Genomic DNA, 57,671 nt, shown 5'->3' with positions numbered 1-57,671 from the left:
TGGGCGACGAGCAGCGGACCGCCCTCGCCCTCCCAGATGAACGGGGAGGCGTACACGTCCGGGCTCTCGCCCTTGCTGTACCCGGGGCGGTCCTTTTTCCACACTTCTTTGCCGGTCGCGGCGTCGAGCGCGACCACGAGTTGCGCGCCGCGGTGCATCACCTGGAGGTACAGGTGGTCCTTGTAGAGCACCGGGGTCCAGTGGACGCCGAACTGGATGCGGAACTTGCCGTACTTCTGGAGGTCGTCCTTCCAGACCTGTTTGCCGTCGAGGTCGAAGCACGCGAGGTCGCCGCTCCCGGCGAACGCCCAGACGTGCTTGCCGTCCGTGGTGCAAGACGCGGACGCATCGGACACGTCGGCCCCGGACGGGTTCCGGTACTTCACCTTGCCGGTGCCGGACACCTTTTGCTTCCACCTCTCTTTGCCCTCGGTGCCGACGCACAGCAGCACGATGTCGTCGCCGTCCACCGACGTCACGAAGATCTTGTCCCCCCACACGACCGGGGTCCCGGCGCCCATGCCCGGCATCTTGAACTTCCAAACAACGTTCTTGTCCTGGCTCCACTCGGTGGGCAGGTTCTTTTCGGCCGAGTGCCCGTCGTTCTTGGGTCCGCGCCACTGGGGCCAGTTGTCGGCCGAAGCGGGCGCGGCGAGGCCCGCGACGAAGAGCGCGGTCAGGAGGAACAAGCGATTCACGGATGAGTCCCTTGGCGGAATTCGGGCGGGTACTGACAGAAGGTAACGAAACCCGCCGCGATCCGCAACGATTCAGCCGGTGCGGTAATCACTTCTTAATGTCGGGCCGAATTGGTCGATTAGCGGAGATCCTGCATTCCGAGCTCCGGCGCGTCCCGGAAACGCTCCGGGCGCGGGCGTAGCGAATGCGCGGGGTTACTGGAAGCCGAACCGCACCGCGCTTACAACACCCTCTGATTCTCGTTCGGTATCTCGACATCAAGAGGTGCGGCCGTGGGGGTCGTCGTTCAGAAGTTCGGTGGGTCGAGCGTGAAGGACGCGGAGAGCGTCATGGAAGCCGCGCGCAAGGCCATTCGCGCGAAACACGCCGGCAACAAAGTCATCGTCGTGGTGTCCGCGCAGGGCAGCACGACCGACGACCTGATCGCGAAAGCGAGCCAGATCACCAGCGCGCCGTCCGCGCGCGAAATGGACATGCTCCTCGCGACCGGCGAGCAGATCTCGATCGCGCTCACCGCGATGGCGATCCACGAACTCGGCGAGCGCGCGGTCAGCTTCACCGGTCCGCAGATCGGCATCGTGACCGATAGCACGCACCGCAAGGCCCGCATCAAGAAAATTGACACCGTGCGCCTGTGCGAGGCCCTCGACACGGGCCACATCGTCGTGCTCGCGGGGTTCCAGGGCGTGGACGAACTCGGTGACATCTCCACCCTGGGGCGCGGCGGGAGCGACACCACGGCCGTGGCCGTGGCCGCCGCGGTGAAGCTCGCGGGGTACGAGGTCGAGTGCGAAATTTACACCGACGTGGACGGCGTGTACACGACCGACCCGCGCATCGTGCCCGACGCGCGCAAGATGGACGCGATCAGCTACGACGAGATGCTGGAGATGGCGAGCATGGGCGCGGGCGTGATGCACTCGCGCTCGATCGAGTTCGCCAAGAAGTTTGATGTGCCCCTCATGGTCCGCAACGCCAAGTCCGACGCGATCGGCACCTGGATCGTGCCCGAAGCGCCGTGGATGAGCGAGATCCCCGCGTGCGGGGTCGCGCTCGCGGCGGACGAAGCGCGGCTCGTACTCGAGGGCGTGCCGGACCGCCCGGGCGTGAGCCACCGCGTCTTCGCCGTGCTCGCCGACGCGAACATCGCGGTGGACATGATCGCACAGAGCGTGGGGGAGGGGGGCAAGGCCACGATCGGGTTCACCGTGCTGAACACCGAGCTCGACCGCACCAAGAAGATCCTCGCGCCCATTGTTGCGGAACTCGGAGCGGCGCTGAACGAAACCGGCAAGGTGAGCAAGGTGTCGGTGGTGGGCGCCGGGATGCGCTACATCTCCGGGGTCGCGGAGCGCATGTTCCAGGCGCTCGCGATCGAGGGCGTGAACCTGAAGATGATTACCACCGGCGACATCAAGATTAGTGTGCTGGTGGAAGAGGACGGCGCCCCCGAATCGGCCGTTATCGAGTCGCCGACCGGTGAGCCGATCAAGAAGGCGCACCTGGAGAGCAAGAAGGCGGTCCGCGGGCGCCGGGCGCTGCGTGCGGTTCACACCGCGTTCGCGCTAGCGCAGGCGCGCAAGGGCGCGGGCGAACCGCCCGCGAGCGGCGAGTTCAAGCCGCGCCCGAACCCGCTCATGGTCGCGGCGACGAAGGACCGCGAGGCCGCCATCGCCCGCCTCGAGGGGATGGAGGACGTGCTCGTGAGCGGCGTCCACCTGAACACGGAGCAGAGCCGCGTGACGGTCCACGACCTCCCGGACAAGCCGGGGAACTGCTCGCGCGTGTTCAACGCGGTCGCGACCGGCGGCATTCTGGTGGACATGATCGTTCAGAACCAGAGCGGTCCCGCGCGGGCGGAGCTGTCGTTCACCGTGCCGCGCGCGGACCTGACGCGCGCCCTGAAACGCACCCAGGACGTGGTGCGCGAGATCGACCCGGTGTGCCGCGTGGTGGGCGACGGGGACATCGCGGTGCTGTTCGTGCAGGGCGTGGGGATGCGGACGCACACCGGGGTCGCGAAGACGATGTTCGGCGCGCTGGCCGCGAAGGGCATCAACATCAGCATGATTAACACGAGCGAAGTGTGCGTCGGTGTGGTCGTCGAGCGCGCCCGCGGCGCCGAGGCGCTCGCGTGCCTCACCGAAGCATTCAAGTTGGGGTGATGCAGCCGTTCCCATTGCCCGGCTGACGCGCATTCGTTTTGCGGGCCGCCCGATCGTATCACCGAGCGGGCCGGGGCTCGATTTTCCAGGTCAGATTCTGGCCCTCCATTGTCGTTGAGATGCTCAGCGCCGGACCCTTCTCCAGCGTGGCCGTGCCGGTGTAGGTGCCGGGCGCCCGGCGGGTCAGCGCAAACGACTTGATTTTCGTTTTCATCTGCGCTTCGATGCCCTCGCGCACCAATCGCTCGACCGTTGATTGGCCCGGCGTGGCATTGAGCACGATCCCTTGTTCCTTGGTCGGGGCGCCGACGGCCACCTCGTAGGTGTCGGCTCGCACAGTGGTCGCGGTCCCGGTGTACCCGCCGTCGGGCTGCTTTTTCAGGTCGAGAGCTGAAACGTCGACGGCAAGGGCCTTCTTGAGGTGCTCGCGCACCATGCTCTCGACGGTGGATTGCGCGGGCACCGCTTTCCACTCGAACCGCCCGCTCGAGGGCGCGGTTGTCGTCACGTCGTAGGTGTTGCCGTTCGCGGCGGTCGCGGTGCCCGCGTACCCGCCATCGGATTGCTTGGCGAGGTCGATAGCGGTGATCTCCGTGCCCAAACTGGTATTCATTTCGGCTTTGACGGATTTTTCGATGTCGAGTTTGCCCGGCGCGCAACCTGTGACCGCGAGAGCGAACAAAGGTGCGACGAGAATGGCGAATCGGAACACGGAACACCCTCCGGGGAAACGGTCCATGCAATCAAAATAGTCTATCGCGGGCCTCGACTCACCCTGCCAAATCACAAGTGCCCGCAGCGAGCACGCCCATTGTGGGTGCCGCTTGACCGGTCGTTCGATTCCCGACGGTACTGAGCGCTCCCATTCGTGCGGACTACTGATCTCGGCGAGGCTGCCCGCAACCGCGCGTACCCATCGCTTCGCGGCCCGAGAACACGGCGGACCGGTGGTCTTTGTCGTAAATTGTGGGGGTGTAATCGATTAGGGCCAGGGCCGAACAGTAGGTTCGCGCGAATCGCACGGGCGCCATCTCGAATACCTAAAGAACGGGAGCGTCCCTGCAAACGCTTTCCAAGTCGCGCCGTTACGTTTGGCGTGGCGTGAACAATATTCACGCGCCAAATTTTCACATGCGTTTATCAACCTTGTTGCTTGTGTACGCGTCTTACCAGGATATGATCATGCGGTTTAAATTTCGGGCCGGTAGCCCAAATTACGTCTGAGTGCGGAGCACACATGCCGTTCTTTACACGTTGTCCGTACTGCCGGTGCGGGGCCGATGCGCCTGACAGTGCGATGGCGGAGAATGTGAAGTGCCAGGCGTGCTTGTCGTGGTACACGGCAATTCCCGAGGAGCCCGGGCTGGAAGGGGCGGCCCCACCCGTTGATGTGAGAACACGAGCGGCGGTTCCGGCGTGGGCTGTCCCGGAGCCGGTTTCGGCTCCAACCGAAACCGCGGTCGCCGCAGAACCGCTCGCCGCTGTTGCGCCGGCGCCCGGCCCCACTTTCCGGGTCGCGGTGAACCCGGAGCCCTCGGAAGAAACTTTGGGCGACAAGAGTGGACCGGTCCTGATCGGGGTCGTGGCCTGTTTCCTGGCCGCAGCCGGCCTCGCCACGGCGTCGTTTCAATCGACGGCGGCCTTCGCTCGCCCGTTGGCCGGTGTGGGCGTGCTCGTCGGACTCGCGGGCGCGCTCGCGTCGGGAGCGGAGAAACTGTCTCGGCTCGCCGTACCGATCGGCGGCGCGGGCGTATCGGGCTTGGCGCTGGTCGTCGCGTGGTTCCTACCGTCGTTACTCGGCCCCGGTTACGAGGCGAGTCGCGTGACGTCCGACTACGACCCGGAGGCGATTCGGGCCGTTCCGCTGCAACTCGTTCCGGGTGGTGCCGAAGAACTCGGGCCGGGCGGGTACGCGGACGCGAGCCGGTCGGCCCTTCACCAGGGGCTCGTGGGCGTCCAGATTACCGGAGCGGCCGTCGCCCCCGTCCAAGTCGTGGATTCTAAAAAGCGGTTCACGAAGCAATCGTTCCTTGCGATCAACGTGCGGATTCAGCACCTCGGCCACGGGGAACGGTTCCGGTTCGTTCACTGGGATACGACGGGTGCGCGCCCCGTCCCGGCCGCCAGTGCGACCACCGACGGGCGGAAGCTGAGCGCTGCGAACATGGGACCGGACGTCCCGGTCGGAGTCACGTTCGGGTACGACGTGTTCCCGGGAAAGGCCGTCGACGATCAGCTCCTCTTCGAGGCGCCGGACGCCGTCGGCCCGGTGCGGGTCGAGTTGCCCGCGGAAGCGTGGGGCGGGCGCGGGGCGCTCCGGTTCCAGATCCCCAGTTCGATGATCGTCGTTCAGCCGGGCAAGAAGCCCCGGTAACCACTTCGAGGGTCAATCATGTTGCACGCACGAGCGCGTCGGTGCGGGTTCACGTTGATCGAGTTGCTAGTGGTAATTGCGATTATCAGTGTCCTCATCGGGCTGCTGTTGCCCGCGGTGCAGAAGGTTCGAGAAGCGGCGAACCGCGCTAAGTGTCAGAATAACTTGAAACAGATCGGGCTGGCGTGTCACCTCTACGAGAACGGGCGCGGGCACTTCCCACCGACGCGCTACCGGGGCGAAACGCAAACCTGGGCCTGGTTCATCCTCCCACAGTTGGAGCAGGACAACCTGTACAGGAAATGGCCGGAGGACGGTAATTCGATCGGGATCGGGCAGTTGTTGGACCCGGGGTTCCTCAACACGCCCGTTCCCCTTTATTTCTGCCCGTCGCGCCGCGTACCTGGCCAGAACACGGCAAAAGGGTTCGTACAACCTCCGGGTTGCGCGTTCCCAAATAGTGTTGGTGGGGCCGTTGCGGACTACGCTGCCGCGATTGGTACAACGGGTGACGACGGGGCCGATAGGATGGGCAACGATCAAGGGCTCGTGGTCCCGCCGACCGGAGCGCTCGTTGCCCTCCGCGGCGTGCGCGTGGCCGAATTCACCGACGGCACGAGCTGCACCCTGCTCGTCGGTGAGAAACACATTCCCAAGGGCTTTTCTGGTTCTTACCCCTGGGACTGTAACACTTACGATGGGCACAACAGTGTGTGCTCGACGCGAACCGCCGGTCCGGGGTTCCCGATCGCGACCGCCGACACCGATTCGCGCCTGATATTCGGCGGCCCTCACATCGGGATCTGTCAGTTCGCGTTCGTGGACGGCAGCGTCCGGTCCGTTCGGTCCGGGATCGACGAGTTCACTCTGGGACTGCTCTCCCACCGGAGCGACGGTCTACCGGTTCCGGCCGACTACTGATGTCCGTCACTCGCCGCCCTTGCGTTTGGAGTCGCGGTAGTCCAGCGGCGGGGGCTGGTCCTTCTCCAACATCGCGGTGTACTTTCGGCCGTCGAGCCGCTTCGTCAGCTCCGTTTTTGCCGCCGCCCGCAAATCCGCGTCGGTGAACAGGTCGTAAGCGGTCGCGGCCAGCGTGCGCGCGGCGAGGTTCATGCCCTTCTTCGCGATCGTCGTTCCGCCGCACGCGACCGCCTGCCACGAGTGCCCCGGCGTGCCCGGCACCCAGCACGCGGTACCGAACCCAACGACCGGCACCACCCACGACACGTCCCCCACATCGGTGCTCCCGCCACTCGACTTGCCGGAGACATCGAACACGCGCTCGATCTCGTCCAGCGGCGGCGCTTTGTCGGGGAACGTCTCCCTCAACCGGAGGGCGAACCTCGTTTCGGTGTCGTCGTACTTGAGGTCGTTCAGCGCGGTCAGGTTCTTCTTCGCGACCTGCGCGAGTGTGTCGTTGGGCAGGATCTCCATCGTGCCGCCGAGGTACGCGACTTCGAGCTTCGTTTCCGTGGCGAGCGCGCCGGCCTGGGCGCACTTCAGCACGCGCGGGTAGAGCTTCTGCACCACGTCCGCTTTCGGGTGGCGCACGTAGAAGAAGCCCTCCGCGAACTCGGGCACCACGTTCGCCGCCCCGCCGCCCGACGTGACCGTGTGGTGCAAGCGCGTACCGTCCGGGGTGTGCTCGCGCAGTAACTCGACGCCGTGCATCGTGAGCACGAGCGCATCGAGCGCGCTGCGGCCCTTTTCCGGTGACCCGGCCGCGTGCGCCGCGGTGCCGTGGAACCGGAACTTCACCGCGATCCGCGCGAGGCAGCTCGCGTCGCCGGCGCTGTTCCGCGCCCCGGGGTGCCAGTGCAGCACGGTGTCGCAGTCGTCGAACAGCCCGGCCCGCGCCATGAACACTTTCGCGGCCCCACCTTCTTCCGCCGGGCACATGTAGAAGCGGATCGTCCCCTTCAACTTGCCGGCCTTGATTTGTTCCGCGATGGCGATGCTCGCGGAGAGCGACGCGGTGCCGAACAGGTGGTGCCCGCAGGCGTGGCCGTATCCGTTACCGTCCTTACGCGGACTGCGGAACGGGACCGCTTCCTGCGACAACTCCGGGAGCGCATCGAACTCGCCCAGAATGCCGATGACCGGCTTCCCGCTCCCGAACTCCGCGGTGAACGCGGTGGGAATCTTCGCGACGCCCTTCGTCACTTTGAACCCGGCCTTCTCCGCAACCGCGGCGAGTTCCTCAGCGGATTTCTTCTCCTGGTAGCCCGGTTCCGCCCAGTTCCAGATTTTGAGGGCCGCGGGCCAGTTCGCGTCCGCGTGTGTGGCGGCGGATTTGATGGCCGCGTCCTTTTGCGCGAGTGCGAACGTGGGGAACGCGAGAAGAGCGAACAGGGAAAGCAATCGCATGGTGTGTCCTGTGACGAAAACGGGACTGGTGATTGTCGCCGAGCGGAGAGGGGAGGGCAACGGCACACGGAGTGCCCACTACTATGAATTCCATATAGGGGACCACGCATGCCGATACCGTTTCTGGGCGCGGGCGAAATTCTCGGGGCCATGATTACACCCGCGGTGCTCATTTCCGCGTCCGGCACGTTGGTGCTGTCCACATCGAATCGGCTCGGGCGCGTCGTGGACCGCATCCGCGCGCTCGCCACGGAAGCGGAAGGGTTGCCCGACGTGTCGGCCGCGCCGGAGGTGGTCGAAAAACGCGCCCTGATCGCGGAGCAGATCGATTTCCTCACCGCCCGGCTGCACATGCTGCAATCGGCGGTCGTCACGCTGTACATGGCGATCGGGCTGTTGGTCGGTGCGAGTCTCGCGGTCGGTCTGTCCGCGTCCGCCGGACGCATGATGGAGTGGGTGCCGATCGGGTTCGGGTTGCTGGGGGCCTCCGCGCTGCTGTTCGGCGCGAGCGTGCTGGTGCGGGAGTCGCGCCTGGCGGTGCGCGGGACGCTCCACGAACTGGCCCACGTGCGCAAGGTCGTGGAGCGCAAGACGAGTATGCGCGCGGCCCCGGACGAGAAGCCCGAAGGCGGGCAGGGAGAGGGGTAGTGTTCAGTGAGCCGTAGCGATTCGCGGCCCGGTACGTTAGAATTCGAGCAGTCTGAGAGGGCGAACTGATGTCAACGATAGCTCCTACCGAACCCGCTTGGCAAGCCGCTCTGGTGTCGTCCGCGGTCGCGCTGCGCCGAATAGCCGGGTACACGCTCCCGGCCGAACTGGACCGTCGGGTGCTCGAACTCGGTGAGCGCAAAGAGTCCCTAACCGACACGGAACGGGCTGAACTGCTCGCGTGGGTCACGTTCACGCAGCAGCGCTCCGTCGAGAAACTCGAAGCCGAAGTCGCGCTCCGTCGATTGACGGCCGTTTGTCCCGAAGTGGTTCCCCCGGCGTGAGCGCGTTTTCGGACGTTCGCCGAGCCGAGGTTGCCGCGCGAGCCGGGCACCGCTGCGAATACTGCCACTTGCCGACCCGTGGGCAGGTAGCAACTTTCCCGATTGACCACATTTCCCCCCGCAGTGCCGGCGGTACCAACGAACTGAGCAACCTTGCCCTTACGTGCCCGCACTGTAACGCGCAGAAGTGGACCGCTGCCGAAGGTACTGATCCCGAAACGAAAGAGCGCGTTCCACTCTTTAACCCGCGGTGTGACGAATGGGACCAGCATTTCGAGTGGGCGGTTGACCCGCCCGGTGAACTGGCCGGCCTCACGGGTACGGGGCGGGCCACCGTCGCGATCCTTTGCATGAACGCGATCGAGATGGTCGCTCTGCGCCGTTTACTCGCGGAAGTAGGGTTGTTCCCCGAGTTGCGGTGATACCTCCGCTGTCAACCCAACTCCACCACCGCCATTGCGTGAACCCGGAGCTTCGGCACGGTGAACGTAACTGCGTCACCGGTTTTGATGAACTTCAGGCCGTGTGCGCCCGGTTCCTGGCGCACCTCCTTCACGTTGTAACCCTTCAACGTGACCTCAATGTCGTGAATCGGGATCACCTCTTCGCGGAGCGGAACCTCTTCCGCCGGGTGCCCGTGGCCCGCGGTTGTGTTCACGTCATTGAACAGGTGGATTACGAGTCGCTCGCCGTTCTTCTTCTGGCGCACGGTGCTCACCTGCACGCACATCGGCGCTTTGACTTCGACCGGGGGCGGTGTACTCGCGACCGCGCGCATGGCGCCCGTCAGAACGAGCCGGTAGTACGGGTAGGACGACGAGTAGTGGGCCGCATCGATACCGGCCGCGAGGTACACGGCCTTCCCGCTCTCGAATTTGTGCGACACTACCGCGGGTAGTTCCGGTTCCTGCGTGCTGTCCTTCGTGCGCACGGTCGCGTCGACGGAGCTCCCGGTCCGCGCCTCGACGCGCGCGACCGGCCCCTTGAAGGTCACGAGCGCCTTGCCGAGCAGTTCCGTGAGCTTCTCGGCTTCGAGGAAAGACTGCGCGTTTCCAACACGTTTGAAGTCCCACACGCCTTTTCGCTTCGCCCAGTATTCCGGCGGGAGCGTGCGTGCGAAGTTCTCATCGATCTTGTCATCAATCTTCCCCGCGACCGCGACCCCCTTGTGGGTAGTCCCGAGCACTTCGGTCAGCGCCGGAGTTTTGCGCGGCGTGCCGAACTCGTCGCACAGTCCCGTGTCGAGGCTTGCGACCAGACCGCCGCCGCGCTCGACGAACTTCCGGATCGCGTCGCACTGCGCGTTATCAAGGCACGCGGCGTTCGGCAGCACCAGCACCTTGTACTTCGCGAGGTCAGCGGGCGTGAGATTCCAGTCGTTAATGAGCGTAACGGGCAGGTGCTCTTCCAGCGCCGCGCGGAAGAAGCCGAACACGTTCGCGAGGTAGCGGTCTTCCACGTGCCCGGGGTTCCGGCCGTAGAACGCACGGGTGTTATCGCTCACCAGGATCGCGGCCCACGGCTCGGGCTCTTTGTGCGTCAGCCAGGGCTTCCGTTTTTTCACTTCGGCCAGGCAGTGTGTCACCGCGGGTTTCAGGTTGTCGGGTTGAAGCACCGCGAGGCTCGGCCCGGCGCCGTGTGTGAGCGCGAGCATCATCCGGCGCTCGATCTCGTGCGCCGGGAAGCTGTCCTTGCCGTAGGGGTTCCCGCGGCTCATCAGGTACGGTTCCGCGAACGCGACGCGGTGGTTCGACACGGCCCAGACGTAGGCCACGCCGAACGCCGGGACGATGCTCGACCCGCGGTTCGTCTCGTCCAGCCAGAACTCCTGGTCCGGCGCGTCGAACAGGAGGTTCATCCGGGCGGACATGTTCCGCGGGATGTCGAGCAGGTGCCCGAAGCGCCCCGCGTTGGTGGTCCAGGTCACGAGCGCGATGTCGGGGTTGATCGTCTTGAGGCGCGTCTGCATCCGCTGAACGAGATCTTCGAGCTTGCGGTCGGCCCAGTGCAGGTACTTGCGGAAGTCCTCGCTCTGCATGTCGCGCTTGGGGATCGCGTTACCCGTGTCCTTCTTGTAATTCGCGCGACAAATGCGGCAATAACACCCACCGCCGTGGTGCAATCCGTCGAAACTGAAAGCGCTCACGGCCGGGAACTCGGTGACGATTTCCGCGAGCACGTCGATGAAGAAATCGCCATACGGCCCGAGCGGACAGAGCATCCCGCCGTGCGGAAATTTCTTCAGGTCGATTTCGGGAATCTGGTCGGTGTCGGTTGAAACCCGGCGCCACTCGGGGTGCCGTTCCCACACTTCCGCCTGGAGCGTCGGCGGGTACACGCCGAGGATGCGCACGCCGAGCTTCTGGTACTCGGCGATGTCTTTCTTGAGGCCGTCGGGTGCGACGTGCGGATTGCGCCGTTTGAGGAGCTTGCTGTCGTAGTAGGCGTAGAACGGATCGACGAACCCCATCTCGCTGATGGTCACGCCCGCGTCCGCGGCGTCTTTGCGCTGGGCACTACTCATGACCGAGAGCGTGTACCCCGCACCGGTGCTGTCTTGCACCCAGGCCGGAACCTTCACTTCACGGAATGGCCCCTTCTCGAACGGTTGCGGCAGGATCGTGCGCCCCCAAATATCGGGCTTCGCGTCTTCAGTGGCTGGGGCGAGGGGGAGTAGACCTTCTGAGGCGCCGACCGTGCCGGCAACGGCCGCAGCGCAAACGAACTCGCGGCGGGAGGGGAGAGACATGAGGGGCTCCGGGGTGGGGAGAACTCCGTGCGGAGCCGCATTCTAATCGGCAGACGTGTGCGTTGCTCGTCTTAAGTTCGATATTTTGGGGAGACCTTGGGCAGGTTGCGAGCGGCGCGGCGTAAGCCCGCCGGTGGCACCTAAACACCGGCGGGCTTACGCCGCGCCGCTCGCACGATGTCAACGCAAGTTCGATACCGGTGCTTCTCTGCGGCACATCGAAATAGAAGGGGCGGGCGCGGGCTCTGTGCCCCGCGTCCGCCCCTGAGTGATCGCGCAATTTACGGCTTGGTGAACGTACTCGCGTCGAGCTTCTCCGAGAGCAGAACCTCGGACGATTCGCCCTCCATGAACAGCTTGCCGTTCCGCTTCACGGTGAACTTCATGGGCTGTTTGGTGCCCTGAACGTCCTTGTACTCGCTGTGGAACGACTCTTCGGTCACCTCCTGGCCGGTCCCCTCATCCTTCACACGGCCCTCGGTTTTGACCAGCAGCCCGGTTTCCTTGTCGAAATAGAGTTCGACGTCGCGGTACCCCTTGTGCGACACCTTGACGCCCAGCGCCGGCCGCTTCTCGATTTCCATCTCGCCGGTGGTCGAAAGGGTGAACTTTTTGTCCTTGAGCGGGGCGAGGGTGGCCACCCACGAGCCGTGGGCCTGTTCCAGCGCCTCCTTGAGCTCGTCCTTGTCCATCTCCTTGGTGTCCTTGGCGATCTTGGTCCAGCCCTTGTCGCTGGTCACGACGATGGTGATCGGGATCTTCTGCCCGCCGGCCTCCACCTCAATTTCGACCCGCTGTCGGTCCGCCCCCTGCACGGAGATCTCGCCGCTCATCGGGATGCCCTCACCCATGCCGTGGAACGTGCCCTTGAACTTGGTGACGATCGCCGGCAGCTTCTCGAGCTTCTCCTGCCCGCCGTGCGCTTTGACGGCTTTCTCGATCAGCGCCCGCGCGTCCGCGGCGTCGTCGGCGCGGGCCGGGACGGTCGCTGCGAGAACGAATCCGAACGCCAGGAACGCATGTGGGACGTGTCTCATCGTCTCTCTCGTTGGGGAAGTGGTGTGGGGCCGCGTGGTGACGACCCCGCCAGTGATTCGCCGCATCCGTCGCAGAATTGAGTCGAGGTGCGTTTTTGCACCCCGAATTCGATTTTATGCGCCGCGACTCACTCTTCCTTGTGCGTAACGATTTCCAGGATGGCTTTCTCGCGGAGTGCCAGCCAGCGCCCCTCGCTTGACAGCACGGCTCGGTAAGTGAGGGCCGCAATTCCCAGCCCGAGCACCGACAGGACCAGGGATACCGGCCACCCTCGGATTTCGCTCAGCTCGGCCAGAAGTAACTCGACGCCCAACGGGATCGCGACCGGAAGTAGTACGACGGGAAGAACCGCCAGAAATGCCATCTGGAGCAACACGGGGAGCATTTTCACGCGACTCGGTTGCATGGACCCCGCGGCCATCCGGATCGGGGACAGGATCGAAAGCGCGTTCGCCAGTAAGCAGAGCAGGAGGTACGCGGTCACCAACTGGGCGGCCACCGCGGGGTAGTGGTCGATCCGCATCGGGTACGCGATCCCCGCGATCAGGACCACGATCAACCCCATACCCACGCCGAACGGGGCCAGCGCCAGGTTCTTACCCAGGAGGATCTCGCGCCGCGGGGCCGGGGAGAGGACGTAGGCCCGGAACCCGGACCGGTCGTACCCGAACTGGTTCCCGATCAGTTGCACCCCACACAAGAACAGTACCGCGATCCCGGACCCGAGCGCGATCAGTGGCCGGACGGCGGCGGGTATTTCGGCTTTTGCGGACACCGCGCTTCCACCGAACACGATCAGCATGATGAAGGGCGCGATGAGCACCATCTTCACTTCCGGCGCCCGAACCAGCGACCGGAACGTGGTGAACGCGACCACTGAGGCTTGTTCCGAGACCCACGGGATGGAGCGCTCCAGTAGGCGCACGCGGCTCGGATCGACCGGGGCGCTGCGCACGGGCGCGGGCCGGCGGCTCTGTCCGGTAAACGCCCCGGTGTAGAGCCGGACCGTCGTCCGGTACGCGCGCCGGAGGCTTACGACCCCAATGAGCCCCAACCCGAGTGTCCCGAGCAGAGCGGGAGCGACGGCTCCGGTGGCCAGCTCCGAGGTGCCGAGTGCGAGCCACCCGGGTGGGAACACGGTACTGGCGATCCGGGCGATGCGCTCGGTCTGTTCCAGTGCCCGGAGTGATTCCTTAATTTGTCGTTCGTTGTGCTCGTTCTGGAGGTCTTTCTCCCGCTGCTGGTACTCTTCCGGGGTGATTTTCTTGGCGGCGAGGTCCGCGCTCGCTGCGGCGCGCTGTTCGTTCCATTGCGCTTTCGCATCAGTTTTGGTCCGGTCGTCCCACGGACGGGTCACGTTCAGCAGGTTCGGCAACTGAGCCAGCAGGATGAACCCGGCCGTTATGCCCACAATCACCGCCCGGCGCCGGCGCGGGTTGGCCATGAGTGACGCGAGCCAGCCCTGGAACTGGTACGTGAGCCCGGTGACCGCCAGCACGAACGCCGCCAGGAGCGGCAGGGCCAAAAGCGTGACCACCGACCCGGCGCACACTTGGCCGAGAATCAGCCCGACCATCCCGGGCGTGAACGCGATCAGTGTCAGACTAAACAGGGAACTGATGTAGTTGATGACGAACGCGCCGGACGGGGACACCGGCAGGTGCATCACCTTATCGAGGGCCAGCCCTTCCGCGCGCTGGAGCTCGGTGAGTAGGCCGATCATCCAGAAGAACAGGAACGCGAGAACCACACCGTCCCACACGAGCAACCGCACCGTGGGGGAGGCGTGGGGGAGGGCCAGGAGCCCGACCAAGAACCCGGTCACGAGCAACCCGACCGCGGCGATCAGTGTGGAGACAACGAAGACGATAAAGAGCGCGGCGTTCAGCGCTCCCGCTTTGCGGAACTGGTTGATCCGCAGGCGCCAGCGGAGCCACAGGAACGCTAGAAGGTGTTCGCGGTTCACTGCGCGGTCTCCAGCCAGGCCAGTTTCGATGTGGCCGTCGCGTCCGCGCCGGCCAACTGGATGAACCGGTTCTCCAGGGAATCACCCTGCCGAATGGCTTCCAGGGACGCTTGCTCGGTGAGCCGCCCGCCCGTAATGATCCCGACGTGCGTGCAGAGCCGCTCCACGATCTCCAGCACGTGCGACGTGAGGAACACCGTGGACCCGCGGGCCACGAACCCGGCCAGCAGGTCGCGGATGACGCGCGACGTGATCGCGTCCACCCCCTCGAACGGCTCGTCCAGGAACAACAGGTCCGGGTTCGGCAGCAGCGCCGCGGCCAGCGCGAGCTTCTTCTTCATCCCGTGCGAGTATTCGAGGGAGAGTTTTTTCTCTTCGTCGGCCAACCCCAGCACGTCGAGCAATTCGGCGGACCGCTGGCGGATCGTGTCGCGCGGCATCAGGTACATTCGGCCCACGAACGTCAGGTACTCGCGGGCGGTCAGGTTGTCGAACAGTGACAGGTTCTCGGCGATCACGCCGATGTGCCGCTTGGCGTCCAGGGACTGTTGGGGGTCGAGGATGTCCCGGTCGAGCACGCGGACCGTGCCCGCGCTCGGCGCGAGCAGCCCGGTGAGCATTTTGATGGTGGTCGATTTGCCGGCCCCGTTCGGCCCGAGGAACCCGTAGAAGGTGCCGCGCTCGACGCGCACATCGATCCCGTCTACGGCGCGGAAGTCGCCGAAGTCTCGGGTCAGTCCGCGTGTTTCAATTGCCGGACTCATGTGGCTCCTCGAACAAATGGTCGGACCGGTGGATCGGAGCGGGTACAGCCTACGGTGTCTTCGTTCGCGAAGCCCGTTTATTCAAGGCCCGGTCGCGGGCGCGCGGACCGCATTAGTCCGCGCGATCTGGTCGCGTGCCAACCTGATAACGCACGGCGCGCCGACCCAATTCAGTCGCGTAACGGGGGGCTGCGTGCATCCACCTTCCCGAGCGATAAATGCGCTCGTTCGTTTCGTTGCTGATTTTGGCGCCGGTGCGACGGGGGGGGGCGGCCACCGTTCGGCTCAGGCCCGTGGGGATCGGGGTAGGGAGAACTCGTAGGAGAACAAGCTCAGCCCGCCGTTGACGAAGGCCCCCGGGCGCCCGCAGGTGTGCAATTGGCGGAACGCCTCGGCCCAATCTCGCGGCCGCAGCAAGTGAGACGCGCCGATGGCGAGTGATGTGATCGCCACGAACCACTCAACGGCGCGCTCCAATTGCCCCTCCGCGGCCGAGTTCAACAAAATGCTGCGGCAATGACCCCGGAAAGGCCGGCACCGATGAAGGCGATTGCGCCCAAACACCCTTTGGGTTTCATTTCTGGTTTCGCCGCTCTCAGCTTGTCCGTGTAGGACTGAAGATCCTCTCCGGTTTCCGTCCATTCGCAATCGCGGAACGGGACGTGTTTGCGGCACCCGCAGCAGAACGTCGCGTCGGCCATGTACATGTACGGGTTCTTGAGGTAGCTGCGGATGATCTCCTCGGGCATCCCGGTCGCCACCCCGCACTTCCGGTGAACGTACACTTGGGGCACGCCCGCGAGGTCGCCTTGCTCCTGGTCCTCATCGGGCAAGGTGGCGTAATCCGTTTGCTGCCCGTCGGGACGGGCCTTGCGGTGCGCGGCTTCGTGAGCCGGGAACTCGGCTCGGTCGATGTACTCATGGCAATAGGGGCAACGAACCTGTGCCATTCTGAGATCTCCGCGTCTGTGCTTGGATTCACGGCTTGGTGGGTTGTTACCACGTATTCTGACCCGCTTCCAGCCCCCACGACGCCAGCACCGCGGTCGGTTCGTGCCACTCGATGGCGCGGACGTGCGCCCAACCGAGCAGCTTGCGTGCGGCCTTTGTGCCAAGTCGGTGCGGGTCCGGGGTGATCCCCACGCGCCCCAAGTCTAACCGGTCCGCGTCCCAGCACGCCAGCAGCGTTCGATCGCCGTTTGTGCCACCCTCGGTATGGAGCCGGCACGCCTCGAACAACAGGTCGAAGCGGTCGTCGTCGAGGTGAACGAGTTCGCCGCGGAGTGATCGGGCGAGTTCCGCGCCGCGCAGCCCGTGACCGGTGTCGCGCTCCTCGTTGATTCGCCGCGCGTCGTGAAACAGAGCGAACAGGGTGACGATTTCCCGGTCGGCCCCGTTAATTTCGGTGATACGCAATCCGTTTTCCAACACCCGCGCCCAGTGGCCGACACCGTGGACCCCGCGCAGAGCGAGCGGGTAGCCGCTGAGAATCGCGTCCACGATCGCGGGTATGTCGTGCATTGTGCTGTGTTTTATGCGTGAGCGACAACTGAATTGAGTGGGTAATCAAAACCTTCGCGCGATCTCTTAGCCGGCTGGCGTTAAATTTGCTTCATGTGTCGATGAAGTGAGCCGTTCGATTGGGTCCAGGTTCGCGCCCGAGCTTCGGCCCCGCCCTCAGTCGCGTGTGCGCCCGCCTCAAATTCGCGTATCCGATTGGACTTCTTGCACATAGTGACTTACGGTTCAAACGGCAATTTCTCGGAACTCGCAACCGGTGCGGACCGTCCTCGCGCACCGGGACAGGTTATCAAACGTTATGAACTGGCTCCGCGAGCCCGATGGGGAACCGCTGCCCGGGTACCGACTCATCGAACCCATCGGTACCGGTGGGTTCGGTGAGGTGTGGAAGTGCGTCGCGCCCGGCGGCATCCACAAGGCGATCAAGTTCGTCTACGGCAACCTCAACGCCCTCGACGGCGACGACGCCCGCGCCGTGCAGGAACTGAAGGCGCTCGAGCGCGTCAAGCAGGTGCGGCACCCGTTCGTCGTGTCCATCGAGCAGATCCAGGACGTCGGTGGCGAACTCGTCATCGTGATGGAACTGGCCGATCGGAACCTGCACGAGTGCCTAGTCGAGTACCAGAGCGCCGGGCGCCCCGGCATCCCGCGCGACATCCTCCTGGGGTTCCTCGACGACGCGGCCATCGGGCTCGACCACCTGATCGAGAAGCACAACCTCCAGCACCTCGACGTGAAGCCGCGCAACCTGTTCATGGTCGCGGACCGCGTGAAGGTCGCGGACTTCGGGCTGGTGAAGCAGCTCGAGCGGTCCAGTTCGTCCGGGCTGATGGGGGGCGTCACGCCCATCTACGCGGCCCCGGAGACGTTCCAGAACAAGATCAGCAAGCACTCGGACCAGTACAGCCTCGCGATCGTGTACGTCGAACTGCTCACGGGCAAGCGCCCCTTTCCCGGGAAGAACATTCGGCAACTCGCGCTCCAGCACATGTCCGAACCGCCGGACCTGTCGATGCTCCCGGAGGGCGACCAGCCGGTGGTGGCCCGGGCACTGGCGAAGAACCCGGACGAGCGCTGGCCGAGTTGCACCGCGTTCGTTCGCGCGCTCGGTGGGGCACGGGACGCCAGTGGCAGTAGCGGCGGGGGCGAGGCCGGCAGCGGCGTGCGCGAGCCGGGCGCGTGGGCGCGGACCGGGCGCACCGTTCACGACGTGGAGCTGACGCCCTCGGTGTCGGCACCGGGCCGCGGGGCCGCGGCCGTGATGTCGGGGCCGGCACGCCCCCACTCCGCGCCGCAAGAGCACCCCGAGATCGACGAAGACCACCTGCTCGGGGTGACCGCGGCGCAAAAAGAAGTGGGCGTGCTGCGGCCGACCATTCTCATCGGCGTGGGCAGCTTCGGGCGCCGGGCGCTCCAAGAAATCCGGTGCCGGCTCACGGACCGCGTCGGCGATGTGGTTCAGGTGCCGTGCTTCCGCTTCCTCTACGTCGATTGCGACCCGGACGCGGCGACGAAGGCGGTGAGCGCGCCGCCCGACGTGGCGCTCGGGGCCGATGAGGTGTTCTCGGTGCCGCTGCAACCGGTCACGCAGTACCGGCGCCGGCAACTCGAACAGATCCTCGACTGGTTGCCGCGCGAGAAACTGTACGCGATCCCGCGGAGCCTGCGCGCGGGAGGGGCACGTGCGCTGGGGCGCCTCGCGTTCTGCGACAACTACCTGCGCTTCGTCACGCGGCTCCGGCGCGAGTTCCAGATCGCGACGCACCCGGAATCGCTCGCGCAGTCGTCCGACCAGACCGGGTTGACGGTCCGCGACAACACCCCGCAAGTGTACGTTTTCGCCAGCGCCAGCGGCGGGTCCGGCGGGATGCTCGTCGACTTGGGGTACGCGGTGCGCCGGGTGCTCGCGCGGGTGACGCCGACCGACGCCCCGGTGACCGCGTTCGTGTACGCGGCCGCGCCCGAAGACCCGAACTCGACGGACGCGGAACTCGCGAACCTGTACGCCGCGCTCACCGAGCTGAACCACTTCTCCGACCCGGAGGTGCCGTTCGTTGCGCACTACGGCGGCCCGGAGGGGCCGAAGGTCGAGAGCCGCGGGCTGCCGTTCACGTCCACGTACCTGATGCCGATGGCGGAGCGCAGCGCCGGTTCGTTCCGGGACTGTCTTTCGCACCTCGCGGGGTACGTGTCGCACGACATGACGACGCCCCTCGGCCCGGCGCTCGAGCAGCTCCGCTCCCGGCCCGTCGGGTTCGACCGGAGCCCGTTCCGCTCGTTCGGCACGTATGGCGTGTGGTTCCCGCGCGGGCTGCTCCTGCGGGCCGCGGCGCAGAAGATCTGCCTGCGGTTGCTCAAAGAGTGGAAGGTGGACGCGGACCCCACCGACCCGACGCCCGTGCAACAGGTCGTCGGGCACGCGGTCAACGATTCGCGCCTGAAGCCGGACGCGGTGCGGGCACAAATCGAACAGGAAGCGGTGCGCGGGCCGGACGGCGGACCCGGGGACCAGATCGAGCGCTGGCTGAGCGGGCTGGAGGCGCAGCTCGGCGCCACGACCCGCCGGCCCGACGCGGGCGCGTGGTCGCGCGCCGTGTGGGAGCAGGCCCGCGACCTGATCGGCACGCGGCCGACCGGCGAGCAGGACAGCACCGTGCGCCGCAGCCGCACCTCGAAACTGCTGGAAGAGGCGGTCAAGCGCGTCGCGGAGATGTGGGGGAACGAGTTCGCGGAGATCGTGCGGCCCCTCGAGGAGTTCCCGGGGCGCCGGTTGGGGGCGATCGGGACCGCGCTAAAGAAGCTCGCGGCCGCGTCCACTGAGTGGGCCGCCGCCGCCGCCGCCCGCGCCCAGCAGTTCGCGGTGAAAGCGCGCCAGGCGAAGAGCGACGTCCAGTCCGCACACGACGTGTGTCAGGCCGGGAGCGGGACGTTCAGTTTCTTCGGCGGGCGCACCGGGCGCAGCATGCGGCACTTCCTCGACCAGATCCGGGCGTTCGCGCACGTCCGGTTGCAAGAAGACCTGGCGGACGCCACCGCGAAGTTCTACCGCGCGCTCCGCGCCCGGATCGAGGACCGGCTCCGCGAACTCGCGTACTGCCGCACGCGGATGGAACTGCTCATCGACGTCATGGAGTCCCCGCTCGCGAACCTGCCCCCGTCGTCGGACACGCCGGTCGCGCTCTCCGAAGAGGCGCTCCAGCAGACGCTCCGGCCGACGAACACGCTCAACGTGGTGCTCCCCTCGGGCGAAACGCACATCGAGCGCTCGGCCAAGCGGGTCGTGAACTCGGTCAAACCGCAGGACGTGCTCCGCCTGGAGGTCGCGCTCCAGAAACTCGTGCTCGAACCGCGGGGCGGGCTGACCGCGCTGTGCCAACTGAACGCGGACATGAGCCGCACGCTGGTCGCGCCGATGGTCGAGCAGACCACGGCGTTCCTGAGTGACCTGCTGCCGGTGACGGACGTAACGGAAGTGGAAGTGTCCACGTCCCGGGCGCGAAACGTGGATCTGAGCACCCGGATTCACGATTACCACGCGCGCTCGGCCCCGCCGTGCGGGTCGGAGACCGGGGCACAAACGTTCGTGCTGGTCCCCGAAACGGAATCGGGTAACGCCTTTGCCGGGCTGGTCAAGAAGGCCGTTCCGAACGCGCTCACCATTGCGGTGAACGGCGCCGCGACGGACCTGATGTTCTGCCGCGAGCACGGGAACCTGTTGCCGGCCGAGGTCGCCGCGCTCCTGGCGGCGTGCCAGCCGGCGTACTACGAGGCCCTCGCGACCGCACAAACGTCTCCGCACTCGCGGTTCGATGTGACCGAATGGCTACCGCTTTCAGAATAGTTCTGGTCGCAGGTCGGTGGTGACCGCTGTGCTCGGGCTGAACTCTGGGGCGGTTCCGGGTTTCTCGTAGGGAGCGCGACCGCAAGGGAGCGGGGGACACTCCCGCTCCCTTGCGGTCGTTACATTGATCTCGAAACGAGGCTAACGTTCCGAAGTAATGGGGGGCAGTTCAGTGCTTTGGCTCGCTTCGGTATCTGGCCGGTGACCCGCAGAAATCGACATGGTTCCTTCGGCCACAGCCGCTGTGCTGAACGCGGGTGAAACGAGTTCTCGGAGCGGAGGCCCGCCTGCGGAAATCGGCGTGCGCCCCTCCGCGAGCGCGGCCGCCAAGAACGCATTGAAATCTTCCTCGTTCATTCACGCCCTCCACGTCGTGAGCCGTTCGGCCACTACTTCTTCAGTGTACTTTTCGCCGAATGTGGTAACGTTACACGCTGTAAAGCCGGCGCCTCACTCTGAGATGGGCTTTACGGCTTCTCTACCTCATCGTCCCACCGTTAGTCAGGTTTCAGGCTTCCTGTAACGAGCCGCGACCGTAAGAGGTCGGACGAGCCGCGACCGCCAGGGAGCGGGAGGCACCACCGCACTCAGGTGCTCTCGTGGTAACCCGAGGAGCCGCGCCCCGCTCCCTTGCGGTCGCGGCTCGTTTGCCCGCAACATACTCGTGGTGATTTCGGCGCCCACGCGCCCGCTCCCTTGCGGTCGCGGCTCGTCCGACCTCTTACGACGATCCCGAAACGAGACCGGTTAGCGACGAGGAAAAAGAGAAGGTCGAAGGCATCACTTGTTTGATGCCTTCGACCTTACGACTTGTGACATTACGGTCTGCGACTTTCGATCTACGCTCCCCCGAACGCCAACCCCGGCTTGGGCGGGGCTTCCGGCTTCGCGACCGGTTCGGGTTGAGGGGCGGGCGCCGGGGCCACCACCTTGGGCACCTCCGGGCGCAGTTCCGCGAGCGGCACCCCGGCCATCAGCTTCTCGACCTCCGATCGGTCGATCTCTTCGTGCATGAGCAGCGCGTCCGCGATCACGTCGAGTTTGTCGCGGTGGGTGCGCACGAGGTCCTGTGCCCGGGCCTCGGCGTCGATCAGGATGCGCTGGATCTCCTCGTCAATGAGCCGCGCCGTGCCCTCGCTGTACGCGCGCGATTCGACGATCTCCTTGCCCAAGAACACGTGCTCTTCGCCCTGCTGGTGGTACACCGGCCCGACGCGGTCACTCATGCCGAACTGCGTGACCATCACGCGCGCGATCCGCGTGGCCTGTTTCAGGTCGCCGACGGCCCCGGACAGCGGCTCGCCGAGCACGAGCTTGTCGGCCGCGCGCCCGCCCATCGTCATCACGAGCATCGCGGTCAGCTCGCTCTGCGAGTGGTCCACCCGGTCCTCGTCCTGGTGGAACATCGTGACGCCCCCCGTGCGCCCGCGCGGGATGATCGACACGCGGTCGAGGGCGTGCATCGCCGACGGCATGAGGAACGCGCAGAGCGCGTGCCCGGCCTCGTGGTACGCGGTGCGGCGCTTTTCGTCGTGCGAGAACGGTTCCTCGCGCTGGCTCCCGAGCCGCACGCGGTCGGCGGCTCGGTCGAAGTCCACTTGCTCGATCTTGTTCCGCCCGGCGCGGACCGCGAGCAGCGCGGCCTCGTTGCACAGGTTCTTCAGCTCGGCCCCGCTCATGCCCACCATGCTCCGGGCCACGCGCTCCAGGTCCGCCTGGTCGGAGAGCGGCTTGTTGCGCGTGTGAACCTTCAGGATCTCGAGCCGGCCCTTCCACGACTGGCGGTCCACGGTGATGTGCCGGTCGAAGCGCCCCGGGCGCAGCAGGGCCGCGTCGAGCACGTCCGGGCGGTTGGTCGCGGCCATCACGATGACCGTTTCCGTCGGCTGGAACCCGTCCATTTCGGACAGGATCTGGTTGAGCGTCTGCTCGCGCTCGTCGGACCCGCCGCCGTACCCGGCCCCGCGCATCCGGCCCACGGCGTCGATCTCGTCGATGAAGATCACGCACGGCGAGTGCTCCTTCGCGGTACGGAACATGTCGCGCACGCGGCTCGCCCCGACGCCCACGAACATCTGAATGAACTCGCTGCCGCTGATGGCGAAGAACGGCACGTTCGCTTCGCCGGCCACGGCCTTCGCGAGCAGCGTCTTCCCGGTTCCGGGCGGGCCGACGAGCAGCGCGCCCTTGGGCACCGTGGCCCCGATGCGGGTGAACTTGCCGGGCTCCTTCAGGTAATCGACCATCTCGTTCAGCTCGCGCTTGGCCGACTCCATCCCGGCCACGTCGTCGAACGTGATGCGCCCCTTGCCCTTCTCGTACCGCTTGGCCGGGCTGCGGATGTAGTTGTTGATGAACCCGCCGCCCATCGGGTCGCGCAGCTTCGGGAGGAAGAACACGACGAACACCGTGATGATGCCGCACACGATCAGGAGCTGCAGGAGCAGCGGCCCGAGCCACGGGGTCGGCTCCTCGCGCCGGTTGATGGTGACGCGCTCCGGTTCCGGCTGGTTCGCCTTCTTCAGGTCCTCGTGGTACTTCTGATCGGCCTTTTCGATGTCCGCAGTGAGCGCGCGCTGGTCGTTGGAGTGGGGCAGGAGCACCGCGAACCGGCCCGTCTTCCCGAGCTCGAGCTTCTTGGCGAGGTCGGAGTTCGCGTCGCGCACCTCGCCCTCGGCCCGGTCGGTGCCGACCAGGGTCACGGACTTCAGTTGGCCCGCGTCCATCAGGTCGCGGAACCGGGAGTAATCGATCTCGCGGTAGTTATTTTTGAACGCGAGGAACGCGAACGCGATGACTCCGAGCACGATGAGCGCGATCCACCCGCCGGGGAGCAGCGGGTTGGTCCGCTTGGGCGCGGGCTGGTTCGGTCCGCCGGGGGGCACGTTCGGGGACGAGTTGTCTGGTTGCTCGGCCATGTTTATGTCCTCGGTCGCGGGCCAAGTGGCCCGCGCGGGGCGACGATGTCGTTACGACCCCAGTAACCCCTTCGGAGTGGGCGTGGAGTGTGTAGACATTGTACGGGCGATTGGGTGTGGGAGGTGAACTCGAAGCGCGAGAGCCGATTTTGCGGCCCAATTCGCCCAGAGAGTCGCACGGATTTGTCTCATGACACGACCGCGGCCGGCGCCAGAAGCAGCGGTTTGCTTCTGGCGCCGGCCGCGGTCGCGTCGCAAAGTGAGTCGGCGCGGTCAGTTCTGGCCGCTGTCGGCCTTGGGTTCTTCCGGCTTCGGCTCCTCGGCTTTCGCTTCGGGGGGCGGTGCCGGTTTCGGCTCCTCGGCCTTCGGCGCTTCTTTGGGCGCTTCCGGCTCCGGCGGTTTGAAGAACGCGAGCAGTTCGCCGAAGGTGTTCAGCGCCGCTTTACCGGCCTTCTTTTCGGGCGTCAGGTTCGGCAGCGGTTTGGGCTTGCCCGGTTTCTTGGGCGGCTGGGGTTGAACCTGCTCCGCGGGCTGAGCACCGGCCGGCGGGTTAGTGTTCCCCGGCGCGTTCGGACCCGGACCGCGGTTGTTGAACCGTCCGCCCTGGCCCTGCCCCTGACCTTGTCGCGGTTGGAACCCGCCGCGTTGCGGGTACCCTCCCCGGTTCCCGCCGCGATCGTCGCGCGCCGGTTGCGGCGGGCGCTCGCGCTGGTCCTGTGGTTGCGGCGCGGGCCGATCGCCCCGGGGCCGGTCGCCGCGCGGCTCCCGCTGCTCGCGCTCGCGTGGGGGCGGGCCGTCCGCGCGCCCGCCGCGGGCCGGGCCGCCGCGCTCTTGCGGGCGCCGTTCCTGGCCCGGCGGGATCATCGACAGCGAGATCTTCTTCTCGCCGGCCTTCACGTCCATCACCCACACGGTGACGACGTCGCCGACCGAAACCACGTCGTAGGGGCTCTTGATGTAGCGGTTCGCCATCTGGCTGATGTGAACGAGCCCGCTCTCCTTCAGCCCGATGTCCACGAACGCCCCGAACGGCACCACGTTGAGCACGGTGCCCTTCAGCTCCATGCCCTGGGTGATGTCCTCGAGGCGCAGCACGCCCGTCTTGAAGATCGGCGGGGGCAGGTCCTCGCGCGGGTCGCGCCCGGGGCGCGCGAGCGCCGCGAACACGTCGTCGAGCGTCGGTTCGCCGACGTTCAGCCGGGCCGCGACTTCGGGCAGGTTCACGCCGTTCAGTTTGGCGCGGAGCTCTTCGACCTTCGACCGGTCGCGCAGGTCCGCGGGCGCGAACCCGAAGTCCGCGAGCACCTGGCGCGCGAGCGGGTAGCTTTCCGGGTGGATCCACGTGCTGTCGAGCGGGTCCGGGCCGTCGGGCAGTTTGAGGAACCCGGCGGCCTGGGTGAACCGCTTTTCGCCCAGCCCGGGCACCTGAAGGAGCTGCTCGCGGCTGGCGAACGGCCCCTGCTTCTCGCGGTAGGTGACGATCTCGCGCGCCACCAACTGGTTCAACCCGGACACGTGGCGCAGGAGCGGCACGCTCGCGGTGTTCAGCTCGACGCCTACTTGGTTCACGCTCGACTCGATCACGCCCTCGAGCGATTCCTTCAGGAACTTCGGCTTCACGTCGTGCTGGTACAGCCCGACGCCGATGTGCTGCGGGTCGATCTTCACCAGTTCCGCGAGCGGGTCCTGGAGCCGGCGCCCGATGCTGATGGTGCCGCGCGTGGTCGCGTCGAGGTCGGGGAACTCTTCGCGGGCCACCGGGCTGGCCGAGTAGTCGCTCGCGCCGGCTTCGATGACGATCACATAAGCGAGGTCTTCCGGGGCGTCCGATAGCCCCTCGAGCGAGATCGGGGGCGGCGGGGGAACCGCGGGCGCGGCAGGCGCGACGGGCACCGACGCGGACGCGGGTTCGCCGGTCGTCAGCGTCTCGCCGGCGGCCGGCGCGGCTTCGGCGTGCGTGGTGGTCGTTTCGGCCGGGACGAGGGCGGTCGGCGCTTCGGACGAGAGCGTAACGGCTTCCGTTGATACCGCGGGCGCTTCGGAATCGAGCGTCGTCGCCGCGGGCGCGGCCGTCACGACCGGCGCGAGCACGGGTTCGTGGGCGACCGGGGGCGGCGCGGCGGGCGCTTCGGGGGCCAGCGTGGACGCTTGCGGCGCGTCCGGCACGGGGTTCAGGCGCCGGTGCGCGAGGTCCGAGATCAGGTCCGCGACGAGCTGTTCCGTGTCGCGGCACCCGGTCCCGTTGCCGATCGCGATGACGGAGAGCTGGTGCTTGCGGACGAGCTGCTCCATCTTCCGCTTGGCGTCGGTCGCGTTCTTCTTCTGGCCGTGCGGGTAGATCACCGCGTCTTCGAGCAACTTGCCGGTCTCGTCCAGCACCGCGAGCTTGCACCCGGTGCGGATGCCCGGGTCCACGGCGAGCACCTTGCGGCCGCGGAGCGGCGGCTGCAGCAGCAGGCTGCGGAGGTTCTTCGCGAACACCATGACCGCGTGCTCCTGGGCGCGGTCGGTGAGCTCGCGGCGGATCTCGCGCTCGAGGCTCGGCTTCAGCAGGCGCTCGAGCGCGTCCTTGGCGACCTCGAGCATCAGCCCGCGGTGCGGGTGGTCCGCGAGCCCCAGGTGGTAGGTCGTGATCTCCAGGCCCATTGCCGGGTCGGTGTCGATGCGGACCTTCAGGACGCCGGCCTTCTCGCCGCGGTTGATCGCGAGCACGCGGTGCGGCGGGATGTCCTTGACCGGTTCGCGGAAGTCGAAGTACGGCTCGTACTCTTTGCCCTTACTCTCCGGGACGCTCTCGCCCCGGACGGAGACGAGGACGCCGGTGTCCCACGAGAACGCGCGGAGCGGCCCGCGCACTTCGGCGAAGTCGGCGATCGTGTCGGCGAGGATGTTCCGCACCCCGGCCATCACGTCGTCGGTGTTCAGCAGCCACTTGTCCGGGTCCACCAGCCCCTGAACGACCTCGTCCAGCTTGTCGACGGCCGGGTCGCGGTTGAAGATCGCCTCGGCGAGCGGCCCCAGGCCCTTTTCGCGGGCCTCGGTCGCGAGCGACTTCTTCTTGGGCTTGAACGGCAGGTACAGGTCTTCGAGGCGCTTGGGGGACTCGGCCGCGAGGAGGGCCTGGGTGAGCGCGTCGTTCAACTTCCCCTGGAACGCGATGCTCTTCAGGATCGTGCGCTTGCGGTCGGTGAGGCCCCGCAGGTTCGTGACGCGGTCCTGGATGCGGCGGATGACGTCTTCGTTCAGCCCGCCGGTGCGCTCCTTGCGGTAGCGCGTGATGAACGGGACCGTGTTCTCGTCGTCGAGCAGTTGGACGACGGCCTCGACCTGCGCCTTGCGGATCTGCAGGTCCTGCGCGATGCGCGAGAGGTCGTGCGGTTGCGGGGCCGGCGGCACGTCCGGCACCGGCTGAGCGGGCAGGGCCGGTTCGCGGTGCGCGGGCGGCGGGGCCGCGGGGGCCGTGCCTTCGCCCACCGGCTCCGCGGGCGCGGCGCTCTCGACCGCCGGCGCCGCAGCGCTCTCGGCCGGCGGACCCGGCTCGGGTTCGGTCGGTTGCGCCGGGGCGACGTCGGTGGCGGGGGCAGAAGAATCGGCGGGCACGTTGGTCGTCGGGTCGGACGGGGTCATGTTGCGAGCGTCCTGGGGACAGCGGGGCGGCTCCGGCAGCCGGAGTCGAGACGGTCCAATGGCCGTGTGGGTTCGCGCGACCGGCCGGGCGCGCCTGAAGAGGCGTTCAGATGGTCATGATTACGGGCCGGTTCGCGGGGCGTCAAGGAAACAAGCGTTATCAAAGCGCCGCGGGGCGCGCGTATTCGCGCCCCGCGGCATTCGCCCCGACGCCCGTCAGACGCTCCCGAGCAGGTCCGCGAGGACGTTGTTTTTGGGGTAACTGTGGCCCAGGTGCTGGCGGTAACCCTCGGCGAAGGGGACGCCCGCGTGCGCGCCTTGTGCCGCGCCCCATTCCCGCATCGAGTCCACCAGATTGTCCACCCCGTGGTGCGCCCGCAACCACGCGCGCTGGCTCTCGTGGCACTCCAGCATCCGCGCCTTGTCCGCGATCACCGCACTGATGTCGATGCGGAACCCGGGCACGATCGGGCGCCCGAAGGCGTCGCTCCCCTCGAGCGGGTCGCAGTAAAAGAGGTGCGGGATGTGCGCGACCGGCGGGTGCAAGTGGCGCCCGTGCAGGAAGTTCGGGATCGGGGCCGCGAACGTCGCCGCGCGCACGATTTTGCTCGTCTGCTCGTGGTCCAGGTGGTAGTCGTCCGGGCTGTGCGTGAACACCACTTGTGCCGCGACCGCGTTGACGAGCCGCGTGACTTTTTCGAGCGCGTTTTCGGAGTAAATCACCCGCAGGTCGCGCTCCTCGAGGCAGTGGTAAATCGCGCCGATGGCTTCGGCCGCGGCTTTGCCCTCCGCGCGCCGGATGCGCGCGATCTCGTCCGGCCCGTGCTCGGCGGACCCGCAGTCGCCGGGGGTCATGGTCGCGACGTGAATCGCCCAGCCGTGTTCTTTCTTCAAGCGGGCGAGCGTGCCGGCGCAGAGGAACTCTGCGTCGTCGGGGTGCGCGAGGACGCAGAGAGCGGTACGGTTCATGTGCGGTGCGGTCGCGGGTGAAGGGACGGTGAGGAGGGTGTTGTACGAACCGTGGGCCGCGGAGGTGTCCCCGCGGCCCGGTCGGTGCTTTTTGTGTTGTCGAATCTGCCGTCGAGCCGGCCGGGCCTACTGGCCCGGGGGGAGCGGGACCGGGGGGGGACCGCCACCCGGACCACCCGGACCACCCGCGCCGGGCGGTGCGGTCGCTTGCGGCTTGCGCGACACACCTTGCTTCACGCGCACGGACTCTTTCAGCCCCTCGGCCACCCACGCGAGCCGGTCGGGCGCGAGCGAGCCAACAAACGGCGAGGAGAAGTCCGCGTCGGAGACGTTCTCAACGATGTACCACTTGAGTTCCTCGCGGTTCGTGTTGGTCCACAGCGGGTCGGGGACCGCCACCTGCCCCGGGGCGAGCGCTTCGGTCTGGAACGGGAGCGTCAGGAACGGGATCACCCCCTGTGCCCCGTGGACCAGTTCGTTGGCCCGCTTGCGGACCCGCTCGTCGTCCTGCACCAGGAGGCGCTGGTACGCCAGCTCGAACTCGAACGTCTCCTCTTCGGTCCGGTCGGACCGCTCCGGCCGGTGGAAGTCCTTGTTGGCGACGAGCACCTGCTTCCACAGCTCCAACCCCTCCTTGTAGAGCCGGATGGCGAGCGGCGGGTTGCTGATCTTGCGGGCCTGCTCCGCCTTCCAGAGGGTCTTGCGGGCCTGCACGGTCAGGGGCTTCGCTTCCGCTTGCGAGGACGCGAGGAAGAACGGGAAGTTCGTGACGCTCCGGTTCGTGCCGTAATACTCCAGCGCGACCTTGGCCAGGTACCGCTCCCGGATCACCGGGTCGGCGAGCTGTTCCGGGGTCGGGTCGTTGGGAACGGACCCGGGGTCGCCCCGGCGGTTCTCCAGGGTCTCCTTGCGGCCCTGACCGAAGATCAGGCCGTAGTCCCGGCCGTGGCGGTCCCACATCTCGGCCGCCTGGCGCCACTCCTCGAGCGACCAGGCGCGGCCCGTGCCGACCACCACGGGCCGGGGCCGGGTCGGGCGGTCCGGGTTGTTCGGGAACCACCACTTCGACGGCTGGTCGCTCGGGTCGTCGATCAGCCACCCCTCGTCGTCGAACCAGCCCTCTTTCTGCTCCATTTCCGCCTGGTAGCTCTGCGCGCGCGGCGCGCCCTGGCGGAAGATCACCATCATGGGGAGCCGCGGGACGCGGTGCTTCGCCGGGTCGTGGTCGAAGGTGCCCGGGGGCGGGGTGGGGCCGGGGACCGGGATGCCCTGGGCGTCCTTCATCGGCGGCGGGAGCAGCAGGAGCGAGTAGCTGAACCAGGCGCGCGCGGCCTTGTACCCGCTGAAGTACCCGAGCCCCGGGGCGCGGTCGTCGGCCGTCCCGGACGCCGGGTGCGCCTCGTCCGGCCCCTCGTTGAACTGCGGCGGGAGGGCCGGGAACTGGTTCTCCGGTTCCGCCAGGTCGTCGGTCGGTTCCTTCAGGAAGTTGGCCCGGTACCGGGACGGGACCTCCCAGTTGGTCCGCAGGAACTCCACGACCTCTTTCGGCGTGCCGCGGCGCAGCTTCTCCTTCGCGCGCTTGTCCGTGTACCGCAGGTCGTCCCCGCGGATGCGGCGCACGAAGTGCGGGTGCTTCTCGCAGAACTCCTGGAACTTGGCCTCGTTGACCTTGCCGGTTTCCGGGTCCTCGAACTGTTTGGGGTTCCGCTGGCTCGGCGGGATGCAGCTCAGGTCGAACAGGCACCGCAGGGTCTCGACCTGGTCGGACACGCCGAACTTGTTCTGGTAGTAGAACGCGATCTGGTACCGCATGTCCGGCGAGCGCTTGTTGTGGCGCTCGCCCTCCGCGAGCAACTGGATGCCGCGGACGATGTAGAAGTACATGTCGCCGCTGCCGTGCATCTCGACCGACACGTTGTACGCGATGTTCCAGCTCTGGAAGATCCACGGCGTGATGAAGTTCGGTTGCAGCTTGGTGACCATCATCACGCGCTGCTCGAACTCGTGGAAGTCGTTGCGCTTCTGCTTGTCGATGGCCGACAGCCACAGCGCGGTGACCGCGACCCCGCGGCTCCCGGTGAGGGTGAGGCGCAGCGCGCTGCCGGTGATCTCGGCCTCGCCCTCCTGGGGGTCGAGTTCCCACACCTCGAGCTTCTCGGCCTGGGTCTTGATGGTGTGGTTCGCGGCCCAGCGGAACGGCCCGCTCGCGCCGCTGAGCGGGACCGGGAGCGCGCCCCGCCAGACCATGCTGACCGTGAACAGCACGAGGATCGCGCCGATGTACGTCGCCTTGCGGACGATCGCGGCTCGTTGCAGGGGGTTCATAGTCGTGTTCGGTGTTCGGTGTTCGGTGTTCGGAACCCAGGGCCCAGTGTTCGGCAGCGGTCGCCCCGACCGCTGCCGAACACCGAACGCGCCTTACGCGGCCACTTCGCGGGACTTCATCAGGTAGTACGCCAGGATCGCCCAGGGGATCAGGTACCCGAAGGTGACGAGGACGTTCACCACCAGGTACTCGGTGCTGATGTTGAACCCCTCGGAGACGAAGTGCCCCCAACTGAACGAGTCGATGTCCGGGATCACGTTCTGGATGCGGCGGAACAGCCACGCGGCGAACTTGTCGGCGAGCATGAGCGTCCGCGCGGAGGCGGTGTCGGACACCGGGGTCGTGGACTGCTCGGCCTTCACGATCTGCGCCATGCTCTGGAACGGGCCGCCGATGTTCCGGCCCGTGGCCAGGTCGTTCAGGTGGTCGGTGAAGAACCCGGTGATGTAGATGAGCCCGGTGGCCAGGAACGCGAGGATGCCGCTCAGGTACGTGCTGGCCGCGACCGCGACCCCGATCACGAGGCACAGGCGGCACCACAGCCCCACCATGCCCTTGAAGAAGTTGACCGCGTAGGGCATCTCGTTCTGGAGCAGGTACAGGTCCGGCTCGGCCATGCCCAGGAGCTGCCCCTCGCTCTCGCACTTCACGAGGATCGAGAGGCGCGGGAGCGGCTGGCCCCTCTCGTCCTTGCCCGGCTGGGCCTTCGGGTTGTTCGCGTTGCGGAACAGCCCGGCGGGGACCTCGATCCCCATGACGGCGTAGTCGAAGACCGGCTTGCCCTTGTACTCGAAGAACCCGAACTCCTCGGCGAGCTCGTTCACCTTGGCCCACGCCGGGTCGCCCGGGGCGGCCCGGTCGATCTGGAACCCCTGGCGCCGGAACTCCTCGGCGCGGGCGAGGTACTGGTCCCGGCGGGCCGTGTCCACCCACTGCCACTCGGCCCCCTCGTCCTTGGTCGGCTGGCGCAGCGGGGCGTTCTGGGTGACGAACGTGAAGTTGACCATCACGCCCTTGTCCTGCTCGCCCTTGGTCATGCGGAACACGTCGAAGGTGAACTCGACGGGCACCTTGTCGCCCTGGGCGTGCTCCATTTCGCCCGGCACCGCCGCGAACTTCCAGATGGCCCGCTGGGGCGACTTCTCGTGCCCGGCGATGTACCGGCGGTAGTCGAACTCGCGGCCCACGTTGGTGCCGTCGAAGTCCTTCTTTTCCTGCCGGTCCTCGGCCCGCATGCTCTTGAACTCGAGCTTCCCGCGGTGCGGCACCCGGGCCTTGTACGTTTCCTCCCGGGCCTTTTCCGAGATCGCCGTGTTGGTAATGAGCACGACGCTCACGCCGGTCAGGGCGAAGAGCACGAGCGTCATGAGGGCCGAGTACCCGATGAACCGGCCGAGCACGATCTCGAACCGCTCCACGGGCTTCGACACGACGGTGAAGATGTTCAGGTTCTTGATGTCGTCGGGGATGCCGAACCCGGCGAGCAGCCCGGCCGGGACCAGCACCAGGACGCTCAACACGACCGTGAGGAACATGGTCGTCGTGCGCAACTCGTCGGCCGCTTTGACCTGCACGAACCACTGCACCGGGAACAAGAACGGCAACAGGATGATGAGGAACACCCAGAGCAACTGGCGCCGGACGGCTTCCTTGAAGCTCAGTTTCGCGATCGCCCACACCGGGCCTTCCGCCTCGAACAGCATGAGCAGCGCGAGGGCCGCGAGAAACACGCCCGCGCTCACGGCGAGGAGCCACGTCCAGATGCCCGTGAGGCGCGGGACCCCGATGGCGAACAGCAGCACGCCGACCACCGCGTACAGCCCGAGCGCCCCGGCCAGCGCGATGGCGCGGTTGCGGGTGAGCAGTTCGGCGGAGTACGTGCTGAGGGTGCCGCCGAAGCGCCGCGCGCCGGAGGTGTTGAACGAGACGTTGCGCCGGAGGATCTTGAACAGGTCGCGTGCGAACGGCTCACCGAGCCCGAGCAGGGCGAACAGCCCCGCGACCATGAGGACCATCGGCTGCAGCTCGCGGTGCCACGCGGGCGGGTCGATCCGCACCGCCTCGCCCGGCTGCGGGACCGGGGCCGGGGGCAGCGCGCCGCGGTTCAGGAATATCAGCACGCCCAGGGCCACGTAGCAGACGAGGCTGATGGCGCCCATCAGCAGCATCCACTTCGACACCGGCACGCGGAGCCGCTCGGACTCGGACTTGTCCGTGGGCGTGGTCAGGGCGTAGATGAGGTACACGACGAGCCCGACGGCCGCGAACCCGCCCGCGTCCTGGAGCCACGCCTGGAGCAGCCCGGCCACTTGTGCGTACCCGTAGGGGTCGCCCCGGTCCAGTTGCAGAATGCCGAACAGCGCCGACGACATCGGGGGAGCCCTTGAGAACTCTTGAGTACCGGGGGGATGGCCCCCGGCTACAGACCGGTGACCCCCGAAGGGGTCGGAAGAGTGCAAAACAACGGGGTGCGAATCGTTGCGGTCGCGTCGGGACCATCTCGACCCGGTTCCGGCTATCGCTTCTTCTTGTTCTTCTTGCCCTGGTTTTGGTGCTGCTGTTGTTGCGCCGGTGCGGGCGGGGGCGATGCCGGGGCCGCCGGCGCGGTCGCGGTCACCGGCGGAGCGGAAGCCGGAGGGACCGCGGTATTACGGGTCGCCTCTTCGGGCGGCAGGTAGCGCCGACCGGGGCGGGCACGCGACTCTTCGATGACCCGCAAGAACAGCTCTTCCAGCGTGCTGGACGGGTGCCCGACCGTTTCCATCGAGCCGCCGTGCTTCTTGAACACGGCTTCCAGGTCCGCCCGCAGTTCCGGCGACTCCTTGACCCCGCTGGCGCGCACTTCGAGCCGCACCGCGTCCTCGACGAGCGTGGACACCTTGCCGAGCGTTTGCAAGTCGCCGTTGTACAGAATCGCGATCCGCCCGCACACGTCCTGCACGTCCTCGAGGCGGTGCGAGCACATCAGGACGGTCTTGCCCTTCGCCTTCAGGTCGAGGATCAGGTCCTTCATCCACCGGGTGCCGAGCGGGTCGAGGCCGGACGTGGGTTCGTCGAGGATCACGAGGTCCGGGTCGTTGATGAGCGCCTGGGCCAGCCCGATGCGCTGCCGCATGCCCTTCGAGTATTCCTTCAGGATGCGCTTCTTGTCCGCGCCCAGCCCGACGCGCTCGATGAGTTCGGCCGCCCGGCGCTTGCGGGTGTCCGGGTCGATGTTGAAGAGCCGGCCGTAGAAATCGAGCGTCTCTTCGGCGTTGAGGAACCGGTACAGGTAGGATTCTTCCGGCAGGTAGCCGATGCGCTCGTTCTTCTCGACCTTCGCGGCCGGTTCGCCAAACACGAAGGCGTCGCCGCTCGTGGGGAACAGCAGCCCGAGGAGCAGCTTGATGGTGGTGGTTTTGCCGGACCCGTTGGGCCCGAGGAGGCCGAAGATTTCGCCCTTGTGGATCTTGAGGTCGAGGGCGTTGAGCGCGGTCTTTTTCTTGCGACCCCAGAAGTCGCGGTACACTTTCGTGAGGCTGCGGGTTTCAACGACGAGGTCTTCGGCCATTACGCGATCTCCGGAGCCGACCCAGGCTTGAAGGGCGGCGCGAACCGATACGGGGTGCCAAGTGTGTTACGCACCGGCCCGCAGACCGGTTCGCGGGATATGCTAGGAACCCGCCGACCGGCGGCGAGCGGCATCCGTCGCGATACGCCCCCAATACCGGCGGGAACCCGGAGCGATCCCGATTTGTTGAGTTTGGCGTTTCGATGAAGGACCGGGGCTCGGCGAACCGTGCGCGGCCGTTCCGGGGCGGACCCGACCCGCGCGGCACGGGGCCGATCACCAGAATTTCCACCACGGTCGGCGCGGTACTGCTTCGGGTTCGGGTTCTTCGTAGATGAGCCCTACAAGCATCCCATCGTTAGGTGGATACAGTTCCGAGAGCATGTCATCAAGTGCTTGGCGCCTGGGCATCAGGTCGCCGGGGTAGCGTAACACGTCGAGTTGGACCGCGACGCAGTGCCCCAGGCGCGCGCGATCCTGCGCTTCCGGTAGAGTGTGGCAGTAATACACATTTTTTTGACAGGCGCTACAGTGCCGAACCGCCGGATCGTTGATGACCTTCAGGCTTTCCCACCGTTTGGGGCACTTGAACTGGAACACGGCCTCGCAGTTTTCGATTTTCGGCCGGTCGAAGACCGCGACCCAATTCGGATCGAGCGCGGTGCGGAGTTCCCGGAGCCGTGCTTCCACGGTGTACCACTCCGGGTCCGTGTTGCGGAGCTGTCCGCGGCGCACTTCCAGTCTGAGAAACTCGGCGTGGAGCGGGTTGTCGTGTTCGTCGAGCCAGTCGGCGTAGACGAGCCACGCGGTCAGTTCGGACGGGTTCGCCAGGATGGTCCGAATGAACGCTTTGTCCTCGAGCGTGAACATGCGCGGAACTCCGAGTACACTCGTGTTCGCTCTCCAGCATACCACGAGGCCCGCCATGAACCCAACACGACGCGACGCACTCGCTTCGGCTCTCGCCTTAACGGTCGGCTCCTCAACCGCAACAGCCCGAGCCGAAGAACCCAAACTCGCGCTCGCGACGTTCGACACGGAAGTGACTATTCCCATCGGGCACCCGTGTATGGGGGGCGGAATCGCACCGGCGAAGGAAATCGTCGATCCGCTGCTCGCGCACGGGTTCGTGCTGAGTGGGGCCGGGAAACCGGTGGTGTTCGTGGCGCTCGATTGGTGCGAAATTCGGAACGGGGCTTACGACCTTTTTCGTGACAAGATCGCAAAGGCCGTGGGTACCGAACCGGTCCGCGTGATGCTCTGCGCGCTGCACCAGCACGATGCGCCCATCGTTGATCTCGAGGCACAGCAGTTACTCGAAAAGCACAAGGCCAAAGGCGCGATCTGTGAACTCGCGTTTTTGGAAAAAGCCGTTTCGCGCGTCGCTGATGCGGCGAAGGCGTGTCTGAAGAGCGCGAAACCGGTGACGCACATCGGGACGGGTGAGGCGAAGGTGGAGAAGGTCGCGTCGAACCGGCGCTACCTTGATGAGAACGGCAAGGTGCAGTACAACCGCATGTCGGCGAGCCGCGATCCCAAAGTGCGCGCGGGCGAAGAGGGCACCATCGACCCGCTCCTGAAGACGATCAGCTTCTGGACCGGCGACACACCGCTGTGCGGGCTCTCGGCCTATGCGACGCACCCGATGAGCTTTTACGGCCGGGGCGGTGTGACGGCGGACTTCGTCGGGATGGCGCGCAAAAGGCGCCAGGCCGACACGCCGGGCGTGTTCCAGGTGTACGCGAGCGGGTGCGGTGGGAACGTGACCGCGGGCAAGTACAACGACGGTGATCCGGCCAACCGCGAAGCACTCGCCGAGCGCATTTATTCCGCGATGACCGCGGCGTGGAAGGCAACGAAGAAGACCGCGGTGAAAGATGTGACGTTCCGCTCTGCGTCGCTCGCGCTGGAAGCACGCACATCCGACGGGTTCTCGGAAGAGGCACTGATGAAGCGCCTGAAGGACGATCCGAAACCGTTCGGGCAGTGCCTTGCTGCGCTCGGCTTGAGTTGGAAGAAGCGCTGCGACGCCGGCAAGCCGATCGACCTGCCCGTGCTCGATTTCGGTGGCGCGGTGATCGCACTGTTGCCGGCCGAGAGTTACGTCGAGTTCCAACTCGCCGCACAGAAAGCCCGGCCCGATGCGTTCGTACTGGTCGCGGGCTACGGGGAGTGCGGACCGGGGTACATTCCGATCGAACGCGCCTGGAAGGAAAACGACGGTAATTTGAGTGACTGGTGCTGGGTGAACCCGGGCAGCGAAAAGCGGATGAACGAGGCGATTGCAAAGGCTCTGAAGAAATGAGGGCGCGCGGCAGAGGGATTCAATCTCTCGTTTACAGCCGACCACACGAGAAAAATCCATGAAGATTGTTCGCATCGAAGCGATCCCGGTGTGCGTGCCGCTGAAGAAGGGCATGACCGCGAAGACCGCACACGGGGAGCACGTCACATCGCCCTACGTGATCGTGAAGGTTCGCACGGATGCGGGGATCGTGGGACTCGGCGAAGCGACCATTTCCGGGCTGTGGTCCGGTGAGACGCAGCGCGGGACGGTCGCGGTCATTGAGGAATACATCGCGCCGCAACTCGTCGGCAAAGACCCGCGCGACATCACCGCCGCGCGCCGGGCGATGGACTTCATCATCAAGCTGAACCCGTTCACGAAGTCCGCGGTGGAGATGGCCCTGTGGGACATCGCGGGCAAGTCCGCGAACGTCCCCGTGTACCAGCTTCTGGGTGGGAAGGTACGCGACCGCGTGCGCATCAAACTTGTCGTGTGGGCACGCGACGTTCCCGGTTCGCGGGCGATGGCGGAACAGCACCTCGCGCTCGGCGTGACGTGTGTGAAGGTGAAGACCGGGCTCGACCCGGAAACCGACATCGCTCGGGTGCGAGCGGTGCGCGAAGTGACCCCGCGCCACATTCCGGTTACGATCGATTCCAATTGCGGTTGGACGATTCAGCAGGCGAAATACTGCCTACGTGCGCTCGCGGACATCGATCTCCTGCTCGCGGAACAGCCCATTCCCGCGGGCGACCCTGCGGCACTTGCTGAACTCCGGCGCGATACGGTCACGCCCATTATGGCGGACGAGAGCGTGTTCACGCTTCAGGATGCCTGGTTACTGAGCGTTCACCGCGCCGCGGACGTCTTCAGCGTGTACCCGGGCAAGCACGGCGGGATCGCGGGCACGGCCGAGATCATCGCGGTCGCGAAGGCGGCCGGGCTCCGCTGCACGATCGGGAGCAACCTGGAACTCGGCATCGGCACCGCGGCAATGCTGCACGTCGCGGCCGCGTTCCCGGAAGTCGATTGCGACACGTTCCCGGCCGACACCATCGGCCCGTTCTACCACGACGGCGAAATCATCACGCGCCCGCTCGACCTCGGCCCACCTTACGCGAAGATTCCGGACGGTCCGGGGCTCGGCGTCGAACTCGACGAAGCGGCCCTCGCCCGGTTCCGCGTCGGCTGATGGGCTTCGCTGCGGTGCGTTGAATGTGTGTGGCTGCTTGTGGCACAGGCCAGAGCCGTAATTGCCACGCTAAAGGCAACCCGCCACTTCAATTGCGAATGACTCCGGGAAGCAAGCACAGTGCTTGTTTTCGGGGGTGGTGGAGGTTACGGTGTTGGTAACCTTTGGTGGTCTAGCTCGCTGCTTTGCAGCAGGGCGATGTTGCGTCGCCCGAGCGAATACCGCCACACTCGTCTCGGGGAAGGCTGTTCCAGCACCGCTTTCGGTGCGCACCTCCTGACTGATCAGGAGGTCTGGAACAACCCCGCCGGTCGTGGTTCCTCCTGATCAGTCAGGAGGTGCGCACCGGCGGTGCCGTGAGCCTTCCGCGAACCAGGACCAGAAGTAGACATCAAAGGTGAACCCGGGGCGCGGAGCAATCCGCGCCCCGGGTTATTTTGAGTGTAGTCCGCTCGCTCCGCGAGCGGTTGCAGAGCCCACTTGCCGAATACTTGAACTGCCTTTGTATTTCTACGCAACTGCTCGCGGAGCGAGCAGACTACATTGAAAACCTCAATACTCCGCGTTGCCCGGCGTGCGCGGGAACGGGATCACGTCGCGGATGTTCGCCATCCCGCTCAGGAACAGGATCGTGCGCTCCAACCCCAACCCGAAGCCCGAGTGCGGCACGGTGCCGTAGCGCCGGAGGTCGAGGTACCAGCCGTAGCCTTCCGGCTCCAACCCCTGTTCCCTCATGCGCGATTCGAGCACGTCGAGCTTTTCTTCGCGCTGGCTGCCGCCGATGATCTCGCCCACACCCGGCACGAGCACGTCCATCGCGCGGACCGTCTTCTGGTCGTCGTTCACCTTCATGTAGAAGGGTTTCAGCGTCCGCGGGTAGTCGTAGAGGATCACCGGGCACTTGAAGTGCTGTTCCGCCAGGTAGCGCTCGTGCTCGCTCTGGAGGTCGCTGCCCCAGGTCACCGGGTACTCCCACTTCTTCCCGCTCTTGAGCAGGATGTCCACGCCCTCCGTGTACGAGACGCGCTTGAACGGGTTGTTCAGCACGTTCTCCAGCTTCGCGAACAGCTCCTTGTTGTTCTCCAGCTTCTCCGCGAAGAACTTCAGGTCTTCCATGCAGAACTTCAGCGCGTCGGAGATGATGCGCTTCAGGAACGCCTCGGCGAGGTCCATGTTGTCGGTGAGTTCGTAAAAGGCCATTTCCGGCTCGATCATCCAGAACTCGGCGAGGTGGCGCGGGGTGTTCGAGTTCTCCGCGCGGAACGTCGGGCCGAACGTGTAAATCTTCCCCAACGCGCACGCGAACGCTTCACCCTGCAACTGCCCGCTCACGGTGAGGTACGCGGGCTTGCCGAAGAAGTCCTTCGTGTAGTCCACTTTCCCTTCGACCTTCGGCGGCTCGGCCGGGTCGATGGTGGACACGCGGAACATCGCCCCGGCGCCCTCGCAGTCGCTCGCGGTGATGACGGGCGTGTGGATGTAATAAAACCCGTGCTCGTGGAAGAACTGGTGGATCGACATCGAGACCTGGTGCCGCAGCCGCGCGACCGCGCCGAAGGTGTTGGTCCGCGGCCGGAGGTGCGCGATCCCGCGCAGGAACTCGAAGCTGTGGCCCTTCTTCTGGAGCTGGTACGTTTCGGAGTCCGCGTCGCCGATCAGTTCAACACGCGACGCGAGCACTTCCGTGGCTTGCCCCTTCGCGGGCGACGCCTTCACTTCGCCATCAATGCTCACGCTCGCGCCGGTGTGCAGGTGCTTCACCACGGCTTCGTAGTTCGCGAGCTCGCCCGGCGCCACGACCTGCACGTTCCCCTGGCACGAGCCGTCGTTCAATTCGATGAAGCTGAACCCGCCCTTCGAGTCGCGCCGCGTGCGCACCCACCCCTGCAACCGCACCTGTCGCCCGACCGCTTCGGCCTTGCGCGCGTCCGCCACACTGATCTTGTCCATGTGCTCAACCCGCTTCGTAGGGACTGATGTGATGACCGTGTCAGTGTAGCCGCGGGGCGGGTGCCCGGTAGTTGTGTTGCGCCGGCGCGGTGACCGTAAAGGCGATTTTTGAGGGGCGTTGATTGTTGCGAGCGCGGTCTGCGCTGTCGGATAATTGGGCCGGTGCCGATGGTACGGAGGGCGAACGATGACGTGGATCAAAACGACGCCGGTCGAAGAGGCCGGTCCCGAGTTGCGGAAGGTTTATGAGGCGGTGTACTCGCTGTACCCCAGTGAGTACGCGGTGACGGCCGCGGCGCTGATCCGGCCGGACGGCGGATCGGACAGCATCGTTGCCGCGCACAGCTTAATTCCCGAAGCGATGCGGCACATGATATCCGGCCTCGCGGTGATGTTTCAGCCGCACCTGCCGCTCACGCGGAACCAGCACGAGATGATCGCGTCCGTGGTCTCCGCGCAGAATCAGTGCTTCTACTGAACGGAGAGCCACATCGAGTTCTTCCGCCGGGCGAGTAGTGCCGATCCCGAGCACCCGACCGCCGCGACCGATGGACTCGCCGCCGAGTTACGGCGGGACTACACGAAGGCGCCACTATCCCCCGCGGACCGAGCGATGCTCGATTTCGTGGTCAAGCTGACGCACGCACCTTACAAGCACACGAGTGCGGACGTGGAGAAACTGCGCGCGGTCGGTTTCGACGACACCGGCATTTTGCAGATCACGCTGATCGCCGCGTACTTCAATTACATCAACCGCGTCGCGGACGCGCTCGGGGTCGGCAAACCGGCAGAGTGATTCCCGCGCGGGGGACTTTTGGGCGAACGGTCGGTGTCAGCCGGCCGGTGAGAACTCCATCCAGAATTGGTCCACGGTGCGGAACCATCTTTGGCGTCATCGCGACTCGCACCGGCCGGCTGACACCGGCCGTTCGCCCGTAGTGGTATCTACCGGCTTACGAGAGCCGCGGCGAGCATTAACAGCGCTGCGATCAGCGCCAGGACCGGGTTGAACGGGCGCGCGAGTCCAACCGGTCGGCGATATCCCACATCGTGTCCCCACAGTGGCTACTTGGGCGCGGCGAAGTCGAACACCAGGGTCGCGGTGTGCCGAATCGCGGTGTATTTCTTTCCTCCGAGTTCGCCGCTCTTGTCCTCTGACCGTCGAGCCGCGACGCAGTACCGGCCCTTATCAGCGAATGCGGACGTTAGACCGTCCTTGTCCGTTTTCACCGTCTCGTCCTTGTCTTCACCCTTTCCGGGCAACCCGACCGTGACCTCGGCGCCGGCCATCGGCTTTCCTCCAGCCAGAACCTTGAACCGGACCTTGTCCCCGTCCCGGACCGGCACGAGTTCCAGCGCGCCTCCAACTTCCGCACCCTTGATAAACGGGTCGCCGACGATCACCTTCGGGTAGTAGAAGGAGAGCAGCGGAGGGTTGTCGCCGCGCTGCGTCACCCCGGCTTCGGTGATCCCGAAAACGACCGCGTTCTTCCCCGCCGGCAGTTTGGCCCGGAAGAAGTTCCCGTCGCCCTTCTCGATCGCGACCTTGATGTCTTTGCCGTCCGCGTCGCGAACGGTGAGGATTGTCTTCTCGGCGCGGGTCGGGAAACTCGTCAGGTCCGGTGCGGCGGTGTGGCCGAACACGATCCGGGCTTCCGCGCCGTCCACGTACACGAACACGAAGTGAGCGTGCCCGGCAGCAGCCAGGCACCCGAGGGTCAGAAGCGCAGCGAGGTAACGCACGAGAGGTCTCCGGGAGAATGAGTGTGGTGGTGACCGGCGGTGTGACCAAAATGCACCAGCGGCATCTGTGACATCGGTGTTACGAATTTAAGAAGTGTGTTACTATCTACGGCGATCAGTGGCCATGAAAAGCGTGTGAACTTCGGCCCGAAGCCGCCGGGCCGAAGTTCACACGGGAGCGAAAGAGCGTAGTGGGCTAGTCGCGGGGGGTATTGTTGAACAGATCGTAACGTGAGGAATTTGGCGTCTTTGATTCTGAACGAGTGGGCGGGCGAGGGCGAGCGGTCTTGTCCTCAATACAGGGCGGGCAGGTAGCTATCGAACTCGGTCACGCGCGCGCATTCGCCGTGCGTCGCGATGAGTTGCAGAAGCTCGGCCCGGATGTCGTCCGCACCGAACGGGAAGATCATGTGCTGGTTCAGTTCCCGCTTCTCGTTCTCGTTCAGTTGCTCGAGGTCACGGACCGCGTCGGCCAGCGTCGCCTCCGGGAGCGTGAGGAACCTCACCACGAGCCAGTCGTGCAGGTCGTCACTGCAAAGGTTAGAACCCATTCGCCGTCTCCATATCTGCCACGCGGCGGAACTGTTTACTGTGTCCCACCATTTGTTGCGTTTTCCGTTCGCTTAAATTCGTTGCAAAATTGCGGCCGTACACGGGTCGCTTTCACATTCTGTTCGCTCGACTCGCGAGGTGTTCAGGCGGGGAAGATGGGTAATTCATAGCCGGCCGAAATTGCGATGCTTTGCCGGGCAAAATGGCGTGTTTTGCGTGACGGGAAAGGCTCGTGCGCTCACCAATCTGAAACACGACAGATCGATCGGCGCCTCGGCGCTGTACCATTCTGCGCACTGGGGCGTGCAATTTTGAACCAGCGGAGGCGCGGGTCGAGAACCAGCAACGCGCGCACCGGATGGAAGCCCCGCGCTTTCTCTTCACTATCAATGCCCTATGTAAAGCGAAGGTGTCACGCGGATACTCTGGGTGGGGAATTGTGCGACTTAGTTCGCGTCGCGTTCGATTCTCTGCACATGTGCGGGCGCTAGTTTCGTCATTGAGACCCGAGATGCAGCAACTTCCGTCGCCCGCTTCCGAAGTGCAACTCCTGGACTGGTTGCTCACCGCGCTCGCGCCGATGAACCGCACGCGCGTGAAGCAGGTGCTGCGCTCCGGGCGCGTTACGGTCAACGGCGCCTCGGTTACGCGACACGATCACCCGTTGCGCCCCGGCGACAAAGTGGGTATCGAGCGCGACGCGCCCGCCCCTGCCTCGAACCTGGCCGGGATTACCATCGTTCACGAAGATGCGTACCTCATTGTGATCGATAAACCGTCCGGGTTGCTCACGGTCGCGACGGAATCGGAGAAGACCGACACCGCGTTCGTGCGGTTGAGCGCGCACCTCGCTGCGCGGAACGCCGGGCGCCCGTTCGTCGTTCACCGGCTCGACCGCGACACGTCCGGGCTGCTCCTCTTCGCGCGGAGTGCCGAGGTCCGCGACCAACTTCAGGCGAGCTGGGAAGACGTGACCAAGACCTACCTCGCGGTGGTGGAGGGCGTGCCGAACCCGGCGCAGGGCACGATCGAGAACTTCCTGACCGAAGGGCGCGACTTGCGCGTGCGCGCGGGACGCACCCCGGGCAAGGACGCGAAGCGCGCGGTGACGCGGTATAAACTGCGCTCGTCACGCGGGGGCCATTCGCTCGTCGAGGTGGAACTGGAAACGGGCCGCAAGCACCAGATCCGCGTTCACATGGCGGGTTTGGGGTGCCCGGTCGCGGGCGACAAGATGTACGGTGCGACCACCGACCCCGTGCGCCGGTTGTGCCTGCACGCCTGGCGCCTCGCGTTCGACCACCCGTTCAGCGGCGAGCGCGTGGAAACGGAATCGCCCATTGCACCAGAGGTGGTGCGTATTGTGAATTAGCTGGACCGGAGTTTGAGTTCTTTCAGAGCGGTTCGGAGCAGGTCGGGGTCGCGCGCACCGAAGTGTTTGCGGAGCACCTGTTCCGGGTTGGAACAGATTGTGCACAAAACGGTAAAGTAAAGGGGCGTCGCATCGGTGTATGTGAAGAGTGACCGTTCTAGCGCGACCAGCAGATTCGGCAAGGCGCTCGCCGCTTCGCTGCCGTAAGGGTACAGCGCGCGCGCTGCTTCGGGCGCCGTGTCCGCATCGAGCAGTAGTCGGTTCAGTTCCGGTACCACGTCTTTCGCCGGCGGGCGCAACGCGCTGAGGCTCCGAACGACGTGGGCACGGAGGGCGCTATCGTGGAGGAGGAGTTCGAGCAGTTGGGGCACGACCTCGAGGGCCGCAGTGCCGAACTCCGGCACCGCTCGGACTGCGGCCGTGCGTATGGCGTCGTCTGGGTGCTTGAAGTGCGCGACGACCGCGCCCAGCAGCTTCGGGTCGGTCAGCCCCGATTCGAGAACGTCCCACAGCGCTGCGAGCCGGAACGTCGGGCTGCGCATCGCCAACCGTTCCAGGACGAGGGCGGGCGTCACGGCGGGCCGCCTATCGACCGTGTCCGGCGTGAACAGCGAGTCCCCCGTTTTGCGGAGGAAGCGCAACCCCGTTCCGAGCGTCTTGCGCGCGTCGGTGCGCAGGTGGTGACGCCACTCTGGAGATTCTTCGCCGCGTGCGTGGGCGAAGAGGGCCATCGCGTAGCCGAATTGAATTGACGACAAGTACCCCTGCTTGGAGACCGACCACCAACTGATGTTCCCGTCCCGTTTGGTCTCTTCGCGGATGGTCGCGTTCGCGGCGAAAATGCCCGCGCCGAGGAACACGGGGAGCAGGTCCGTCGTTGTCTCGTGGTCCGGTTCGTGCCCCGTCAGGTGCCCGCCGCGCAACAGGATCTCGTGCGCGAGTTCGTGGACGATCGTGGCGATCAGCCCGGGCGGGTCCGCGAGGCGCGATTCGGCAATAAAGATGTGCCCTTTCGCGCGCATCTCGTACAGCCCGGCCGCGTCCGGCATGAGGCGGTCGGGGAGCAGTTCTAGCGCGATCCCCTCGGGATCGATGCCCATATACCCGCACATGCGGTCGAGGCAGCGGCGCACGCTCGCGTAGTCCCCGGTGTACGCGTCGGGGAGGAACTCGGCGGTCGGGAGCACGACGCGCGCGTTCCGCATTCGGTGCGCGCCGAACCGCTCGGCGAACCACAGCATGCGCCGCTCGATCCACGTTTTTTCGGCGAGGTCGAGTGGGCACTTGGGAGTGAACAGGCCGAACATGGGCACCCCGGGCGCGGTGTACGTCTCGTTTCGCGATCATCGTACCACGAGTGCCGCGCCGTGACAGCACGGGGACCGGGCGATTGTTGGGTAAACGCCGCTTGGAGGTGTTTGTTACCCTTGGAGCACCCGCCGCCCTTGTGGGTGGTGGGTGTTGCCGCGAGCGCTCCGGGTCGGGAAGTAGACACCACGGGCTGGGGCGATCCTCGGCCCGTGGTGCCTATTTTCAGGCACGGAGGATCAGCGGCGACCGAAAATGAGGCCGAGCACCCGGAGCACCCATACGCCGTCGGTGGTGGGATCGCCGGTGCGACACGAGTTGAGCAGGTCCGCGCTCGTGCAGCCCGCCTCCTCCAGCGCGTCGGCCAGAATCGGGAACGTGTCCGTGGCCCCGTGGTAGCGGATCGAAAATGCGAGGTCTCGGGCCGCGTTGTTGTTGAACGCGAACCAGCGCTTCACGTCGTCTCGGTCGGGCTTCACTTTCTCGCGCACAGGGTTCCACGGTTTGAAGTCGATACCCGTGGGCTTCTCGCCTCCGTCTTCTTCGATACCACGAACTTGCTCCGCCCACACGCCCTGGATCAAGTCCGCGAGCGTCTCTCCGCGGTCCTCGGGATCTCCCTCCTCCATGCGTCGCAGGCAGTAGACTCGGTACTCGTTGCCCCTTTTGTGCGTGACGTCTTTTGGATCCCAGGCGTATGTGCGGCCACAGAAATCCGACCCGAAATACACGAGGCGGCCGAGCCAAGCTGCATTGGCGTTAGGGGGAAGATATTCGGGCCTGCGGTTCAGAAATTTGCCGCGGCAAGCGCTAGTTTCTGCGATGAGGTTCTGGTCCCCCTCGTCGCGCACGCCCAGGGGCGGTAAGCGGATGAGGTCCGCGGCCTCGCCCGGGCCGAACCGCTTCATGAACGTGCGGTAACTCTCGGGCACTCGGCACTTGAGGTGCGCTTCCAGTTCGTCCAACTCGACATCGGTAACCGGCGCCGGGTATACGTACTCGGGGAGGCGCGGCCTGGGCCGGACCTGGATCTGGTCGAACACCGCGTCCCACGGTCGCGCCTGCTTTCGCTTCGCCACGGTGGTTACTCCTTTTTTCGGTACACGCGCTGATGGTGAAGAGGATTTCACCGCAGAGAGCACGAGAGGGCGCGGAGAAGAACCGGAGCCGAACCGATCACGGTTACCCTGCTTTTTCTCTGCGCTCTCCGCGCCCTCTGCGGTGAAACACTCTTAAGCTCACCCCGCAACCGCCTTGATTTCGCGGCTCACGACCTCGATCACCGTTTCGAGCGAGCCGGGGGCGACGGCCGCGATGATCTCCTGATAGATGCCGTAGTCGTAGCTCGATGCGGTCGGCAAATAGCCCGGCTGCCAGTCGTTCGTCACCGTGCTGATGACGAGCGCCAAGTTCGGGAAGCGCGCGCGGAGCGTCGTCTGGAAGACCTGATACAGTTCGCCGGGGCAGAACACCCACACCGAGCTGCCGATGCGCGACACCGCGATCTGGTACGGGTACGATTTCCCCGGTGGCATTGCTGTGAGGCGCGTGAGTTGGCGCGTCATCTGCTCCGCGCGGGCGCGGCACTCGGACACGCGAGCCTCATCATTCCCAGCGCGGGCCGCAGATTCTTCGCGCTCCCACTTCGCTAGCTCGGCCCGCGTCTCTTCTATTGTGGGCAGCGAGAGCCGGTACGGGAGCGGGACGACGAACCGGCGCGTACACCACGCGGCGAACGCCGCCTGTTCTTCGGCGGGAACGGAACGGTGCGCCCAAGTGCCCAGGATCGCGCCGGACACGACCGATCCCGTGTACTCGAAATAAGTTCCCGGTGCGGGGAGCGATTCCAGCGCGGAGAGCGCGGCGAACCCGAGCTGCCGGCCGTTGCGGTCGGCGACGGTCGCGTCCCCGACGTACCCCTCGCGCGGGCCGAGGTCGCCGGACGCTCCCTGAATGAACAAACACGGCGCGCCCGTGCTCGTTTCGATCACCTCGCGCATCGCGCCCACGTAATCCGGGCTGATGAGAGTGTTCGCCCACGCCAGTGTCGTCGGGTGGCACGCATAGTTCACCACGGTGCCGAGCGTGCCGCGTGTACCGTCGGCGAGCACTTTTGCCACGAGCACAGTGTCGTCGGCCGCCCCCTCGGTGTTGAAGCCGCACACGAACTGCTTCGCATTCTCGTCCCAGGTGTCGCGGTGGGCCGCGAGTGCGCACCGTGCAGAACCATAAAGGATCGTTGCGTCGCGTGCCGAATCAATGGCGCGCCGCGCGAGCGCAACGCAGGTGCCCGCGAGTTGGTCGAGGTACGGCCCGATGAGGTCGCCGCCCGGGAGGTTCGCCCGCGAACGCGACATCCACCCCGAGCCGTGCGTGTGTGATAGCGCCACCATCACATCATCCGGCGCCACTTCGCCAACGCGGGTGCGGACGTTCTCGATTTCCGCACCGTCAAGGATGCAGTGATCCATCCCGATCACGAGTAACCGCCCGCCGCCGTCGAGTGCTTCGAGGAACAGCGCGGTGGCCGTGAGCGGCTTGTGGACGCCGGTGGCACGGTCGTGAAGTGCCGCGCCCCACATCCGGTGGTAGATGCCCACGGGGGGCGTGATGTCGGCCCGTGCGAACCCGGCCCGGCACCGTGCTTGAGGGGTGTTTACCCGCGTCTTCATTCTGGTTCCTCGAACAGCGTGCCCTTCGGATTCAAGAGCGTCCAACAGACCGCGGACCCGGCGAACATTCCCGCGAACAGGAGCAGCGTGAGGTTCCAATTACCCGTTCCCCCCACGAGTTGCCCCACCACGAACGGGAACAGCCCGGCGCCGATGTTCCCGGCCATGTTCATCGTGGCGAAGACCGGCGCCACACGCTTCCCGCCCATCGAGAGAGCAGTAGCGTAGGCGCTCACACCGCTCGCGTACCCACAGAACGCCGCGACGCTGATGAGCAGTACCGCGGTGTTCGCATCGTCCGCATAGAACGCCGCGAGTGAGACCCCCGCGCACACCGTCGTCGCGCACGCGGCGAGCCCCTGCCGGCTGAGGCGCGGGTTGCCGGTGCGGACCAGGAGCCAGTCGGAAATCGTTCCGCCCAGCAGCCCGCCGAGCATCCCGGCGAGGAGTGGCCACGCCGCCAGTCCGCCGGAACTCGCGACGCTGACGCCTTTTGTTTCTTGCAGGTACCGCGGGAACCACGTGAAGAACAGCGCGACCGCCCCGGCGCGCTGGAACTGCTGCGCACAGAGCAGGAGCATGTTTCGGTCGGTCAGTAACCGCGACCATTGCGCAGGCGCGGGCGGTTCGGCCGGCGCGGGGGGAACGAGCGCCCAATCGCCCGGCACCTCCGATTCTGGCGGGGGCTGTTCGGGGCGCGGAACCACCAGCGCGAACACGAACGCCCACACCAGCCCCGGCACCGCGTACACGACGAGGATTTCCTGCCACGCGAGCGGCCCGAGTAGCCGACCGGTGACGAACTGCGATAGCGCGGCCCCGCCGGCCATGCAGCACGCCAGCGCCCCGGACGCGAGCGCGTGCTCGGTGCGCGGGAACGTTGCGCCAATGGCCTTCGTTGCGCACACGAAGATGCCGGCCTGGGCGATTCCCATCAGCCCCCACAGTACCCACAGCCCGGTGAAACTCGTCGCGGCGCCGACGACCGCGGTCAGCGTGGACCACAGCACCGCGAACGTAATCAGTGCGGACTTGCTGCCGAGTCGGTCGGCGATCCACCCGGCGGGTAACTGGAACGCGGCGTACCCCGCGTACCACGCGAGCCACACCAGCCCCATGTCTTGCGCGGTCAGCCCGAGTTCGCTCTCAATGGCTTTTGAGGGCACGCCGAGCGCGGACCGCTGGAGGTACGCGATCACGGTCGCCGCGCACAGGAACGAGAGGAGTTGGTATCGCATGGTGGGGCTACGGCGGGGTGCCGAGCGCCTCCTGGAGGTGTGCGAACAGGCGGTCCACTTCGGTAGCGGTCTCGGCGTCCAGTTCCCAGCCGTAGGGCTTGCGCCGGCGCACACTCGGGAACAGCCCGCGCTTGTGCATCAGGTACTTTTCGACCGCTAGGAACCCGTCCAGCCCCGCTTGCAGTTGCAGCGCCACGATCGCGCCGATCGGGAACGAGACGCGGTACGCCGTGGCGTCGTCGCCGCGCTGGAGCGCTTTCCAAACAGCCACGATGCCGTCGAGCAGGTCCATTCCGGGCATCGTGCCGGCGATCCCGCGCCGGTAACTGTCGACGAGGAAGATCCCGCCCGAGCCCTCAAATATGGTCGCTTTCCCGCTGGTGGCGTCGCGCAGCGCGGACAGCGTGGGGCCGTTCGGCGCGGCTTCCGGTTTGAAGAGGATTTTGTCCGGGCCGTACTGTTCGAGGAGTTTGACACACACCGAAATCGGAATCGACTGCCCGACGTAGCCCGATGCGTCCTGCACGATGACCGGGATGCCGATCCCGTCGGCCAGCGCGCGGAAGTGATCGACGAGGTGCGCTTCGCTGAGCTTCGAGGTGAGCGGCGGAACGGCCATGACCGCGTCGCAGCCCTCTCTTTCGGCCGCCTTCGCGTGCGCGAGCGACTGCTTCGTGCTCTCCGCGCCCACCGCGACGAACACCGGTCCGCGGTTCCCGGCGAACCCGACCAGCATGTTCGCGAGCGACACGCGCTCGTGATCGGTGAGCCGCATCGTCTCGGACACCATCCCGGTGCCGACGCCGTTGGCGCCGACCCCGAACGCCCACTCGACCTCACGCTTGAGCACGAGTTCGTCGATCTCGTCGCCGTCGGTGAACGGCGTGTGCGCGATCGCCAGCACGCCGTGAAGCTTCTTGGGCATTCGGACTCCCGGAGAAAGGCGGAAAAGCCGCCGCAGATAAACTCAGGTACAGAAAAATCGCCGCGGATAAATGCAGTTACAGAGAAATCGCCGCGGATAAACGCAGATAACGCGGATTAAAACCAGATCAAGAATTATTCATGTAATCGCAGGTGCAGGCGTGTTGGGATTCGTTTTAATTGCATTAAATTGATAATTTTATTTCTGATCCGCGTTATCTGCGTTTATCCGCGGCTGCTTTCCTACCAGTCGCCCACGCTGCCGTCGGAGTAGAACACGCGCTGGGGCAGTTCCTGCTCGAACGGGTGCTTCTTCACCTCGGCCTCGTTGATGACGATGCCCAGGCCGGGCCGCGTGTTTGGGCGCACGATGCGGCCCTTCGGCTCGATGGTGAATCCTTCCTGCACCACGTCCGCGCGCCACGGGACGTCCGCGTGGACCGTTTCGCAGATGATGTAGCTCGGCTGGCTGAACCCGAACTCCAGGCTCGCGGCGGTGCTCACTGGTCCCTGCGGGTTGTGCGGCGCGAGCGCGATCCGGTGGGCTTCGGCGAGCGCCGCGATGCGCCGCGCTTCGCTCAGCCCGCCGCAGTGAGTGATGTCCACCTGGCACACCTCGCACGCGCGGGCGTTGAACAGATCCTTGAACGCGGCCAGGTTCGTCACGCGCTCGCCGGTCGCGATGGGCGTACTCACGGCTGCGTTGATCGCCGCGAGTCCGTCCACGCTCTCGGGCCAGCACGGTTCTTCGAGGAAGTACAGCCCGTAGGGTTCGAGCGCCTTGGCGAACTGCAACCCCATCGCGGGCGAGGGGCGGGCGTGGCAATCTACCATGATGTCGATGCCCGGACCAACGGCATCGCGCATCGCCGCAACGCACTTCTCGGCCGCGCGAATCGGCTTCTGGCCCTCCAGGGGAAGCGTCGGCGGAACGGCCATGCTCTTGAACGCGGTGAACCCGTCCGCGACCGCTTTTCGCGCGAGGTCCGCGAAGCGCTTCGCGTCCTCGGTGGCGGTTTCGTAGAAGTCTTCCATCTTGCCGCCCCCGAGGTGGCAGTACGTGCGGACGTGGTCCCGCACCGGCCCGCCCCAGAGCTTCGAGCACGGCACGCCGCACACCTTGCCCAAAATGTCCCACAGCGCGAGGTCGATTCCCGCGATGGCCGTGGCGCGAATGATCCCGTGCCCGTGCCAGAAGTGCTGGCGGTACATCATCTGCCAGAGGTGCTCGATGCGCGTGGGGTCTTCGCCCACGATCAGCTCGGCGCAGTCCTGGACGGCCCCGACGACGGCCCGCGTGTGCCACTCGAGCGTGGCCTCGCCCCACCCGAACAGCCCGTCCTGATCGGTAACGACCTTCACGAACACCCAGTTCCGCATCCGGGCGTGGCACACGTGCGTTTCGACCCGCGTAATCTTCATGGCGGCTCATTGTGCCGTGCCGCGCGCGCGAATGCTAGAGGCGAACCGGCGGGAATGCGGGTAAGCTATCGCGGTCCGCACCGGAGACCGGAATGAGCGACGAAGCCGCGCTGTTGCGCGCGATCCACACCGACCCCGACGACGACACCCCGCGCCTCGTGTACGCGGACTGGCTCGACGAGCACGGCCAGCCCGAGCGCGCCGAGTTCATCCGCGTGCAGGTCGAACTGGCTAACCAGAACGATGATTCGTCGGATGAAGCCCAAAAACTCACGCTCCGGGAAAAAACGATTCTGGAAGCTCACGGGACACAATGGAGGGTATCCGTTTCGCCGTTCAACGATGGGCTCTTCGTTCGAGGGTTTCTGGAAGTCGTGCTCGTGCGAGAACACGAAGATGTGTCAGCCAACTTCGAATTTCTTCATCACCTCCCCGCTCTTCGCCGCCTCCACATAAAAGCTTCCCTGACCCCCGACTTGCTCTGTACCATCGCCAACTTGCAGTGCCTGGAAGGACTCGAAATTTGGTCGTGGTTCGATCCCTCTTGGATCAAATTCCTCGATCCGCTTCCTTTCTGGACGTATGTGTACATTCAGCCGTTTGCGTGCGACGCGCGCGGGGTATGGGAAGAATTCCAGGAGCGCCGCATTAGCAGAGCGACGCGCCACGCCCCTGACCGGCAGAGATTGGCTGCAATTCGGTACCTACGTGGCATGAACGAGGACGACAAATCTTTGCGTCCAGATCGGCTCGTCAAATCTGTGAAGATGTGGGACATTCAAACGATCGATGCGGAATTTCGGATGTTATCGTACCTTCCAGAATTGGAAGAGATCGAGATACACCGAGGTCACGAAACCGTCGCGGGTCTTCGCCATTTCTCCTCCTTACCGCGCCTCAAGAAATTCGTCATCAGCGATACTGTTTGCGACTCACTCGTTCCCCTCATGAACTGCACGATGTTGGAGCACTTGGAATATCACAGCCTCGGAGGGGCGATCGGGGACGATAGCGTTATCGGTCTGGAACGACTCACGAAACTCCGGCATTTGGTACTGTGTCCTTGTACTTGGGGTAACGGTTTTCGCGACGCGACTCTACATCGAATCGGCGCCCTACGGGAACTACGATATCTCGAAATCGAACTCGGTACTCGCCAAGATGCTGAGACCGCCTGGGCGAATCGTATGGACGGCCAATTGTGGTTTGCCTCGATGCTCGAAAATAGTGCATCGGTTGCCGCTCTCGCGAACTTGACCAATTTGGAATTCCTATCCATCAACGATGACGAATACACCGGCGCCGAACTCCAGCAATTTCTGGCGGGTTTGCGCCAACACTAAGGAGCCCCATCGTGCAACGGATCACCCGCGAGCAAGCGCGGAAGTACGCCTTCGACTGGCGCGACGAGCCCCTGTTGCGCGTGCGCCCGGGCGAGTCGTTCGAGATCGAGACCTACGACGCCAGCACCGGGTACTTCAAGTCGCCGGCGGACAAGGCGATCCCCGGGAAGCGCCCGGGGTTCGACCGGTCCCCGCCGCACGCGAACCCGGTCGGCGGCCCGGTGTACCTCGAGGGCGCGGAGCGCGGTGACGCCCTCGTTATCACGCTCGAAGACATCGTGGTCGATGATTACTCGTGGGTCGCGATCGGTCCGCGGCGCGGGCCGCTGGGCGAATCGACCCGGTGGCCGGAACTGTCCGGCGACTACACCACGAAGATTTTCAAGCACACCCCGGGCGCCAGCGGCACCACGCGCGACGGCACGCTCCACTTCAGCGACAAGATCCGCTGGCCGATCACGCCCTTCGTGGGCACGCTCGGGGTGTGCCCGGACCGCGAGGTGGTGACCAGCCTGGACGGGCAGGGTCCGTGGGGCGGGAACCTCGACATCCGCGACGCGGCGGTCGGGAACCGCGTCTTCGTGCCCGTGTATCACCCCGGCGCGCTGTTCTACCTGGGCGACGTCCACGCGAGCCAGGGCGACACCGAGTTCACCGGGACCGCGGCCGAGACGAAGGCGACCGTCCGCGTGAAGTTGGAACTGGTGAAACAGAAGCGCGTGCCGTGGGTGCGGATCGAGAAGCCGGACGCGCTCGTGTCCGTGTTCGCGGACAAGCCGCTCGAGTCCGCGGTCGAAACGGCCACGTTCAACCTCATGGACTGGCTCATCACCGAGTACGGGTTCACGCCCACCGATGCGTACTGTCTCGTCAGCACGTGCCCGGACTTCCGCATCAACGTGTATCAGATGTGTAAGATCGCCAAACTGCAATACGTCGCGGGCGCGGAGATTCCGAAGAAGTACCTCGGGTGACCCGGGGCCGGGTGGTATTGGCGAACGGCCGGTGTAAGCCGGCCGGTGAGGAGAAGAACTTCGCGGTCCGGGCCTCACCCGCCGATTGTTTTCTCGGTCTTCTTGAACGCGACGGTCGTTGCTTTGGGAATTCTGACGACGTAAAGCGGGTAGTTGGGCTCGCACTGCACGTCGGTGGTCACCACGCAATACTCGACGACGACCTCGTCCCCGCTCGTAACCTTCTGCACTCCGGTTTGCTTCATCTCGGTCTTGGTGAGCACGGAACCGGATGGCCCGACCGCGACCGCGACCAGCACCTCTTTGTCGAAGTCCACTTTGACCGCGTCCAAGAATTTGCGGGTGTTCTCCGACGAGCACGTCTCGGTGAACGCTTTCCGCTCCTTCTCGGACCGGATGACGACTTCGGCCGCCTTCTTCGGCCCGCCGCTGTGGGTCTTCAGGATGGTCTCGAAGGCAACTTTCTCGTCACCGGTCGATGTGCCGACCAGGGCGACCGCGGCGACCACCGCGAGCAACTGTTTCATCGGGCAAGCTCCCCATCAAGTTGTCTGCGGCTCGTGCCGCTCAACTTTAGACGAGGGAACAGACGGCCCGGATTGTAACTGATCTGGTACAACTGTGGGCGCCCGCTCGGGCGCTGTTGGAACGGCTTTGACCGCGGTCGGTGCCGTCACGACTTCGTGGATGAACTGCAACTTCTCGATGACCGGGGCCGAAATCACGAACGGGTAGCCGTCCGACAGGCCCAGGCCGCGGTTGAGGTTGTTCAGAACGTAGGTCAGCGCGTGCCAGTCCTTGAGCATGGCGTCGAACGCCGACGGCGTGGGCGCCTCCACCTTCGTTCCCGGCTTCATTGCCGGCTCACCCACCCGTTTCGGCTTCACCGACAAGCCGCACCCGATGGCCGTTTCCAGGGTGTCGATCATGTGCAGGTAGTGCGCCCACGTCTCGGCCCAGTCCTCCCACGGGTGGGCGGTCGCGTAGGTGGAGATGAAGCGCTCTTGCCAGTCCGGGGGCGCGCCGGTTTTGTAATGCCGATCGAGCGCCAGAGCGTAGTCTTCGCGCTCGTCGCCGAACAACGCGCGGAACCGGTCGAGGTGCGGACCGTCCTTGATGAGCACGTCCCAGTAGTAGTGGCCGATCTCGTGGCGGAAGTGCCCGAGTACGGTGCGGTACGGTTCCCCCATCTGTTGCCGTCGGCGCTCGCGCTCGGCGTCGTCCGCTTCGGCGATGTTAACGGTAATCAGGCCGTTGTCGTGCCCGGTCAGCACCGCGGGCGCTGCGGGGTCGGTCGGATCGGCGAGAAACTCGAACGCCAGCCCGGTCGCGGGTTCGTCCTGTTTACTCGCGATCGGCAACTTGAGGGCGAGCAACGTGTACAGCAGGCGCCGTTTAGCGACTTCGAGCTTGTACCACGCTTCTTTGTTCCCGGGCGGGGCGAGATCGGGAATGACGCGGGTCAGTCGACAGGACGAGCAGTACGGGTCGTCATCGTCCGCGGGCACCGCCCAGTTGCAGACGTTGTGCTCGGTGTAGTTCTGACAGAGCCGATACGTCTTGCCCTCGGCCCGCGCGAGCGGCGACCGCCACAGCCCGTCGCCGGCGTTGTCGAGTGAACCTGTTACCCCCAGGTCCGGGAGATAGGCGAGCGGGTGCTCACAGCGGACGCAGTGAACGCTCTCGAAGAAAACGAGGTGATCGCAGTGGTCGCAATGGAAGACTTTCATCAGTGCTTTTGGCTTCGTTCCGCGCCCGTAGCGGGTTGGGGCAATACACCGCGATTCTGCAATAAGCGAACGACGTGCCGGTAATGGTCGCAATCTGACATTCTGCAGACGGATGGTGGCTGATTCGCGTTGTGCGACGGGATGTGTGCGTGAAATGGTGGACGGCGCTGGTGACAGGCCCGCACCCGATGGACCGGAAGGCCCACCGGGAACGCAGTCATTCCTCGTCCGCGGGGCGATTCGGCGCATCGCCGTGTTGGACCTGGAACGCCAACTGTTCCAATTGAATCGCCAAGTCGACGGTAACGAGTCGCACCCGGCGCGGGAGTTTGAGCACCACGGGGGCGAAGTTCAGGATGCCCCGAACTCCCGCTGCGACCAGTGCCTCGGCGACCGCGTGTGCCGGTTCCCCGGGGACCGTCAGCACGCCCAGTTCCGCCTGGAGTTCTGCGAGCCGAGCGGGGAGGGCGGACACCGGTTCCACGGTCAACCCTTCGACGTCCTGGCCGACTTTCGACGGGTCACTGTCGAACAGGCCAACGATTCGGAACCCCTGCGCCCGGAACCCCTGGTACTTCAAGAGGGCGCGGCCCAGGTTGCCGACGCCGACCAGCACCGCGCGCCACTGGCGGTTGATGCCCAGGGCCGTTCGGATCGCGGCGGCCAGTTCGTGCGCATCGTACCCGACCCCGCGCTGGCCCAGGTGCCCGAGCGCGGCGAGGTCGCGGCGCACCTGGGCGTCGCTCACGCCAACGGCTTCGGCGATGCGGCTACTGGAGACCTTTTCGCCGTCGGTCGGCCAGTCGCCCACGCACCGCAAATAGAGGCTGAGCCGCTGGGCCGCTGCCCGCGAGAGCCGTTGACTCCGCTCGGCTGGCACGCCGTCCAAAGCTGACCTCCTGTCGGGGAATGGGGCTACGAATCGACGGCGGGTGGAATTCGGGGAGCAGTAGTGGTCCGCTGTCGCCGACTCATTTTACCTCGAGTCGGCGCTCCGTTCTCGGATTCCTCGCACCTTTTTCGTCCCATTTTCGTGCGGACCCGGCCCGATCACGGACGCGACTCGAGGGCCGGGCCAAAGGAGTGTCTACGAGCAAAGTGCCGCGGGCGTTCGGGTTCGAGTGTTCTGAGTGTATTGAGAGCGGGTGGAAGGTCTATGCGTCTAACTTTCCGACGATTTTCGAGTGGTGCTCTCGGCGATCGAATCATCGCGGGGACACACCCCTTGTGGCGAATCGTCTCAAAACGCCTTGAACGGCGCTTCGGGTCACTTCTTACCGGTCCACGACACCGGGATCGACACCTCGCCCCCCTGTTCGCCCATGCGCACGCGCACCGTACACCGCCCGGCTTGCGCCGTGGCTGCTTCGGGGACCGTGATGCGAACGGTCGCGACCGGCCCGCTGCCCGTGGAGCACTTCACCTGCACGCCGGGGAGGTCGCTCTCCGCGCTCGCGATGCTCACGGCTTTTCCGTCCGGTGAGCGGAGTTGCACGAGCGTGGAAACCTCCGTTTGGCCGGCCGCGAGGCGCACCGATACGGCTTCCGGGGTCGCGGTCACCGCACCCGCGACGCGCTTCAGAACGCGCACCGGGATACGCAGTTCCGGGCACTCCGCGTCATCGGTGTACAGCACCACGGTTTCGTCGCGGTGCCCGGCGGGTGCGTTCGCGGCGAGTTTGACCGTCACCGACTGCGTGCGCCCCACAGCGCCGGTCGCCGCCGGCCCGACTTCGACCGTCAGGTGCGCGGCCGAGGACGCGGCTTTCAGGACGGTCAGGGGCTTGGCCCGCTTGTCACCGACCACGAGCGCTTGGCTCGCTTCTCCCGCGGTGGAGAACGCGACCTGCGGAGGTGTTACGGAGATGTCCCGCGAGAGCGTCGCCGTGATCTGAAGGAGCAACTCGCCCGTCTGGGCGGGAGCACCGGGCAGCTCCACCTTGTACGATACCGTCACCTGCCAGCGGTTCGGGCCGTCCGGCTGCGTCAGCGTGTTCACTTCGAGTGCGAGTTTGGTTTTCTCGCCCGCGGGCAACACGTTCGCGGCCACCCCCTGACGCAGACAACCGCACCCGGCCTCGACCTTCGTAATCGTCACGGTGCCCGCGGTCGCGTTCGTTAAGTCGAACGTGTGGACCAGTGGCGGGCCGGCCTTCACGTCACCCTTCGACGCGACCGGCGCCGGGCTGTGGAACGTGACCGGTGCCGGAGCCGGCTGGCCGGCGGCCAGCGCGGAGAGCAGAATGAGTGTGTTCATGACCACGTCGGATAGCGTCCCGCCGAACCCGCGCGAAGTGCAAAATCGTAACCCGTAGTGAGAGCATGACTAACGCAGGAAAATTGGGCGAAATGCGGGTGCTCGTGGGTGCGTGCCCCGCAGCGCTCGATCGCGTGCCGGGAGAACACGAGGTGTGCGCGTGGGTGGTTGATCTCGAGCGCCCGCCCGTTCCCGCCGAGGAACTGTTTAATCGGCTCACACCCGAAGAACAGACGCGGGCGCTGCGGTACAAGATCGCCAAGGCGCGCGAACAGTTCTCTATCGGGCGCGGGTTGCTCCGCGGGTTGCTCGGTGAGTGCCTGGCAGTGGCACCTTCTGCGGTCTCGCTCGCGTACCTGCCGTCGGGAAAGCCGGTGCTGAACGGGGAATCGGGGCTGCACTTCAACCTGACGCACACGGACGGGATCGCGGTCATCGCGGTCAGTTGGCGCCGCGTTGGTGTCGATGTCGAGCGCGTGCGGATTGTTGAAAACGCGGAGGGGCTGGTTCGGCGCTACTTTTCGTCCGCGGAGGGCGTCGCGTATCGGGCACTCCCCGAACCGAATCGACAGGCGGGCTTCTTTCGCGGCTGGACCACGAAAGAAGCTGTAATCAAGGCCGCGGGCGCAACAGTCGGGTGCCTCGCGGATTTCGATGTGGAACTGGACCCGGAACGCCCCCCGTGCGTGAACGCGGTCCGCGATCCGCAACTCACCGGACCCGGCTGGGCGCTCGCGGAATGGACCGCTCAGGGCGACGCCGCCATCGCCATTGCGGTGGAAGGCGCCGGTGCGCTGAAGGTCGAAAAGCTGGGTCACGGGTGAACGCAGAGGACAGAGGA

Annotated in this window: 44 protein-coding genes (1 of these 44 running past the window's edge); 15 read left to right on the top strand and 29 right to left on the bottom strand. The window is 65.8% G+C overall.

Translation table 11 applies throughout. The features are described 5' to 3' along the window. Positions 1 to 698, bottom strand: the 5' portion of a protein-coding gene (locus J8F10_RS34775) for an outer membrane protein assembly factor BamB family protein (RefSeq protein WP_210662470.1). The gene continues 580 nt to the left of window position 1, outside the view; only the first 698 of its 1,278 coding nucleotides appear in the window; it begins with the start codon at positions 696 to 698; its stop codon lies beyond the left edge, outside the window. Positions 699 to 971: 273 nt separating this feature from the next. Here J8F10_RS34775 and J8F10_RS40480 point away from each other — a divergent pair, with 273 nt between their 5' ends. Continuing rightward, positions 972 to 2,864 (top strand): aspartate kinase, encoded by a 1,893-nt coding sequence (locus J8F10_RS40480; protein WP_210662468.1) that lies wholly within the window; start codon positions 972 to 974, stop codon positions 2,862 to 2,864. A gap of 58 nt (positions 2,865 to 2,922) precedes the next feature. Here J8F10_RS40480 and J8F10_RS34765 read toward each other — a convergent pair whose 3' ends face one another. Continuing rightward, complete coding sequence (locus J8F10_RS34765) at positions 2,923 to 3,576, bottom strand: hypothetical protein (RefSeq protein WP_210662466.1); 654 nt, start codon at positions 3,574 to 3,576, stop codon at positions 2,923 to 2,925. A 525-nt stretch (positions 3,577 to 4,101) separates the two neighbouring features. On the opposite strand from J8F10_RS34765, the gene J8F10_RS34760 reads away from it, so the two are divergent. Both J8F10_RS34760 and J8F10_RS34755 read left to right on the top strand, forming a co-directional pair. Next, positions 4,102 to 5,238: a hypothetical protein gene (locus tag J8F10_RS34760; protein ID WP_210662464.1), complete on the top strand. Its 1,137-nt coding sequence runs from the start codon at positions 4,102 to 4,104 to the stop codon at positions 5,236 to 5,238. A gap of 18 nt (positions 5,239 to 5,256) precedes the next feature. After that, positions 5,257 to 6,159, top strand: a complete 903-nt coding sequence (locus J8F10_RS34755) for a DUF1559 domain-containing protein (protein WP_210662462.1) — start codon at positions 5,257 to 5,259, stop codon at positions 6,157 to 6,159. 6 nt (positions 6,160 to 6,165) lie between these two features. On the opposite strand, the gene J8F10_RS34750 is transcribed toward J8F10_RS34755, so the two are convergent. Further along, positions 6,166 to 7,605 (bottom strand): amidohydrolase, encoded by a 1,440-nt coding sequence (locus tag J8F10_RS34750; protein ID WP_210662460.1) that lies wholly within the window; start codon positions 7,603 to 7,605, stop codon positions 6,166 to 6,168. A gap of 108 nt (positions 7,606 to 7,713) precedes the next feature. Here J8F10_RS34750 and J8F10_RS34745 point away from each other — a divergent pair, with 108 nt between their 5' ends. The 3 genes from J8F10_RS34745 to J8F10_RS34735 all read left to right on the top strand — a co-directional run bounded on the left by J8F10_RS34745 (position 7,714) and on the right by J8F10_RS34735 (position 9,019). Beyond that, positions 7,714 to 8,253, top strand: coding sequence for a DUF2721 domain-containing protein (locus J8F10_RS34745; protein ID WP_210662458.1), 540 nt, complete (start codon positions 7,714 to 7,716; stop codon positions 8,251 to 8,253). 68 nt (positions 8,254 to 8,321) lie between these two features. Continuing rightward, positions 8,322 to 8,597, top strand: a complete 276-nt coding sequence (locus J8F10_RS34740; protein ID WP_210662456.1) for a hypothetical protein — start codon at positions 8,322 to 8,324, stop codon at positions 8,595 to 8,597. Then, positions 8,594 to 9,019 carry an HNH endonuclease gene (locus J8F10_RS34735; RefSeq protein ID WP_210662454.1) on the top strand — a complete coding sequence of 142 codons (426 nt, stop codon included), beginning with the start codon at positions 8,594 to 8,596 and terminating at the stop codon, positions 9,017 to 9,019. Before J8F10_RS34740 ends, J8F10_RS34735 begins: the two co-directional genes overlap by 4 nt. Before the next feature lie 11 nt (positions 9,020 to 9,030). Here J8F10_RS34735 and J8F10_RS34730 read toward each other — a convergent pair whose 3' ends face one another. The 6 genes from J8F10_RS34730 to J8F10_RS34705 all read right to left on the bottom strand — a co-directional run bounded on the left by J8F10_RS34730 (position 9,031) and on the right by J8F10_RS34705 (position 16,635). Next, positions 9,031 to 11,346: an alpha-amylase family protein gene (locus tag J8F10_RS34730; RefSeq protein ID WP_246524723.1), complete on the bottom strand. Its 2,316-nt coding sequence runs from the start codon at positions 11,344 to 11,346 to the stop codon at positions 9,031 to 9,033. 281 nt (positions 11,347 to 11,627) lie between these two features. Beyond that, complete coding sequence (locus tag J8F10_RS34725) at positions 11,628 to 12,383, bottom strand: hypothetical protein (RefSeq protein ID WP_210662452.1); 756 nt, start codon at positions 12,381 to 12,383, stop codon at positions 11,628 to 11,630. 128 nt (positions 12,384 to 12,511) lie between these two features. Next, positions 12,512 to 14,350 carry a hypothetical protein gene (locus tag J8F10_RS34720; protein ID WP_210662450.1) on the bottom strand — a complete coding sequence of 613 codons (1,839 nt, stop codon included), beginning with the start codon at positions 14,348 to 14,350 and terminating at the stop codon, positions 12,512 to 12,514. Beyond that, positions 14,347 to 15,114: an ABC transporter ATP-binding protein gene (locus J8F10_RS34715; protein WP_210662448.1), complete on the bottom strand. Its 768-nt coding sequence runs from the start codon at positions 15,112 to 15,114 to the stop codon at positions 14,347 to 14,349. The genes J8F10_RS34720 and J8F10_RS34715 overlap by 4 nt, the downstream gene beginning before the upstream one ends. A 497-nt stretch (positions 15,115 to 15,611) precedes the next feature. After that, positions 15,612 to 16,064 carry a hypothetical protein gene (locus J8F10_RS34710; protein ID WP_210662446.1) on the bottom strand — a complete coding sequence of 151 codons (453 nt, stop codon included), beginning with the start codon at positions 16,062 to 16,064 and terminating at the stop codon, positions 15,612 to 15,614. Positions 16,065 to 16,110: 46 nt separating this feature from the next. Further along, positions 16,111 to 16,635 carry a hypothetical protein gene (locus J8F10_RS34705; RefSeq protein WP_210662444.1) on the bottom strand — a complete coding sequence of 175 codons (525 nt, stop codon included), beginning with the start codon at positions 16,633 to 16,635 and terminating at the stop codon, positions 16,111 to 16,113. A gap of 298 nt (positions 16,636 to 16,933) precedes the next feature. On the opposite strand from J8F10_RS34705, the gene J8F10_RS34700 reads away from it, so the two are divergent. After that, the gene (locus J8F10_RS34700; RefSeq protein WP_210662442.1) at positions 16,934 to 20,476 is read left to right on the top strand and encodes a tubulin-like doman-containing protein; all 3,543 of its coding nucleotides are present in this window, start codon (positions 16,934 to 16,936) and stop codon (positions 20,474 to 20,476) included. Positions 20,477 to 21,315: 839 nt separating this feature from the next. Here J8F10_RS34700 and ftsH read toward each other — a convergent pair. From ftsH to J8F10_RS34665, 7 genes are all read right to left on the bottom strand, one after another. Further along, complete coding sequence (gene ftsH, locus J8F10_RS34695; RefSeq protein WP_210662439.1) at positions 21,316 to 23,394, bottom strand: ATP-dependent zinc metalloprotease FtsH; 2,079 nt, start codon at positions 23,392 to 23,394, stop codon at positions 21,316 to 21,318. Between the two features lie 273 nt (positions 23,395 to 23,667). Next, positions 23,668 to 27,021: a Tex-like N-terminal domain-containing protein gene (locus tag J8F10_RS34690; protein WP_210662437.1), complete on the bottom strand. Its 3,354-nt coding sequence runs from the start codon at positions 27,019 to 27,021 to the stop codon at positions 23,668 to 23,670. A 216-nt stretch (positions 27,022 to 27,237) separates the two neighbouring features. Then, positions 27,238 to 27,990, bottom strand: coding sequence for a PIG-L deacetylase family protein (locus tag J8F10_RS34685; protein WP_210662434.1), 753 nt, complete (start codon positions 27,988 to 27,990; stop codon positions 27,238 to 27,240). 126 nt (positions 27,991 to 28,116) lie between these two features. Then, on the bottom strand, positions 28,117 to 30,315 hold the full coding sequence (locus tag J8F10_RS34680) for a hypothetical protein (protein ID WP_210662432.1): 2,199 nt from the start codon (positions 30,313 to 30,315) through the stop codon (positions 28,117 to 28,119). Between the two features lie 93 nt (positions 30,316 to 30,408). Next, positions 30,409 to 32,688 (bottom strand): ABC transporter permease, encoded by a 2,280-nt coding sequence (locus J8F10_RS34675; RefSeq protein ID WP_210662431.1) that lies wholly within the window; start codon positions 32,686 to 32,688, stop codon positions 30,409 to 30,411. 143 nt (positions 32,689 to 32,831) lie between these two features. Beyond that, on the bottom strand, positions 32,832 to 33,866 hold the full coding sequence (locus tag J8F10_RS34670) for an ABC transporter ATP-binding protein (RefSeq protein WP_246524713.1): 1,035 nt from the start codon (positions 33,864 to 33,866) through the stop codon (positions 32,832 to 32,834). Between the two features lie 276 nt (positions 33,867 to 34,142). Further along, on the bottom strand, positions 34,143 to 34,736 hold the full coding sequence (locus tag J8F10_RS34665) for a TIGR02996 domain-containing protein (protein WP_210662429.1): 594 nt from the start codon (positions 34,734 to 34,736) through the stop codon (positions 34,143 to 34,145). 55 nt (positions 34,737 to 34,791) lie between these two features. Here J8F10_RS34665 and J8F10_RS34660 point away from each other — a divergent pair, with 55 nt between their 5' ends. Together J8F10_RS34660 and J8F10_RS34655 are read left to right on the top strand one after the other, a co-directional pair. Next, on the top strand, positions 34,792 to 36,171 hold the full coding sequence (locus J8F10_RS34660) for a hypothetical protein (protein ID WP_210662427.1): 1,380 nt from the start codon (positions 34,792 to 34,794) through the stop codon (positions 36,169 to 36,171). A gap of 58 nt (positions 36,172 to 36,229) precedes the next feature. Next, positions 36,230 to 37,345 (top strand): mandelate racemase/muconate lactonizing enzyme family protein, encoded by a 1,116-nt coding sequence (locus tag J8F10_RS34655; protein WP_210662424.1) that lies wholly within the window; start codon positions 36,230 to 36,232, stop codon positions 37,343 to 37,345. Positions 37,346 to 37,897: 552 nt separating this feature from the next. On the opposite strand, the gene asnS is transcribed toward J8F10_RS34655, so the two are convergent. Next, positions 37,898 to 39,295 carry an asparagine--tRNA ligase gene (gene asnS / locus J8F10_RS34650; RefSeq protein ID WP_210662422.1) on the bottom strand — a complete coding sequence of 466 codons (1,398 nt, stop codon included), beginning with the start codon at positions 39,293 to 39,295 and terminating at the stop codon, positions 37,898 to 37,900. A gap of 187 nt (positions 39,296 to 39,482) precedes the next feature. Between asnS and J8F10_RS34645 the strand changes: the two genes are divergently transcribed. Then, positions 39,483 to 39,773 (top strand): hypothetical protein, encoded by a 291-nt coding sequence (locus tag J8F10_RS34645; RefSeq protein WP_210662420.1) that lies wholly within the window; start codon positions 39,483 to 39,485, stop codon positions 39,771 to 39,773. Between the two features lie 135 nt (positions 39,774 to 39,908). After that, positions 39,909 to 40,091, top strand: a complete 183-nt coding sequence (locus J8F10_RS34640; protein WP_210662418.1) for a hypothetical protein — start codon at positions 39,909 to 39,911, stop codon at positions 40,089 to 40,091. Between the two features lie 269 nt (positions 40,092 to 40,360). Here J8F10_RS34640 and J8F10_RS40475 read toward each other — a convergent pair whose 3' ends face one another. Next, positions 40,361 to 41,038: a DUF4198 domain-containing protein gene (locus tag J8F10_RS40475; RefSeq protein WP_210662416.1), complete on the bottom strand. Its 678-nt coding sequence runs from the start codon at positions 41,036 to 41,038 to the stop codon at positions 40,361 to 40,363. A 293-nt stretch (positions 41,039 to 41,331) separates the two neighbouring features. Further along, a complete protein-coding gene (locus J8F10_RS34630; protein ID WP_210662414.1) occupies positions 41,332 to 41,589 on the bottom strand; it encodes a hypothetical protein in 258 nt (85 codons plus the stop codon). Positions 41,590 to 42,101: 512 nt separating this feature from the next. Between J8F10_RS34630 and J8F10_RS34625 the strand changes: the two genes are divergently transcribed. After that, positions 42,102 to 42,962, top strand: coding sequence for an RluA family pseudouridine synthase (locus J8F10_RS34625; protein ID WP_210662412.1), 861 nt, complete (start codon positions 42,102 to 42,104; stop codon positions 42,960 to 42,962). Here J8F10_RS34625 and J8F10_RS34620 read toward each other — a convergent pair. From J8F10_RS34620 to dgoD, 6 genes are all read right to left on the bottom strand, one after another. Further along, positions 42,959 to 44,269 carry a HEAT repeat domain-containing protein gene (locus tag J8F10_RS34620; protein WP_210662409.1) on the bottom strand — a complete coding sequence of 437 codons (1,311 nt, stop codon included), beginning with the start codon at positions 44,267 to 44,269 and terminating at the stop codon, positions 42,959 to 42,961. The genes J8F10_RS34625 and J8F10_RS34620 overlap by 4 nt on opposite strands. A 240-nt stretch (positions 44,270 to 44,509) precedes the next feature. Next, a complete protein-coding gene (locus J8F10_RS34615) occupies positions 44,510 to 45,349 on the bottom strand; it encodes an SMI1/KNR4 family protein (RefSeq protein WP_210662407.1) in 840 nt (279 codons plus the stop codon). A 159-nt stretch (positions 45,350 to 45,508) separates the two neighbouring features. Continuing rightward, positions 45,509 to 46,942 carry a neutral/alkaline non-lysosomal ceramidase N-terminal domain-containing protein gene (locus tag J8F10_RS34610; RefSeq protein ID WP_210662405.1) on the bottom strand — a complete coding sequence of 478 codons (1,434 nt, stop codon included), beginning with the start codon at positions 46,940 to 46,942 and terminating at the stop codon, positions 45,509 to 45,511. Then, a complete protein-coding gene (locus J8F10_RS34605; protein ID WP_210662402.1) occupies positions 46,939 to 48,180 on the bottom strand; it encodes an MFS transporter in 1,242 nt (413 codons plus the stop codon). Before J8F10_RS34605 ends, J8F10_RS34610 begins: the two co-directional genes overlap by 4 nt. 7 nt (positions 48,181 to 48,187) lie before the next feature. Further along, positions 48,188 to 49,105, bottom strand: coding sequence for a dihydrodipicolinate synthase family protein (locus J8F10_RS34600; RefSeq protein ID WP_210662400.1), 918 nt, complete (start codon positions 49,103 to 49,105; stop codon positions 48,188 to 48,190). A gap of 242 nt (positions 49,106 to 49,347) precedes the next feature. Next, positions 49,348 to 50,526: a galactonate dehydratase gene (gene dgoD / locus J8F10_RS34595; protein ID WP_210662398.1), complete on the bottom strand. Its 1,179-nt coding sequence runs from the start codon at positions 50,524 to 50,526 to the stop codon at positions 49,348 to 49,350. 92 nt (positions 50,527 to 50,618) lie between these two features. Between dgoD and J8F10_RS34590 the strand changes: the two genes are divergently transcribed. Together J8F10_RS34590 and J8F10_RS34585 are read left to right on the top strand one after the other, a co-directional pair. Then, complete coding sequence (locus tag J8F10_RS34590; protein WP_210662396.1) at positions 50,619 to 51,869, top strand: TIGR02996 domain-containing protein; 1,251 nt, start codon at positions 50,619 to 50,621, stop codon at positions 51,867 to 51,869. A gap of 11 nt (positions 51,870 to 51,880) precedes the next feature. Further along, the gene (locus J8F10_RS34585; RefSeq protein ID WP_210662395.1) at positions 51,881 to 52,843 is read left to right on the top strand and encodes an acetamidase/formamidase family protein; all 963 of its coding nucleotides are present in this window, start codon (positions 51,881 to 51,883) and stop codon (positions 52,841 to 52,843) included. A 74-nt stretch (positions 52,844 to 52,917) separates the two neighbouring features. Here J8F10_RS34585 and J8F10_RS34580 read toward each other — a convergent pair whose 3' ends face one another. The 4 genes from J8F10_RS34580 to J8F10_RS34565 all read right to left on the bottom strand — a co-directional run bounded on the left by J8F10_RS34580 (position 52,918) and on the right by J8F10_RS34565 (position 56,830). Then, positions 52,918 to 53,370 (bottom strand): hypothetical protein, encoded by a 453-nt coding sequence (locus J8F10_RS34580; protein ID WP_210662393.1) that lies wholly within the window; start codon positions 53,368 to 53,370, stop codon positions 52,918 to 52,920. Between the two features lie 15 nt (positions 53,371 to 53,385). Further along, positions 53,386 to 54,573, bottom strand: coding sequence for a zinc-binding metallopeptidase family protein (locus J8F10_RS34575; RefSeq protein WP_210662391.1), 1,188 nt, complete (start codon positions 54,571 to 54,573; stop codon positions 53,386 to 53,388). Positions 54,574 to 54,790: 217 nt separating this feature from the next. Then, positions 54,791 to 55,453 (bottom strand): redox-sensing transcriptional repressor Rex, encoded by a 663-nt coding sequence (locus J8F10_RS34570; RefSeq protein WP_315854265.1) that lies wholly within the window; start codon positions 55,451 to 55,453, stop codon positions 54,791 to 54,793. Positions 55,454 to 55,840: 387 nt separating this feature from the next. After that, positions 55,841 to 56,830, bottom strand: coding sequence for a DUF1573 domain-containing protein (locus J8F10_RS34565; RefSeq protein ID WP_210662388.1), 990 nt, complete (start codon positions 56,828 to 56,830; stop codon positions 55,841 to 55,843). Positions 56,831 to 56,895: 65 nt separating this feature from the next. On the opposite strand from J8F10_RS34565, the gene J8F10_RS34560 reads away from it, so the two are divergent. Beyond that, on the top strand, positions 56,896 to 57,654 hold the full coding sequence (locus J8F10_RS34560) for a 4'-phosphopantetheinyl transferase superfamily protein (RefSeq protein ID WP_210662386.1): 759 nt from the start codon (positions 56,896 to 56,898) through the stop codon (positions 57,652 to 57,654). Positions 57,655 to 57,671 lie beyond the last annotated feature (17 nt).

Origin of the sequence: Gemmata palustris (genome assembly GCF_017939745.1) — a bacterium.
GTDB classification, from domain to species: Bacteria; Planctomycetota; Planctomycetia; order Gemmatales; family Gemmataceae; genus Gemmata; species Gemmata palustris.
The sequence above is the reverse complement of the archived record's forward strand: the minus strand, read 5'-3'. Positions and strand labels throughout refer to the sequence as shown.

Coding starts and splice junctions, on each gene's coding strand:
- J8F10_RS34760 (WP_210662464.1), top strand. CDS start 4,102: ATGCCGTTCTTTACACGTTGTCCGTACTGCCGGTGCGGGGCCGATGCG.
- J8F10_RS34755 (WP_210662462.1), top strand. CDS start 5,257: ATGTTGCACGCACGAGCGCGTCGGTGCGGGTTCACGTTGATCGAGTTG.
- J8F10_RS34750 (WP_210662460.1), bottom strand. CDS start 7,605: ATGCGATTGCTTTCCCTGTTCGCTCTTCTCGCGTTCCCCACGTTCGCA.
- J8F10_RS34745 (WP_210662458.1), top strand. CDS start 7,714: ATGCCGATACCGTTTCTGGGCGCGGGCGAAATTCTCGGGGCCATGATT.
- J8F10_RS34740 (WP_210662456.1), top strand. CDS start 8,322: ATGTCAACGATAGCTCCTACCGAACCCGCTTGGCAAGCCGCTCTGGTG.
- J8F10_RS34730 (WP_246524723.1), bottom strand. CDS start 11,346: ATGTCTCTCCCCTCCCGCCGCGAGTTCGTTTGCGCTGCGGCCGTTGCC.
- J8F10_RS34725 (WP_210662452.1), bottom strand. CDS start 12,383: ATGAGACACGTCCCACATGCGTTCCTGGCGTTCGGATTCGTTCTCGCA.
- J8F10_RS34715 (WP_210662448.1), bottom strand. CDS start 15,114: ATGAGTCCGGCAATTGAAACACGCGGACTGACCCGAGACTTCGGCGAC.
- J8F10_RS34710 (WP_210662446.1), bottom strand. CDS start 16,064: ATGGCACAGGTTCGTTGCCCCTATTGCCATGAGTACATCGACCGAGCC.
- J8F10_RS34705 (WP_210662444.1), bottom strand. CDS start 16,635: ATGCACGACATACCCGCGATCGTGGACGCGATTCTCAGCGGCTACCCG.
- J8F10_RS34700 (WP_210662442.1), top strand. CDS start 16,934: ATGAACTGGCTCCGCGAGCCCGATGGGGAACCGCTGCCCGGGTACCGA.
- ftsH (WP_210662439.1), bottom strand. CDS start 23,394: ATGGCCGAGCAACCAGACAACTCGTCCCCGAACGTGCCCCCCGGCGGA.
- J8F10_RS34690 (WP_210662437.1), bottom strand. CDS start 27,021: ATGACCCCGTCCGACCCGACGACCAACGTGCCCGCCGATTCTTCTGCC.
- J8F10_RS34685 (WP_210662434.1), bottom strand. CDS start 27,990: ATGAACCGTACCGCTCTCTGCGTCCTCGCGCACCCCGACGACGCAGAG.
- J8F10_RS34680 (WP_210662432.1), bottom strand. CDS start 30,315: ATGAACCCCCTGCAACGAGCCGCGATCGTCCGCAAGGCGACGTACATC.
- J8F10_RS34675 (WP_210662431.1), bottom strand. CDS start 32,688: ATGTCGTCGGCGCTGTTCGGCATTCTGCAACTGGACCGGGGCGACCCC.
- J8F10_RS34670 (WP_246524713.1), bottom strand. CDS start 33,866: ATGGCCGAAGACCTCGTCGTTGAAACCCGCAGCCTCACGAAAGTGTAC.
- J8F10_RS34665 (WP_210662429.1), bottom strand. CDS start 34,736: ATGTTCACGCTCGAGGACAAAGCGTTCATTCGGACCATCCTGGCGAAC.
- J8F10_RS34660 (WP_210662427.1), top strand. CDS start 34,792: ATGAACCCAACACGACGCGACGCACTCGCTTCGGCTCTCGCCTTAACG.
- J8F10_RS34655 (WP_210662424.1), top strand. CDS start 36,230: ATGAAGATTGTTCGCATCGAAGCGATCCCGGTGTGCGTGCCGCTGAAG.
- asnS (WP_210662422.1), bottom strand. CDS start 39,295: ATGGACAAGATCAGTGTGGCGGACGCGCGCAAGGCCGAAGCGGTCGGG.
- J8F10_RS34645 (WP_210662420.1), top strand. CDS start 39,483: ATGACGTGGATCAAAACGACGCCGGTCGAAGAGGCCGGTCCCGAGTTG.
- J8F10_RS34640 (WP_210662418.1), top strand. CDS start 39,909: ATGCTCGATTTCGTGGTCAAGCTGACGCACGCACCTTACAAGCACACG.
- J8F10_RS34630 (WP_210662414.1), bottom strand. CDS start 41,589: ATGGGTTCTAACCTTTGCAGTGACGACCTGCACGACTGGCTCGTGGTG.
- J8F10_RS34625 (WP_210662412.1), top strand. CDS start 42,102: ATGCAGCAACTTCCGTCGCCCGCTTCCGAAGTGCAACTCCTGGACTGG.
- J8F10_RS34620 (WP_210662409.1), bottom strand. CDS start 44,269: ATGTTCGGCCTGTTCACTCCCAAGTGCCCACTCGACCTCGCCGAAAAA.
- J8F10_RS34610 (WP_210662405.1), bottom strand. CDS start 46,942: ATGAAGACGCGGGTAAACACCCCTCAAGCACGGTGCCGGGCCGGGTTC.
- J8F10_RS34605 (WP_210662402.1), bottom strand. CDS start 48,180: ATGCGATACCAACTCCTCTCGTTCCTGTGCGCGGCGACCGTGATCGCG.
- J8F10_RS34600 (WP_210662400.1), bottom strand. CDS start 49,105: ATGCCCAAGAAGCTTCACGGCGTGCTGGCGATCGCGCACACGCCGTTC.
- dgoD (WP_210662398.1), bottom strand. CDS start 50,526: ATGAAGATTACGCGGGTCGAAACGCACGTGTGCCACGCCCGGATGCGG.
- J8F10_RS34590 (WP_210662396.1), top strand. CDS start 50,619: ATGAGCGACGAAGCCGCGCTGTTGCGCGCGATCCACACCGACCCCGAC.
- J8F10_RS34580 (WP_210662393.1), bottom strand. CDS start 53,370: ATGAAACAGTTGCTCGCGGTGGTCGCCGCGGTCGCCCTGGTCGGCACA.
- J8F10_RS34575 (WP_210662391.1), bottom strand. CDS start 54,573: ATGAAAGTCTTCCATTGCGACCACTGCGATCACCTCGTTTTCTTCGAG.
- J8F10_RS34565 (WP_210662388.1), bottom strand. CDS start 56,830: ATGAACACACTCATTCTGCTCTCCGCGCTGGCCGCCGGCCAGCCGGCT.
- J8F10_RS34560 (WP_210662386.1), top strand. CDS start 56,896: ATGACTAACGCAGGAAAATTGGGCGAAATGCGGGTGCTCGTGGGTGCG.